Genomic DNA, 57,671 nt, shown 5'->3' with positions numbered 1-57,671 from the left:
CCGAGCAAAAACACGTGCCCTGGCTCAACCTTGACCGGTGCCATGGCCAGCGACTCAGGGCCTTTCACCCGGTCGGCCGGTGCGTGAAACAGCCCCAGGTTTTCGCCGTTGTGGATCAGCTCGCCATTCACGATGGTCAGCGTATCCCCCGCCACCCCCGCCACACGCTTGACCGCCTCGGTGCCATTCCAGCGATACACCACGATATCTCCGACCTTGGGCGCATCTGGCCGCAGGTCCGTCATGATGTAGTCGCCAATGGAAAGCGTCGGCGCCATCGAGCCCGACGGTATGGAGTAGTTTTTGAAGCCCAGCAGCGGCACCCGAAAGACATCGAGCATCAGCACCAGGATCAACAACACGCCGACGTACAGGGCATGGAAACGTTTACGCGGCACATTGGCCGGGCCGGTGTAGCGGCGCGCCAATACGGCCGAGGTCACCGCCGAGGCGAGTTTGACGACGACTATGAAGCCGAAGAACAGGTACAAACCGACAGGCGTGGTGACCAGGCCGCACAGCCCCATCAGCACAATGCCGGCGAGCAGCAAAACCGCAACACGGATGCCCCAATTGATGCGGCCGACATAGACCAGGCCCCAGCCGGGCATCAGGCAAGACATCAGGAAGGCCTGGAGGGAGAGTTTTACGGGTTTCATTAGTCATCCTTGAAAGGGCAAAAAAGCGGCGGCACACCCGTCACTGGGGAAAATTGGTATCCACAAAGTTTTTTTCAAAGTCTTGCGCGTCTATCGGTGGTGTCAACTCGATTAAAAAATCCCGTTACCGGAGATATAGGACTTCACGTACTTCCACCGGGTGACTATCCAATAGGCCGCGAATACAAACGTCAGGGGAAACCCGATCCAGTTGTACACCCAGGGTGAGTCCGTGCGCAGGGCCAGCGAAATCACCGCCGCGATGATCATCGCGAACAGCAGACTCACCGCCAGAATCATGGAAAACAGTGAAATCGATAGGAAGAACCCACCGATCCATTTATTTCTTCTCACACGAAGCCTCTCCCTGAAAGATATGACCTTTAATTAGCGTCGTCATCAATGCTTTCCAGTCACTCAATCTTTCGGCTGCCCGCTTGGCGGCGCCTTATTGCGCCGCACGCCAATCGACATAACCTTTCACCTCAATCAATTGATTAAGCAAAATAGGGGTCAGACCACTGCAAAACCGTGGTCTGACCCCTATTTTTCTGAATACTTTATTAACCTCTCTAAATCATTAATCATTACGCGACCTACTGACCTGAATGTCCGGGATGCCAAATACCCCACCCCGGCTGCTTGCTATGAACCGAGCTGAAAAAATAGTAGAAAAAATAGAGCGCAAAAACGTGGTCTGACCCCGATTTTTCGACCCCGATTTTTCTCTATTTTTCATTTCTTTTTTATGGTCGCCAATTGACCTCAATACTGCAGGTTCCGCCGCGCGGATCATGCTGAGACGTGATACAGCCCCACCAGAATTCGTGGATATTCGCCAGTTCGCTTCTTCTCAGTGGTTCGCCAAAGTGTTCGACCAAAAACCGGTCATGGGCGTTTTTTTGGTCATCGGCAGTGTCTTCAGCGTCACCCATCAGGGCGAATCCGAACATTTTCAACCTGTCGTTGTAGAAGTTGAAGGTGGCGGTGACTGCCTGCCCGAAAATAAGGTGTGAGGCGCTGGCACACATGACCCATCCATTTTGCATGTCGATTTCACGGTCGAAACGCAGGCCCTGTTGAATAATTTCTTGCGCCATCAGATTCGCAGCTATGGATATGCGCCCATCAAGAACAAAAATTCCGGTTTCACTACTGGACGATGGTGACATGTGCTTACCTGCTGAAAGGGATCGAGCACAAAATAGGGGTCAGACCACTATTCTTCTATTCCGCCACCAAGAGAAATTCGCCCCGCTTATCTGGGGGGCTTTATAAAAATGTGGTCTGCCCCCTATTTTTCTTTTTTCTGAACTCAAAAAAGCGCAAAAACGTGGTCTGACCCCTATTTTTCAAAAACGTGGTCTGACCCCTATTTTTCAAAAACGTGGTCTGACCCCTATTTTTCGACCCCTATTTTTCTTTTCTCTATTTTTCTACAAGCTGCTGTAAGCCGGTTCAGGGGGCCGGGGCACCCTCAGCCCCCTAGTTCAAGGAATCAACGAACATTAAAAAACCACAGAACAAGACCCATGACAAAGCCTGCCCCTGCCATTTGCAGATAGAACGGCAGAAATGCTTTTAACAGCGCGACAATGTCATCACCACCACTTAACCAATACCCGGCAATGTGAAAGAACGCACACATAAGCACAAGGGCCAACGCACAGGCACAAGGAAGATAAACAGCGACCCACCAGGGTTCATTTTTTCTCATTGCCGTCTCTTTTCTTCAAGTAGAAATCAGCGCCACCGTTGAACGCCCCTGACGATGCAGAATCGCCCAAATTACCGAACATGGAGGGAACGGGACTTTGCGGGGCGGGCTTGGTAATCGTCCACATCCCCGTCGGTACCCACTCATATTGCTTCGACACCGGGTTAAGCAGTTTATCCAAGGGGCCCTTGACCGCGTTACCAAAGGCGAACCCCACGGACGCGCCCGCTTTACTCAACAAAGCGCCCATAAACGGATCATCGCCCTTCATTTCAGCTTGATAATAACCACCGGTTGCATTCCACGTCACGGTAGGGCTGTAACCTTTCCCCGCGGTGATCGCGCCAATGACTCCGGAGCCAATGACGTCCGCCATTGTCACCTGTCCTGTCGTCCCATATTGGATAGCAGCACCCACACCTGCAGAAACGCCCACCGCTATCAACTGTTCTCTGCCGTTGGTCACCGCATTGGTAAGAATGGATTTGCCACCGATCAACACGGCGGGCCACGTGAACGGATCGATGACAACCGACATGACTCGGTCTGTGCCGGTAATATTTTCCTTCAGAAACTTAAGGTCCGAACCATTGAGATAATTAACCAATGCGATCGCCTCGGGGTTCTGCAGTTTTTCGCTCAGGCGAAACTGTGAAGGGTCGGCATCCCTGGCAACATTGGTGTTTGTCTGGATTTCTTCTTCCCGCTGAACACACGTCCAACCACCGCCCGTACAGCGACTCGCCATTTTTTTACTGTTTTCATTACTGATATCAACATATTTTTTTATCACTGAACCGCAATCACCTTTAACGTTTTTACAGGCCGTCAGTTCTTTATCCAGCGCACGGGCTTCTGTTTCACTCAGCCAGTTATTCTCCACCGCATTACGCGCAGCCTGAGCGCCGGCGAAGGCACTGACCATGTCACCGCCGGCAAGACCTCCGCCCACACCCGCGGCCAGGGTCGACAGGGCGGAAACCGTTTCCTTTTGCGCTGGCGTCAAGTTGGCCGTTGCTATGCCCGGATACAGTGAATGAGCGATCAACTCACCCGCCGTAATGCCAACGCCCCCTGCCAATGCCGAGTTGCCTTGGGCTTGCGCCACCGCCGCGCCCAGCACTGCATGAGCCATCAGGTTGGCGTAAGGGTCGCCTTCGGTCTTCAGCTTGATCTCCTGCGCCAGATACGGCGCCGCGGCCCCCGCCAACGCCCCGCCCAGGTTACCGCCCAGGACCCCTTGCACCGCAGCGGTCACGGCCTGGCTGGCCCTCTGGAAACTGCTGCCGACGCCGTAATCCTTCTGCACTTGCTGGCTGACCTGCTCCGCGGTCGGGTCAGCGTTACCGCTTTCGATCAGCTTCTGCCGTGTGGCTTTGCTGATGTCGCTGTTGGGGTCGTTGGCAGCCTTGACCCTGGCCGCAGCGATGGCATCGCCAATACCTTTGGTCAATTCCATCGAGCTTTTGACCAGGTCCATGCGCTCCTGCATGGCTTTCTCATCAGGCCGGTCGAGACGCTGGTTGGCGTTGGCAGTGTCGCGGTTCAGGCCGACCAGGTCATTGGCACCTTCGGCATTGCGCACCACGATCGTGCCTTCGCTGACGGCACTGCGTGTGTGGCTGTGGTCGGAGTCGTTGAGCGCCATGCCGTATAAAGCACCCGGCTTGATGGTGCTAACGCCGCCGCTGTAGGCACCGGAGACGCTTACGCCCGCCGACTTGCTCTCGATCTCGCTCTTGTTCTTGATGTCGCTGACCAACAGGCGGTCGGTCAACAGCAGGTTCTTGTCGGCCGTGGCCTCACTGGCAATCACCGCGCCTTGCAGGGTGGTGTTCTTGGCCACGTCGATGGTGTAGCCGCCTTTGCCGGCAAAGAAGCCGCTCTGGTCGGTCACGGCCTGGTAGTCGCTGTTCATTTTCGACGCCGCCAGGTTGGCGGACGCTGCAACCGTGGAGCCGTAGCAGAACGGCGGAATGCAGATGCTCGCGCCAAAGCCGGCGCTGTCCTGCTTGCTCTTGGAGGTTTCGCTGTCCTGCAGCGACACGATGTTGAGGTCGCCGCCGATATCCGCATCGATACGGTCAGCGCGCACCTGTGCCCCGATCAGGCTGGTGTCCTGCCCGCTGTGCAGGAGCAGCGCGCCGGTGTCCAGGGTGGTGTTGACTTGCGTCACGGAGCCGCCGGAGCCCAGGTTCTTGGCGGTTTGCGCACCCAGGTCGAGGGTGAAGCCGTTTTGCTCGCCAACATTGAAGCTGGCACCGATGGCAGTCCTGTTGCGCGAACCGTCATTTTTACGCTCTGTGGTGTTCTGCGCGCTTTGCATCAGGATGTTGTTTTTCGCAGACAACAACGTGCTGCCGGCTTTCAACGAACTGCCGGTAATCGTCAGGTCACCCTGGGTGCCCGGTGCATCACCCGCCGCGATGATCGACAGATTGCCGCCGGCGTTAAGAGTGCTCTGGTGAGCGGTCTGCGCCGTGTATTCGCTGCTGCTTTTGGTGCGCGTGTTAGCCAGCTCGGTGCCGATCTTGATCAGCGAACCGTTGCCGGCCGAGCCAGCTTTTTTGTCCTTGAAGTCGGTGCTTTGGTCAGCAAGCTCACCTAGCTGATTATTCAGGTTGTAGGTCGCCAGCGCCGCCTGGGCAATTTTCACCGCCTTGAGGCGCGGGTCATCGGAGCTGCGGGCCGCTTCGGCGGCGTCGCGGATGCTGTTGGCGGTGTCGACCACGGTACCCGCAACCACGCGGCCCACGGCCAGGCTCTTGGAGCTGTCTTTGCTGGTCTGGCTGGCGGTTTCCATGCCGGAGGTGACGGTGACATTGGCACCACTCAACTGCATGTTTTTGGTGCTCACCAGATCACTGGCGATCACCGCCAACTCACGCCCGGCGGTCAACGACACATTGCCCGCGCTGGAGCCAATGGTGCTGCCGGTCAAGGTCATCTCATTGGCGGTGCCGTTGTGCTTCGAGCTGTTGATGTAGAGCTTCTGGTTGCCGGTCATGTCATCCAGACCGAGCTTGTTGCCGGTCAACACCCCGGTGAGATCGCGATTCTTTTCCTTGTGCATGTCGGTGCGGGCGAAGGTGTTCTGCGCCGCGTCGATGGTCAGGTCGCGGCCAGCCTGGACGGCGAGGTCGCCGGTGCTGACCAGGGACGAACCGGTCACCGTCGCGTCGCGCTTGGCCGCCACGGTGACGGTTTCGCCGGAGACCATGCTGCCAACGGCGGTGGTGCGTTGTTCGTCGACCTTGTCCTGGACTTTGCTCGACTTGAGCCCACCCCAACTGCTTTTGCTTTCCTTGCGCTCATGTCGGGCGCTGTCGGAATTGCTCACGGCCAGGATGTTCACGTCCTGAGCGGCCACCAGTTGCGTGGCGCCTTTTTCAGCGGTAACGGCACTGCCGGCCAGCAGCAGGTCGGCACCGGAAACCACGGTGCTGTTCGTACCGGCGCTGACGAGGCTGCCGACGTTGTTCACCGCGTCGGTTTCATCCAGGCGGAATTTCTTGCCCTGGGAGGTCTTCTTGGTCTTGCTGTAGAAGCTGTAGTCCTGGTCTTCAGCAGCCTTGAGGCTGAGGTTTTTGCCGGACACCAGGTACGCCTCGTTGCCGGCACTCACTTGGCTGGCGACCAGTTGCAGATCCTGCCCGGCACTCAGGGTGGCGTCGCCGCCGGCCTTGATCACACTGGAGACTTGCTGGACATGGTCCTCGATGCGTTTGATCTTTTTCGAGTTGTACGTCAGGTGCTGTTCGTTGGCCGCCACGCCTGCAGTGAGGTCGCGGGTGGCGATGAGGTTGATGTCGCGCTTGGCGTCCACCTGGCTCGCGACAATGCTGATATCGCGGGCGCCGACCACGTGCAGGTCACGCCCAGCTTCCACCACTGAACCTTGTTGAGCGATGGTGGTGAAGTTCGAACGGTTGCCGATGGCGCCGCTGTCGAGGGTTTTCGAGGCGGTGATGTTGACGTCGCCGACCGCCTGGACGGTGGTGTCGGCGCCACTCTTGAGCACGCCACCGATGTTGTTGACGTTGCCGCCTGCCTGCATGGCCAAATCGTTAGCCGACTCGATGCGCGCGGCGCTGTCGACAAAGTCGCTACGCTCGGTGCGGTAGGCACTGGCGCTTTCATGGGTGGTGACCGTGCGCTCGTTGAGCAACTCGGCACCCGCAGCCAGGTTGACGTTGCCACCGGCTATCACGCCGCCGGCGCGGTTGGTGAGGTTGTTGGCGCTGAGCAGATCAAGGCGCCCGCCGGCTTCCATCAACCCGCTGTTGGTGAGGTTGCTGCCGACGTTTGCCAACAGGCTGCCAGTGGCACGCAGGGTGCCGGCGTTATTAAGGTTGCTGCCGGTGATCAGGCTGACGTCACTGCCGGAAATCAATGCGCCGTTGGGCGCCAGGCGGTTGCTCGCCTGGGCCAGGTACAGGACCGGCACCAGCACCTGTTGCCCCGCAACAGTGGTGTTTTCCAGCCACACAATGTCGTGGGTCAGGGCCGCGACTTGCTCGGCGGTAAGGCTTACGCCCACCGACAAATTTAGCGCGTCCTTGCTGCCGATGGCGTTGTCCATCAGGTGCTTGAACAGGTCGGCGTCGCTGGTCTGGCCGTCGATAAAACGTTGGCCGGTGCGCGCGAGCACGGCTTGCTGGATCAGCCGTTGCTCATAGAACCCGTCGCCCAGGCGCTTTTGCGCGGTGTCGGGGTCATAGCCGAGCTTGGTCAGCATGTAGTCCGAACCCAGGAACAGGCGCATGTCGGTCAGCGCCGGGTTGGTTTCGATCAGATATTTGTGCGGGCTGGCGGCGAACTGGCTGGTGGGCAGGTTGGCCACGCCATTGCCGTCGTTGAGGTGGAACAGGCCGTTCTGCCCGGTGGGCAGGTCGAAGCCCGGCAGGCCCAGCGGATTGACCTGTTGCTGGGCCACGTCCGGCGGCAATTGCGGGTTGAGGCTGACCTCGGTCGAGTAGCCCGGTGCGTTGGCGTTGGCCCCACTACCGACGTAGGTGTAGCCACGGCGCACGACGCGGTTGTCGATGCCGTCCTGGGCCTTCACGTCCACCGCGCCACCGGCCTGGATCACGGCGGCGTAGCTTTGATCGGACGGCGCCAGCTCGGTGGTGGTGGCCAGTGCGGTGCGTTCGGACTCCATGACCCCGATAAACGTGGCCAGGCCAGCTTCGAGGCCGCCGAGGTTGTTGGCGTCGTACTGGGAGCCACCGATGGAATATTGGTCGTTGAAGGTCGCGGCGTAGCTGTTCCAGCCGCCTGGCTTGCGCTCGCGGGGCGAGGTAAAGATGCGCGTGTATTGGGTGTCATGGGTCACCAGGCCGACGTTGGTCAGCTGGTTGAGGTGCAGGGTCATGGCGCCCCCGGCGGCGATGCTACTGCTGCTGTTGAGCAGCTCACCGCCGGTGAGCAGCATATCGCCGGCCGAGGTGATGGCGGATGCGGCCGTCGCGTCGCTGACGACAAAGTGATCGCGCTGGGTGATCTCGAATGGCCGGTTCTGCTTGCCGCCGCTGCAGTCGCCGCCGGTCACGCCTTCGATACAGGCGGTGGGGGTGATCGAGGCACTGTAGATGCCGGATTGGGTGGTCAGCACGCTACGAATGTTGTCGATCGTGCTGGCGGCCAGCATCAGGTTGCGCTCGCTTTCGATCGTCCCCGAGCTGTTGATGATGCTGGTGGCCAGCCCGCCCTGGCCGTCGCGGTCGACCTGCAGGTTGCCCATGGCGTAGATCGCCGCGCCGAGGTTTTTCAGACGGTCGACCTTCAGGCTCATGTCGCCACCGCTGAAGATCAGGCCGTGGTCATTCAGCAGGTTGCCCACCGACAGGTCGACGTTGCCCTGGCTGGCGACGGTGCCACCGACGGTCCAGTCCTGGCCTTTACCGACCAGGCTACGGGTGCCGAGCAATCGGCCGGTGCTGGTCTGTTGCAGGTTGTCGACGTTGACCGTCAGGCGCCCAGCCTCGATGGCGGTGCTGTTGGTCCACTGGGCTTTGTCCAGGGTCAGGTCGCCGTGGGTCACCAGGCTGCCGCCGACGTCATCGAGGCTGATGCCGCTGAGGTCGAGCACACCGGTGCCCACGTGCAACACCTTGCCGCCGGTGTTCTGAAAGGTAGTGGCGGCGAGGCTCAGTTGATCGTTGGCGGTTTCCAGGCTGCCGCTGTTATTCAGCAGGCCACCGATGGCGTAGCGGGTCTTGCCGCTGGTGCCCAGGGCGCGCATCTGCCCGCTGTTGGTGAGGCCGACGGTGTCGACATCCAGGGTGGTGGCGCTTTCGATCAGGCCACGGTTGGTCAGGTTGCCGCGCAATTTGACGTCGATCTGGTTGCCGGCGATCTCGCCGCCGTTATCCAGGTTAACCCCCGTGAGGCCCACGCGATCACGCGCGAACAGGGCGCCGCTGCCGTTGTTGAAGTCGGTGGCGTCGACCACGGCATTCCCGGCTTTGGCCGCAATGCGCCCGCCGTCGTTGTCGAGGGTGCCGGCGGTGATCGTGATGTCGGCCTTTTCACTGTGGATCAGGCCATTCGCGCCGTTCTGCACCAGGCCGCCGGCGGTGAGGTTCAGGCCATCGTTGGCGGCCAGGGTGCCGTTGTTGCGGTTGTCGAGGCTATTGGCGAAGACGGTCAGCAGGCCTTGGCTGGCGAGTTTGCCGCCCTGGTTGTCGATGTGTGCGGCGCGCTGGATCAGCAACGGGCCGGCGCTCGCCAACTTGCCGTTGCGGTTGATCAGGTCGCCGAGCAGATCCAGGGTGATCGTGCTCGCGCCAGTGAGGTTGCCGGTGCTGTTGTCGAGGGTATTGCCGTGCAGGGTGAACGCGCCGCTACTGTCGATGATGCCGCCCTCGCTGTTATCCAGCAGGCCGGTGACGGTGTGGGTTTGTTCGCCGTCGCTGAGCAGTTGGCCTTTGTTGCGGTTGTCGACGCTTGCGGCGGTGAGGTTCAGCGACTGTTTCGCGCTCAGCGTACCGCCCCTGTTATCCAGGCTTTGCGCGGCGGTGGCGGTGAGGTTGCGATTGGCGATCACCGAGCCGCTGTTGGTGATGTGCTGGCTGTCGAGGGTCACGTCGCCACCGGCGTTGCGGGTGTTGTCGGCGTTGACCCCGGCTTCGATGATGCCGCTGTTGGTCAACTGGCCGTTGCTGGCCAGGGTGATGCTGTCGCGCGCGGCGAGGGTCTTGCTGTTTTTCAATGTGCCCTTGGTTTGCGCCTTGAGGCGGGTACCGGCGTACACCGCGCCCTTGGTTTCGAGGCTGGCGGCCTTGATGTCCACCGCGCCACTGGCGGCTGCCTGGGCCATGCTCAGGTGACCGTTGGCATCGAGTTGAATGTCACCGCCACTGGCTGCAAGCGTGCCGTCGAGCTTCACGCCCACACCGGCTTCGGTGCCCACCAGTTTGATCGCGCCCGCGTACATGCCGCCCAGGGCCGACGAGTCGATGGCCAGCTCCGGCTTGGCGCTGCCGTCGTCGGCGCGCGCGGTGGTTTTCAGGCTTTGTGCATCGACGTCATTGCGCCCGGCAATCACGGTGAGCTGGCGCGCGTTGATCTGTGCGTTGATCTTGGCCGAACGGGTGATGATCTCGAAACGGTCGACGTTGCTCGCGTTCAAGCCCTTGCCGTCGATGGTCACCGCACCGCCATCCACTTCATAGCGGTCCAGGCGGCCGGCCTTGTCGATAATCGGCTTACCGGTGGTCAGGGTCACATTCGGCGTGTTGATAAAACCGCAGCCGTTGCAGCTGATGCCGTAGGGGTTGGCCACGATCACTTTGGCCGACTGGCCCGCCACTTCGGTGTAGCCGCGCAACCGGCTGGGGCTGCCGCCGTTGACTTCGTTGAGGATGACGTTGGCGGCGCCGCCCTTGAGGTTCGGGTTGCCGACGATGATCCCGCCCAGCTGGGTGTTTTGCACCGCGCCGGTGGCGTTGTTGAGGATCACGCCGTTGGGGCCGACGTTGTAGTCCTTGAACTGGTTGTGGGACAGCCCGCTGCCGTTGGGGGTGGCGATGTTCACCACCGGCACGCCGTTGCCTGCCTGGCCGAGCGTGGTGCCCGGGCCGCTGACCACGATGCCGTCAGCCTGGGCCAGCAGCGGCTGCCAGAACAGCGCGTTGGCCAGGATCAGGGCCAGGCCGCGTTGGCTCAGGGTTTTCAGGGCAGAAACAGGGCGAACATCCATATTCAAAATCTCAGGGCAGCGGGCGTTGAATTACAGGAAGAAATCCACGTGGAAATACACCGGCGCTTCGCGCTCGGTGACCACACCAGGTCTCTCCAGGGAATGGGCAAAGGTCACGCTGGTGCTCACGTGCTTGCCGCGGGCAAACAGCTCGACGGAATTACTCGACACACGGCCGTGCTGGTCGTCGTTGTAGCGATCGTTGCGAATCACACCTTGGTCATAGCCGACGCTGGCACCGTATTCGGCGAAGGCCGGGCGCAACCAGTCGACGGTCACCGGCCGCGCCCAACGCACTTCGTTGCGCCAGTAACCGCCACTGTCGCCGGACAATTGCTGGTCCTTGAAGCCACGCACCGAGTACGAGCCGCCAAGGCTCATGCGTTGCGGCGCGTAAAGCACGTCTTCGCTGCGCTGCCCGGTGGCCAGGCTGGAGAAGCTCAACGACTCGCCCCACAGCGTGAAGGGCTGCAGGTAGCTTAGGGTGGCGGTGTATTTGCGGTAGCGTGGGGTGGCGGTGAGGTTGCCCTGGGCGTCCCGCTCCTGCCGGTTGCTTTGCGCGTCAAAGGCGCCAATGCCGTTTTGCATGCCCACATCCAGGTTGACGAAGGCACTGCCGATGCGCCGCCCGTGGTTGATGCCCACCTGCAGTTCGCTGAGGCGGTTGCTGCTGGTGTCCAGTTTGGCGTCGAGCAGGTAGTTGTTGGTGCGCAGGTGCGTCAGGCCGACGTTGACCGAGGTCTTGCTCACGTCGTCACGGTGGATCACACGCTCGGCGCGCAGCTGGTGGTTCTGGCTGTCACCGTTCTGCTTGAACTTGAAACCGTCTAGCGTGCCGAAGGTGCGGTAGTCGCTCTCGCTGTAGGTGTAACTGAAGTTCCACCAACCCCACGGCAGGTTGTAGTAGAGCATGCTGTTTTTCGAGGTTTTCTGGTGGTCGCTGACGGCGTCATGGCCACCGCGCAGGATCAGTTGATCCGCCAGGCCCAGGGGGCTGTCCCATTCCAGGCCCGCGCCCCATTGCTGTTCGCCGGTGCTTTTCTGGCCGTCGTTGTTGCGCGACAGGCTGGCGCGCCAGGGCTTTTGCGGCGCGTTCTTCACCAGCACTTCGCTGCCGCCCACTTCGCTGCCTGGGGTCAGTTCCATCTGCGCCTGTTTGGACGGCAAGCGGCTGAGCTGGTCCACCAGTTGCTCGACCTCCCGCAGGTTGAGCGCCTCGCCAACCTTGCCGGGAAACGCCATGGCCAGCTCGCGGTCAGTGACCGTACTGCCCTGGGCGCCCTTCAAGCCTTCGAGTTTGCCCTCCACCACCAGCACCTGGAGGTGGCCGCTGGAGAGGTCCTGTTGCGGCAGGTAGGCGCGACTGGTGACGCGGCCCTTGGCGATGTAATAGTCGGTGATGACCTTGAGCAACTGGTTGAGCTGCGCAACGCCCAGGCATTCGCCCACGTAGGGTTTTAGCAGGCGTGTGCGGTCGGCGGCAGACAGGCTGTCGGCGCCCTTGAGTTCGATGTCTTTGATCGGGAAGCAACGGGTGTCCGCCGGCACTGCCGGGGTCTGGGGCGTGGCGCCTTTGCCAGGCAGGTCCTGGAGTTCTTCAAGGCGCCGGCGCTGCTCTTCGAGCAGGCGGTTCTGCCGGTCGCGGATCAGGTCCTGATCCCCAGGCGTAGGGGCGGCCATGGCACTGTTGAGGCTCAAATAAGCGAGCAGCAAAGTGCACAGGAAATACCGAGTCCGTGGCAATAACAACGACATGTTCGATCCATCGAAAATCAAGGTCGGCAAACTAACATCGAACTTCGACCAACCCAAGAAAGTGGATTAGTTGCACGCCCGCACTTGTTATTTGCCCAACATATTGATTAATAACAATAAAAAATTATCAAAAAGATGCCAGAGCTGTTACCGGAGTTATTATTCCGACAAGCGGCAGCTGTTTTGATAGCGGTTCGTCGGATGACTTAGAAGTTGCCACTAGTTGGCCATCAAGTTCTAACCGAGATAAGTTAGTACCCGAAAAGTCCGATAAGTTCGCGGGGGTTTTGTGAATTAGATCGCATTTATGGGCATTCACCTTATGGCGCAGCATGCAAAACCAATGTGGGAGGGGGCTTGCCCCCGATGGCGGTGGGTCAGCTAATGAATACCCGGCTGACACACCGCAATCGGGGGCAAACCCCCTCCCACATTGGATTGGGTTTACACCCTTAGCTCGCGTCTTTGTCGCGATCCTGGCCAGGCACCAGGCTCAGCCCTGGCTTCTCCACATCACGCGAGACATGGGACTTCACTTCCGACACGCCGCCCTCCTCGTCATTGTGAATAACCAGCACGCCTGGCCTGCGCAATTGCTCCAGGTCGCCCTCGGCCAGGCTGAAGCTCTCGCTGAGGTTTTTGTCGCTGAGTGCCTTGGCCTCCGCGCGCCGCTGGGCAAACTTGCGGCCGCGCCGCTGCTGGTAGCGCGCCCAGGTGATCAGGATCACGGCGTTGAACAAGGCAATCCATAGGTAGATCTGCAGCGTGTTGAGCGCCGCAAAGATCGGCGCTTCGATACGCGGGCCACCGTGGGTTTCCAGCATCGAGGTAATCCCGCGAGCCAACAGCCAGACCAACCCAGCCCAGGCCATCAAGGTCAGCAGCACATCGATGATCCACATCACGGAACGTTGGCGGGTTCTGACCAGTTTCATGGTCACGCCTCCTCTTCAACAGGTTTGATACCGCGATCCGGGCTGACCCAGCGCGCGCGCTTCTGGTGCTGGTTGAACAGCACCTTGGGAAAACTGACCAGCGTGGTGAACAGGCTCACCAGCCAGAACACCATCGGGTACCACACGGTCCAGAACAGGGTTTTCCACAGGTCTTTCTCGTAGCGGCGATCGATCAGGATGCTCACCGCAAACTGCACCAGACACACCATCGCCAGCACCAGCCCGGTAAACGCCGGCGGCACCAGGGAGTCCACGGCAATCGCCTGCGGCAGCACCATGAATTTGCCCAGGCCCCAGAAGATCACCGACAGCAGGAAGGTAAAGGCCCAACCGGTGGACAGGCAGTATTCGAACAGCAGCGGCCACAGGTAGCGATGGCGCCATTGCCAAATGCCACGGATGTTCTTGAATAGCACTTCGGCGCCACCCTGGGCCCAGCGCAGGCGCTGCTTCCACAGGCCGCCGACGGTTTCCGGCATCAGGATCCAGCACAACGCGCGGGGCTCGTAGAAGATGCTCCAGTGATCGAGTTGCAGCTTCCAACTGACATCGATGTCCTCGGTGATCATGTCGGTGCTCCAGTAGTCGATGCGGTCCAGCGCCTTCTTGCGAAACGCTACCACCACACCCGACACCGTGAAGATCCGCCCGAACACCCGTTGCGTACGCTTGATCAAGCCGATGATCGACGAGAACTCACCCACCTGCACGCGCCCGATCAAGGTCGAGCGTGTGCGAATGCGCGGGTTGCCGGTGACGGCACCCAGGCGCGGGTTGTCGAGCATCGGCGCGACCATATAGGCCGCCGCATTCTTGTCGAGCAACGCGTCGCCGTCGATGCACACCAGGTATTCACTGCGTGCGGCCACGGCACCCATGCGCAGGGCCACGGCCTTGCCCTGGTTCTGTGCCAGGTGCAGCACGCGCAGGCGCGGGTATTCCAGGGCCAGGGCATCGAGGACTGCGGCGGTATTGTCTTTGGAGCCGTCATTGACCGCGATCACTTCGATGTTCGGGTACAGCTGGTCCAGCGCCGCATGGATGGTATCGGCGGCGTTATCGCCCTCGTTGTAGCAAGGGATGATGATCGAGATCAGCGGGTTGCCGGCCAGGGTCGGCGCCGGCGTGTCCTCTTTCCACGGCCAGTGGCGCTCCCAGTGCAGCCAGAAGTACAGGCCGCCGGAGATCCACAGCGCCGACATGAACAACGGGTAGAAGAACACGAAGTCCATCAGGAACTGCCCGGTGACCAGGAAGATCAGGCCCAGGGGCACGCCCAAGACCAGAGCCAACACAAATAAAGCCAGGATTCTGTCGAACATGGTCAAGGATTCCATTGGTTGGAAAGGGCCGGACGCACAGTCTTCAGGTCCGGGGAATTTTCCAGGAAGTTGTCCGGGTAGTAACCAAAACTCGTGACCCCCTGGCGCTTGAGCACACCCATCCATTCAGCCATTTGCTTGGCGTCGATATCCGGCGCGGCCTTGGTGCGCCAATCTTTGGCTTGCAGTTCGAAAACGGTGCGCCCCATTGCGCCGGGGCGCGCCTTGACCGCGGCCACCAGTTTCTCCAGCCAGGCATTCGAGGTGCTGTACTCCTGGCCTTCCATCAATGGCATGGCCATGGGCGCGGTCCAGTCATAGGCCTGGAGGAAGTCATCGAGGTTCTGCGCGAACCAGGCTTCGCTGGCCGGGTTAAGCATCGGCTCGGCGAAGATATTGCGCGCGGTCTGCACCTGCGGCCCACCGATGGCGCGGACCTTGGTGGTCAGCTCGTTGGTGAAGTCGATCAGGTAGCGGCTCTTGAAGCGCGTCCAGCGCTGCATCACCGCCGGGTCGGCACGCAGGGCCTCGATGCTGTTCGGCAGGCCGTTGGCGGCGTAAGCCTTGAGCGCGGCGGGGCTGGCGTCTTCGAAGTCCGAGAGCACCGCGTCGTCGTGGTACAGCACGCCGTCGATGGCATTGTTGCGCGCCAGGTCCTCATAGATCTCACCGATGATCTTGCGCACCTGCGGGTCGAACGGCGACAGGCGTTTGTACTGGTCAGGGTCGGTGCCGACCTTGCCGGTTTCCGGGTCCCAACGGGTCACGCGCGGCAGCTTGGAATCGAGGGCGAAACTCAGCACCGGCATCCAGGCATACACCGCAGCATGGGCACGGGTGTGCAACTGCCAGGAGACGCGGTTGAACAAGTCGGCACGCACCGGCAGGTGGCGGTTGGGGAAGTACAGTTCATGCACCAGGCCGTCACCCTTGGGGTCGGCGAAGGCTTGCAGGAACACGGTACCCGCGCCCATGTCGACCACTCGTTGCACCAGCTGGTCGAGGTTGCGCGCCTGCTGGGCCGGGTCCGGGTCGTAGACGTTGTCCAGGTCCACATGCAGCACTCGCAGCGGCGCCGGGGTTTGCACCGCGACCATGCTGTTGGCGAAGTGCTCGCCATCCGGGTCGGACGCCACCAGGAAGCGCGGGCTGTTCATCAGGTTTTCGGAGCTGTCGAGGCCGTCTTCCAGGGTCAGCGCCATCTGGTAGCCCTGCTCACCGACGATCGCCAGCGAGGTGCCTTTGGCAGCGCCGTAAGGCCACACCCATACCCGTGGTTTCTTGCCGGTCACGCTCTGGATTTTTTGCGTGATTGCCGTGACATCCGCACGCATCCGCGCCTGGAACTGCGCTTCGGTTTCATAGCGCCCCGTGGCCGGGTCATAGCGCAAGGAGGTCGCCGCCGGCTCCAGGTTGCCCTGGGGGTTGGCGAGGATCCCGGTGTGGCTGGCATCGGTGTGCGCGGCGATTTCCACCAGGCCCGACTGCGACACTTCACGAATCTGCTGCCAGGTGAGGAATTCACCGCGCGGCCGTGGCGAGCCGGCAAAATCCACCGGCTTGTTCAGTGGCGTATCGATCCAGTAGCCCACCGGCGCCAGCACGGCCGGCCAGTGGTAGGCACGCAAAATCGGCATTACTCGGGTGTAGAAGCTCGAATAGCCGTCATCGAAGCTGAGCATGATGGCTTTGGGCGGCAACGGCGGGCCGCCACGGCGCGCGGCCAGGATCTGGTCGACGCTGACCGCCTGGTAGCCGTTTTCGCGCAGCCAGGCCAGTTGCTCGATCAGACGCTCGGTGCGCACAGCCACCACGGCCTGGTCGGGGTCGCGATCCTCGACGTCGTGATAGGCGATGCCCAGGAAGTGGTTTTTCGGCCACGGCGCTTCGTTGGCCGGGGTCGGCCGCTCGGCGGGTGGAGTGAATGGCGCGGGTTGCTGGGCGCAGGCACTGGCCAGCAATACACCCAGGACCAACAAGCAACGGCTGAGGACGGTCATGGTCAGGCTCTTCTAGAAACGGTAAGTGAGGTCGACGAGCAGGCGCAGATCGCGTTCGCGATCACCGTCGTAAGGTCGGCTGATCAGGCTCAGGTTGGCCCCGGCATCCAGCACGTCGTTCCAGCGATAGCGTTGGCCATAACCGATCAAGCCGATGCCGCCGGTGGAGTAATCCTGCTGCGTATAGGTACCGGCGCCGATTTGGAACTGCTGACTCCACTGGGTTTCGTAGCGGTGATAAAGCACGTGGTTGATGTTGATGACGGGCAACACGGTGAAGTCCGACTTGGGGTTGAAGTACACCGTGTCTTCCTTGCTGTTTTTGCTCGCGCCGACTTCCAGGCCCAGGTCGACCTGCACGCCCGGCGAGCTGTAGAGGCCCTCGCGGCCGCTGAGCAAGGCTTCGAAGCGGTCGTTGCCGTCGCTGAAATGGGAGGGGCTGAGGGTCAGTTTCCACTCGCGGCTTTCATTCGCGCGCCAGCGGATAAAGCCGCTGCCGCCGTTAGCCGTGACACCATCATTGAGCGCCCGCAGCGGCGTGGTGCTGAGCAGGTAGCCGAGGCTGCCGCCGTATTGCCAGTTATCGTTGATGTCGCGGGCAATCGACACGGCGGCACCTTGCTTGGTGCCATCGCCGTAGGAATGGTTGGACACCTCCGCTTCGATGGTCATGTCGCGGGTACGCCGCTCCACGCCGACAACCTGCCAACGGTGCTGGCCGGTACCCTCTTCGAAATCGGCACGGGCATAACCGGCACCGGCGAACAGGCGCCAGTCTTCGTCGATGGGCGGCGTGTACAAACGGCTTTCGATGCCCCAGTCACGACTGCCCGAAACCGCCCCCGCATCGCTGTTGTTACCGCCGCCGAAGCTTTTGCCGGTGTAGGCCTCGACGCGCAGCTCGGCCATGTCATGCACATCGCGCAGGCGGCTGAGGCGCTGCACTTGGCGGTTATCGGGGTTGCGCGCCACCACGTCATCGGTGAGCACGTCGAGTTGGCGCCACTCCTGCAGGTCCAGGGCGGTATAGGCCTGGCTCACTTCCAGGCCGATATCGCGCGGGGCCTGAGCTTCGGTTTCCTTGAGCAGGCCTTCGGCGCGCCGTGGCAGATCGCGGGCGCGGTACATATCGGCCTGCGCCAGGCGCAGGCCGACGTTGCCCGGGGCTTTTGCCACCAGTGCTTCCAAGCCGGCCTCGCTGCCCGCCAGGTCGCCGCCGTACGTGCCGGCCTGGGCCGACAGTTGTTGCGCGTCCATCCAGCTGTCGTTGGGGTTGCCGATCGGCAGCCCCTTGAGTTCCACCCGCGGGTTCTGGCTGTTGGCCAGGTTGCTGGCGACCTCCCGGGCCTGCGCGACTTTGTCGCTTTCGAGCAAGGCATAGAACAGCGCGGTGCTGTCTTCTACATGGTCGGCCGGGTCGGCGTCCGGGGCGGTGATGGCTTGGCGATACAGCGGCTCGGCCTTCTCCGGCTGGCGTTGGTCGAGGTAAGCGGCGGCCACCCAGCGCACGGCGTAGGTGGGCAGTTGCACGCCTTCGCCCTTGAGGGTTTCGTACTCGCGGATCACCTCGGCGGTACGCGCCCGCGCCTTGAGCGCGCCCAGGCGGTCGATGCGCCAGCCCACCACGTCGTCGTGGGCGGTGGCGTCGGGGGTCCAGCGGGCGAGCAATCTGTCGTAGTCCTGCAGGGCGCGGTCGGCGATCACGTAGCGCTCTTGCTCGGTGCGCGTGGCGAACTCGGCCATGCGCACGCGCTCGGCAGCGAGGTCGCCTTCCAGGCGGCGCTGGGTCACCGCGTCCACCAGGCCCGGGCGCTTGGCCGACAGGCGCAAGGCGGCCTCCGGCAGCCGGGCTTTTTGCAGGGCGACAATGTATTCGCGGGCGACTTCGGGTTTGTCGCCGGCACGGATAAACGCCTGGTCGAATTCAAACAGCGCGTCGTAGTTCAAGCCGGCGCGGGTCAGCGCGTAGCCCAGGGCCATGCGCCGGTTGGGGTCATCGGGCTTGGCCGCCACCAGCGCGCGGGTGCGTTGCACGGCTTCGTTGGCTTTGCCGCCGTCGGCCTGGGTGAGGGCCAGGCCCAGTTGCAGGTCGACATTGTTCGGCTCACGCAGCAGCGCGCGGCGATAGACCGCCTCGGCCTGCGCCCACTGTTTCTGGTTGCGATACGTACGCGCGACGGTGGCCAACGCCTGGGAGGTCAAGTCGCGGTGCGTGCCCTGGGCCTCATACACCTTCAGCACTTCGGCGTCCTGGCCGGCCCAACCGGCGATCACCAGGTGGTCGCTGATTTGACCGGGCGTCTGGCGCTCGGCGGGCAATTGGCGCAATTGGGTGAGCGCGGGGCTGAAGTTGCCGTTGCGCGCCTGAATGATCAGGGCGTCATAGGCCGGGTCGGCCATGGCGAAGGTGGGCATCAGCAATTGGCTGCACAAGGCGACCCCGACGAGCAGTCGCAACCGGCCTGACGCACTGAGTGGGAGGTTTCGCAACATATCGTGAGCTTCCTTACACACGGAAAGCTGTAACGATAGGTGGTCCTGAGCGATTTGCTTCAGGGTGCCGACGTCTAATGACCCGGCCTAGCTTTCCTGTAGGAACTATCCCCGACGCGCATGTGAAAAAGTACAACCCGGAACAATTGTTCAGAATTGCACGAGAATCTGAAATGCGAATGGGGGAGCGCACTTGCCTGCGATAATGGCCTGCCGGCCCGCGCGTGCGCCGGCCGTTTGACCCTTATCGCGGGCAACCCCGCTCCCCCATGATTTTTTTCGGCGCTGCTGAAATCTTACTGCGCGCCGCTGACCGCACCCACTTTAGCCATGACAAAGCCGATGAATTGTTCAACGGTCATCTTCTGGCCGTTGAAGGTCACTTCATTGTTGGCGTAGTGGAGCTTGGACACCACATCGCTGCCCACTAGGGTCGCCAACTGCGTACCCACGGCCATGCCGCTGACCATCTCGCTGGCCATCTGGGATTGCTGCTCGATGGCCTTAGGATCGGTCACACCACCTGCCTGCGCCTGCAGGGCGGCAACGTCGGCGATCATTGGCTTGGACAGCACCAGGTTGGCATCCAGCAGCGCCACCATCTGCTTGCCCAGCTCAACCGGCGGCAGTTCCATCGACGCAGGCTTGGCCAGGTCCAGCACCAGGTTGAATTTGCTTTCGCCGTGGGCGGTTTTCAGCGACAGGTTTTCCAGCGCCAGGTGCGGCTTGGCGGCCAGCAACTGGTTGACGTTGGCGTCGGCCAAGGTTTGTTCGGCTTCGCTCAGTTGCAGCTCCGGTACCGGTTGGCCAGCGGCGGCAGCGGCTTGCACCGGCTGCATCTTGTCCTGGTACAGCTTGGTCAGGACCAGCCCCGAGGGCACATCAATGTTCTTCACGCTCACGGCCATGGCGGCGGAGCCCACTGGTTTGCCCTGGTAACCGATCTCGTCGATCTTGTAATCGACGCGGCCATCCATGTTGTTTTCTTTGACTTCGCTGGTGTCTTTCTGCTCGAAGCCCTTGAGCGTCACCACCGCTTTCTGCGGGCCGTAGATGAACTTGGCGTCGCTCAACTCAACGGTGTTCTGCCCGGTGTAGAAGCCGAACGTCGACTTCTCGAGGTTGCTGGCCACGGTAAAGCCGGCAAACTCAGCGGCGAATGGCTGGCCATTGGCGTCGACCACGTTGATTTTGAGGCTGTTCATGTAGCCGTCGGCCTTGACCTTCTTGCCCTCGGCGCTGCTGTCGAAGTCCAGGTTGGCGCCGGAGAAGCTCGCCGTGGACGTGTCGTCCTTGTACTCCAGGGGCAGCAACTCGACATTGCCGCTGACCGAGCGGTTGTAGCCGATATTGGCCACGCCTTTGAGCGGCGACACGTCTTTGGCGGCGGCAAACCATTTTTCGGTGGTGGGGTTCTTTTCCAGCGCATAGTGACTGGTGGCCATGACCGGCAGCCATTTCAGCGATACCAAACGCGAGAACGGCAGCGGGCCGTGTTCGATATGGTCGACAAACAGCAACTCGGGGTTAGGGTTCTGTTCGCCAAAGAACGAACCTTGTGCCTTGAGGCGGTAGTGCGCGGTGCTGCTGAACAAGCCACGGTCCAGGGATACCAGCTCGAGGGCGACGGTGCCGTCGACGCCGGCCATGGAGCGTTGCAGTTCCTTGTTGGCGTCCTGGACTGCCGTTTGCAGCACAGGCTCCAGTTGCTTACCGGTGTACCAGGCGCCGCCTGCACTGACGACGCCAACGGCGACAACAAAACCCAAAAGAACAACTGCTGGCTTATTCATGAAGTGACCTGATCAAATCCTGTGAGAAGTGGGCTGTCTTCCTTGAACCCCGAAGGGTTGGCTCGAGCCCGCCGAAAGCGGGGGAAGATTAGCACTGGCGGCCACGAACGGCCCAGTTTTCTCAGAGGGGTCAGGTCTGCAGTTGGTTCACGAGTATTCCGTTTCGATCTCATCGAGTTGATGGTCAAAACTCTTCAAGCGCGCCGTCCAGGTGTACACCAACACCTCGAATTCGCGGTGTATCACCGCATTGCCCGGGGTATCGGACTTGGGGTCGCAGAAGTCCAACTGGTAGCGCTCACGGGCCATCTGCGTGGCAACATCAGACAATTCCCGCGCATTATTCAGCCAATGCCTACCCTCGGCGACCTGTTGGTCGAGCAACACGCACTGTTTTTTCAGGACTTCGAGGCTTTTTTCCAGCGGCGTACCGGTGAGGTCGCCCATCACTTCCTGAAAGGTGCGCCCGGGCTGCCAGTAACTGCCCCAGAAATAGCGGTCGAACACGGTTTCGACGCGGCGCAGCGCAACCTTGGTGTCCCAGATCGCCACGCGGGTCTTGCCCTGTTGCAGCAGCTTTTTCTTCACCCGTTGATTTTGATAAGACGCCCAGGCAACAACGCCGATGGACAACGTGCCGATCACCAGGCAAGCGCTGTCGAGAAACACCATGGCCTTGTCGAGTTGGTGGGCCAGCATGACGCCGTAGAAATACGCGGCCGATAACAGCACCAGTGCGAACAGCACGCACCAGAAAGCGGGAGCATAAGGGTTTTTCATTATTGGAATCCCCATGAGCAAACGCGAGCAGTGTCAGGCGAGCCATCACGGCGGCCCGCCTGTCAAAGCATAGCTATTCGCTCAGGGTTTGCTGGCCTGTGACCCTTGCGTTCGTCCGCTTTCCCAGCCGCCGCCCAAGGCCAGGAACAAGTCGATCTGGCTCATGGCGACCTGGGTGTTGGCCGCTGCCAGTTGCGCACGCACATCGGTGTAGGTGCGCGTGGCTTGCAGGTCGGCCAGAAACGACGCGCGGCCAGCCTGGAAGAAGCGGTGGGTCTGGTCTGCGGCTTGCTTGGCCGACTCGCCGGCGTCGGCCAGGGCGTCGCGGCGCTGCAATTGCGCAGTGTATTGCGCAAGGCCCGTCTGGGTTTCACGGATGGCGTTGAGCACCACCCCGTCAAAGTGCGCCAGGGCGCCCTGGGTCGCGGCTTCGGCTTCGTGGATCCGGGCGCGGGCGCCGTTGGTCGGCACTGTCCAGCTGATCAACGGGCCAAAGCCCCAGCGGTTGGTGGCCGGTGTGCCGAGGTTCTCGAGCAGGCCGACGGTGCCGACAGTCGCGCCGATGCTGATGTCCGGGTACAGCGCACCGGTGGCCACGCCGATGCGCGCGGTGGCGGCGGCCAGTTGGCGTTCGGCCTGGCGTACATCCGGGCGACGCTTGAGCAGCGTGGCGCCGTCGCCTACCGGCAGCAACTGGGCGATGTGCGGCAGCTCGGCGCAGTTGGCGGTACCGGCCGGCAGTTGCTCCAGCGGCTTGGCCAGCAGCATCGACAGGCGGAACAAACCGGCCTGGCGCGCCGCTTCATAGCGCGGCATGTCGGCGCGCAGGGATTTGTATTGGGTTTGCGAGCGCGTCACCTGGGTTTCATCACCCCGCCCGGCGTCACGCAGGCGCTGAGTCAATTGGGTGCTCTGGGCTTGCAGGTCGAGGGACTCATTGGCAATCGCCAATTCTTCGTTGGCCGCGCAGACCTGGGTGTAGGAGCGCACCACATCGGCCACCAGGGTGATGCGGGCGATATCGGCGGCGGCCTGGGCCGCGTCGGCGCTGGCCTGGGCGCTTTCGATGCCGCGCTGCAGGGTGCCGAACAGATCGAACTGATAAGACGTGGTGATACTGGCGGCGCCGATGTTGCCCACCGGGACTTTTTCCGTCAGCAAAAAGGCTTCGCCCGACTCCTGCAGGCGCTGGGCCTCAGCCTTGGCGCCGATGCTCCAGCCGCCGGCGGACTCAGCCTGTTCGGTCTGAAAACGCGCGCGCTGCAAGTTGGCCGCAGCCACCCGCAGGTCGGTGTTGGAGGCCATGGCCTGGCGCACCAACTCATCGAGGCGCGGGTCCTTGTACAGCTTCCACCAGTCGGGCGGCACCGGCGCCGACACCACGTTGTTGCCCTCGCCCGCCAACTGCCCTTGCAGGTCGCCTCGGTTGACGGCGGACTTTTCCGGCAGCTTGTAATCCGGCCCCACCACCTGGCAGGCCGACAGCAACAACCCCAGCGCAGCGGTTGCCAGAAGCTGCTTCATGGTTTGTCTCCATCTTTGACCTTATCGCCGATGATCGACACCGTGGCCGTGCGCCCGGCGATCATGCGAAAGTCCGCCGGCACCTCATCAAAGGCAATCCGCACCGGGATCCGCTGGGCCAGGCGCACCCAACTGAACGCCGGGTTAACGTTGGGCAGCAGGTTGGAGCCGCTGCTGCGGTCGCGGTCTTCGATGCCGGCGACGATGCTCTCCACGTGGCCGCGCAGGCGCGCGTTGTCGCCGATCACGCGGATGTCCACGGCCATACCGACGTGAATACCGTCGAGCTTGGTTTCCTCGAAGTAGCCGTCGATGTGGAAGGAATTACTGTCCACCACCGACAACACCGGGCGCCCGGCGGTGACGAACTCTTGATTACGCGGCGCGCGGTCGTTGACGTAGCCGTCCACCGGGCTGCGGATTACCGAGCGGTCCAGGTTCAATTGCGCCGCGTCCACGGTCACCTGCGCCTCGGCCAGGGCCGATTGGGCGCGGGCTACGCGGGACTGGCTTTCTTCCAGCTGCTCGCTGGGCACCAGGTTGCCGAGGCCACGGTTGCGCTTGTACTCGCGGCTGGCCTGGGCCAGGGTTTCCTGGCGGTCGGCCACGGCGGCCTGGGCTTGGCGCAGGGCCAGCTTGAAGCGGTCCTGGTCGACGGCAAACAGCACCTGGCCCTTGGTCACCAACTGGTTGTCGCGCACGTCCACTTGCTGGATCAGCCCGGACACGTCCGGGGCGATCTGCACGATGTCGGCACGGATGTGCCCGTCGCGGGTCCAGGGTGCAAACATGTAGTACATGACCATGCGCCACACAACGACGACCGCAAACGTCACGATCAACAACGTGAGGACTACACGGCCGATGGTCAAAAAAGGTTTTTTCATGTCATCAGGTATCGACTGAGTGAGTCCACCGCGCCCAGCAACAGCGCGTAGAGCCCCACATTGAACAATGCCCGGTGCCAGACCAGGCGATAGAAGTGGAGGCGGGTCAAAAGCCCGTGCACCACCAGGAACAACACGTACGTAATGCCCATCAGCACCAGCAGCGTGGGCAGGAACACCCCGCTGATATCCAGATCACCGATCATAAAGGCGCTCCATCAGGCAGCGGCGCTTCCATCCCGGTGCCGCCAATAAATTCCACGCCGGGCAACAGCGCCAGGCGCAAACCGGCCAAGGCGTGCAGCAAGTGCACGCGGGTGTCGTCTGCATCCTGCAGGCCCTGGCCGTTGAGGGCGCGGCGCGTGCGGTCGAGGGTCATCAGCAGACCGCTCGGCGCGGGCAAGCGTTCACCCGCCTTGAGGCAGGCCTTGAAGTAACCGCCCACGCCTTCCACCACCTGGTTCAGCAGCACCCGTGGCACGCCGACGATGCGTGGCGAGTAGGCCAGTAGGTCGAGCAGGTTCAGCGCCACGCGCAAATCGCGCAGGGCGATGCCGGTGTCCTGGCCGGTGAGGGCCAGGCGCGGCAGGTGCTGCATCAGGCGGTCGAGCATTTGTGCGGCCATGTGCCGGTGCTCGGCCAGGGTCGCAGGTTCGGTGAGGCCGACGATGTCGCGCCAGCTGAAACGAGTCAGGCGCTTGGCCGCCAACTCGGCACCGAAGGGCCGCGCGATCAACGTCCACACAAAGGCGAACAGCAACCCTACGGGCCCGGCCAGGTTGACGTTGGCGAAGTTTAAAAAGTCGGCGTCATAGGCGCCCTGGATGCTGATGAACGACGAGGTGTTCACCAGCGTCAACAGCATGCCCAGGTAGAAACGCGGCTGCACCGTGAGCGTACCGATGCAGATAAACGGCACGGCAAACGCCAGCACCAGCATCGGAAAATCGTGCAGGTTGGGCAGCACCAGGAACAGGTAGAGGCTGGCGAACAGCACCGACATGGCGGTCCAGAAAAAGAACCGGTAGATCTGCGGCGCCGGGTCGTCCATGGTCGCGAAAAAACTGCAGGCCACGGCTGCGAGGATCACCGCGCTGCCGCCGTCGGTCCAGCCCAGCAGGATCCACAGCACCGAGGCGACAATGATCGCGGAGACGGTGGAAAACGCCGAGTAGAACATCAAGCCACGGTCGAGGAACGGCGTGAGCCGGCCCAGGCGCCAGTGGCGGTAGACGGCGCGCCAGGTGTCCTGGCTTTCGCACTGGATAGCCGCTTGCAGGCTGCGGCAGTCTTGCCACAGGTCGACCCATTCACCCAGGCGGTACAGGGCGTTGGAGAACAACAGGGTGTGGCGGTCATCCAGCGCGTCGCCGGTAGGTTGGGCGGCGTCGATCTTGTCACGCAGCACGCGCCAGCGTTCGACGGGCGCCTCTTCGGTGGTGCTTTCCAGCCACGCGCAGGCTTCTTCCAGCAACGGCGTGAACCGCTCGAGAAACTCCGGGGCACGGTGTTCGATGGCATAGGCCGCGTCGTCCAGCGCATCGATCACCGGCAGCAGGTGGATCATGCGCCCGCGCAATTCCTTGGTGTTGCGCACCGTCTGTGGCCGCGCGCCTTCGTGGGGCAATTGGCCGATCATCAGTTCCAGGGTGTTGAAGGTGGCAACCATGCCGCCGCGTAATGTGCTGACCTCTTCAGGCTCGACATTGCGGGTCAAAAAGCGCTCGCTATAGACCTGCGCATCGGCAAACCACTTGGCCACCGAGCCGTCGAACACCGGCATCAGCCGACGTGGCCAGAACATCGCCCCCACCACCGCCGCCACGGCGATGCCGAGGAAGATTTCTTCGGTACGCGCCTCGGCCACATCCCACACCGCCAGGGGGTTATCCACCACCGGCAAGGCGATCAGCGGCAAGGTGTAGCCGGCCAGCATCAGCGCGTAGTTGTTGGCAGTGCGCAGGTGCATTGAGAGGAACAGCAAGGTACCCGTCCACAGCGCGATCACCACCACCAGGATGTACGGCGACTGCACGAACATCGGCACAAAAAACACCGCCGCCGCCGCGCCCATCAAGGTGCCGACGGCGCGGTACAGGGCCTTGGAACTGGTGGGGCCCACGAACGGGCTGGAGACGATATACACCGTGGCCATCGCCCAGTAAGGACGCGGCATTTGCATCAGCATGGCGATGTACAAGGCGATCATCGAGGCGGCGAAGGTACGCACGCCGTAAAACCAGTCACGGGCCGGCGGCATGCCGGTAAAAAATCCGTTCAAAGCGTCGCCGCCTCAAAAGCGCGCAGCACACGCAGCGCCGCTTCCATATCGGTGGGCGCAATGTCTGCCAGCACTTCCTTACGCAGGCGCACCAGTTGCCCCTCCACCGCCTGCACCAAGTCGCGACCACGCTCGGTGAGGCTCAAGGCCTTGGCGCGGCGGTCGTGGACGTCTTCGGTGCGGCATACATAGCCGTCATTGCACAGCCGGTCGAGCAAGCGCACCAACGACGGGCTTTCCATCCCCGACGCCTGAGCCACTTTGACCTGATGCACACCATCGCCCAAACGGCCGATCATCAACAACGGCACGGCGCAGGCTTCGGAAATACCATAGCTCACCAGCGTGGTCTGGCAGATTTTGCGCCAGTTACGGGCGCCCACCACCATGCTGCTGCTGAGGTTCATCTGGAGTTGTTCGAGAGTCTGGGACACTGGATAGTTCGCATACAGTTAGTTTGCTAACTATCAATATGGTGGATGGATCCAAATGCGTCAAGTTTTGAAACAATTTTGCGGATAGGTGGTGGGGGGTTAGGGGAAGTAAAGCAGAGCTCTCCACGCTGGCCACTGTCGTCCACCTCCGTTTAGTCGATAGGAAGTTTTCCAACCTCGCGCACAACCCTCCCCACCTCCTCCTCAATAAACTCAAGCACCTGCTCCGGCACACTGTACTGAAACTGCTTGCGCCGGTGCTTCGACACCTTGCCTTCGTTATCCAGGCACATCATCACGAGCTTCGACAGATCACTACCAATAGCTTTCAATCCTAGGGATCGATGAAGATAGGCATAGCCAACCAAAGACATCGCGCAGCCTCAGAAAAAATTCACTTACGCGATTAAAGCCCAGTTTTTTTTCAACCCTCACCCGTTTTTTTCAAGTTTTAATGTTTTGGCTAAGTTTTTTACACCCCGCGCCCACCCCGCAACATCAGGTTCAACTCATCCACCACCTCAGCCCAATCCGCATCTTCCAGAATCTCCTCGCGCAAAAATGCGCGCTGGCTGGCCGTCCAGAAAAACGCATCGGCCAATTTCAACTCCGGCTTGAGCGGCGAATGAGCGGCCACGAACTGTTCAATGCTGACCGGGTCGTCCGGCAGACCAAGCTGTTTGAACAGTGATGGCAGGCTGTGTACGGGCGATTCCATGGTGAGCTCCTGATGGCAAAGGTTTAAGCGAGTCTAGCGGCAGCCTTGGGGTTGCGGGACGTTGCACAACACAAACAACCGCGCCCGTGCACCGCCGCCGTCCTGGCGACTGAGTTCACGCCAGCCCTCGGGCAGCGGGGCGAAGTCGTCCGGCGCTTCGTTGCTGCTGATCAGCCATACACGGCGGGTGTCGGCGGGCAACGCCGACAGATGGTCGAGGTAGATACGCCCGCCATCCTGGTCCACCAGCGTGCCGAAGCCGTAGGCATTCGGCCGGGTTGGCGTGCCATCGGGCTTGGGCGGCGTGTAGAGCTGCAACTGGGCGTCGGTTTGGTCGTAATACACGTAGCTGAGGTACCACATCATGTCGCTGAGGACGATGCGGTCGTCTTCCTGGTAATTGCGATTGACGAACTCCACCGGCACGTTGAATTGGTCGTGCTCATCCACCCCGAAATTATTCTTCAGCCCTACCAGCTCAACGCCCACAAAGAGCACGAACAACGCCGCGCCCAACCATGACAAGCGGTCGATGGCCAGTGCCAGGAGGATCGGCAAGGCCAAGGCGTAAACCGTGAGGTAACGCTCGATAAACACCGGGGAAATAAACGACACACCATAGACCAGCAACAGCGGCAGCAAAAAAAACAGCGCCAGCAGGCTGGCCGGTCGATAGCGCTCGCGATCGCGCCAGGCGGTCACCACGACCACCGCAACCAGTAACAGGGGAAACAACCAGAACAGCGGCGGCCAGAAACCAACGCCTTCATCCTGCAATACGAACTGCCAGATCATCGACGGCAACGACAGCAGGTTGACCGGCTCCTCCCAGCCGATATCGCCGCCTACCTTAAGCTGATCGACATGTTGCACCAGGTCCAGCAGGTTCGGCAGCCACGGCACGTACAACAGCACGATCACGGCATTCGCCACCCACCATGCCGGGCGCGTGATCAACCGTGGGCCGGGGGCGCGGGACGTACTCAACAGCCCCAGATACGCCCAATGCACCAGCACGCACAGCGCGGTGAAGTAATGGGTGTAGAACCCGGCACTCATCAGTAGCACATAAACCGCCAGGTAACGCGTGCGCTCGGGCTGACGCACCCAGTACACCAGCGCCAGCGTGGCGGCCATCAGCCACACGGCCAGCAGCGAGTACATGCGTACTTCCTGGCTGTAGCGCACCGCCGTGGGCAGCAACGCCAGCAACACCCCAGCCAGTATGGCTGCGCGCCGGGTGGACAGCTGCCGCGTAAGCCAGATGCCCAGGCCCACAGCGACAACACCTGGCAAGGCACTCATGCCGCGTATCGACAAGATGCCGTCGCCGAACAGTTCGATCCAGCCGCGCAGCATGAAGAAATACAGCGGCGGGTGTACATCATGGGCGGCGTGAAACCACAGGTCAGTCGCGGCGTATTCGCTGAGCAGCAGGCTGGAACCTTCGTCACCCCAGATCGCCGCCGAGGTCAGGTGGTAAAAACGCAGGGCCATGGCCAAGGCTAGGATCGGCACCCACCACAGGCGGCTGATCCAGCCGGTGCCCTCCCACGTGAGGCGATTGAAGGCGGGTAACGCCTCGACCTTTTCGTTTTGCTCTACCACAGACCGTCGCACTTCGATTCCCCTGCCACTGCCCTGACTGCCTCAGTGCAAACACCGCCACTCTAGGACAAAAGCCTGTGACTCGCTTCTGGAATCGGACAAATCAGCATTTTGTGTAGGGCTTCACCTAAGCGCCAGCAGGAACAAGCTATTATTGCGCCCCTCCAAGGACTCAGGATCAAGGACACGTCATGCGCATCGGTTTTCTGTCACCTCTGGCACTGGCACTGCTCACCGGATTTTCCCTACAGGCCCAGGCCAGCTCCGACGATACGTGCTACCCCGACTGGCGGGTCTCGCGTGACAGCCTCGACGCCTGCAGCAACCAGCCCTTCCTCAGCCCAGGTAACGACAGTCGCGTAAACCTGCGCCTGTTGCTGGCCGACAAAAAGGTTGCGGCCCTGACGCCCAATGCCTTGAGCGAAGACGACCTGGCCCAAGGGTTTGGCCCTGTGCCATTTCCGGTGTATCGCCTGACGCCTGTGCCCGCGACAAACGCAGAGCCCGACAACCAGCCGGACAACTCGCGTACCGCCGAACTCGACACCCTGCTCAAACCCCTGGGTATCCAGCGTGACTCCGCCGAGCCCGCCGGTGACGCGTTCCTCAGCGGAGAAGGCAGCCGCTGCCGCAGCAACAACGACGACAGCGCCACCGCGTTTATCAGCCAGGTCATCAAGGCCGACGTGCCCGCCGCCGAGCGCGATGAACTGGTCAAGGCGCGGCTGCAGTTGCTCACCACCTGCAGCTCGGATGGCCAGGTCGTCGCCGAGCCGATCGACTCCTCCAACGGCCGCCTGCTGCGCACCTACCTGCAAGCGGCCGCCGACTTCTACAGCGGTCGCTTCAGTGAAGCCGAGCGCGGTTTTGCCGCCGCCAGCAGCAGCGAGTTGCCTTGGCTGAAGGAAACCGCTCTGTACATGGCCGCGCGCACGTCACTCAACCAGGCGCAGGCCGAAGCGTTCGACCAATACGACATGCCGCAACTCGAGCATGTGGACAAGGCCGCCCTGGGCGCCGCCGAACAGGGTTTTCTCAACTACCTGAAAACTTATCCACAGGGCGAGTACGCCGCCTCCGCGCGCGGGCTGCTGCGCCGGGTGTATTGGTTGGCCGACGACGCCGACAAACTCGCCGAGGCTTACGCCTGGCAACTGGCGCAAGCCACCGACGCCGAACGCAACGTGAGCCTGGATGAGCTGGTGGAAGAGGCTGACCTCAAGCTGTTGATGATCTATCGCGGCACCATCACAACCCCGATGATCCAGCTCGTCACCGACTTGATGTCGATGCGCGCCCACACCCCACCCAGCCTGACCCGCGCCGACCTCGATGCACAGAAAAGCGTGTTTGCCAACGACCCGGCCCTGTTCGACTACCTGCAAGCGGCGTTCGCCCTGTACGTCGAGCACCAACCCGACGCCGCCTTGAAGCACCTGCCCGAGGCTGTGCCGTCGAGCCTGGATTACTTCGCCTTCAGCCAGCAGACCCTGCGCGCCCTGGCCCTGGAAGCCAAGCAAGACTGGAAGGGCGCCGAAGCGCTGTGGCTGCAACTGCTGCCACTCGCCAAACAACCGCTGCAACGCGACCAGCTTGAGCTGGCGCTGGCGATGAACTACGAACGCAGCGGCCAGTTGGCCAAGGTATTCGCCGCCGACTCGCCGATCAACGCCAAGCAGGTGCGCTACATCCTGCTGCGCAACGTCGCCGGGCCTGAGTTGCTGCGCCAGCAGATCGCCCAGGCCAGCGACCCACTGGAGCGCCAGACCGCGCAATTCGTGCTGCTCTATAAAGACTTGCTGCGCAGCCAGTTCGCTACCTTCGCCGACGACTTCAAGCAACTGCCCGCCACAGCCCCTGAGGACAAACTGGGCACCAGCCTGGGCTACGTCTACAGCGGCGGCCAGGCCTTGAAACTGTTCCAGTGGAACGGCGACAAAGCCGAATCCGGCTACGCCTGCCCGAGCATCGGGCAAACCGCCGCGACCTTGCAGAACGACGCAAAAAACCCGCAAGGCCTGAACTGCTTCGGCGAGTTCATCCTGCGCAACAACCTGGACGGCATGCCCTTGGAGCAAGCCCGCGCCGCCGGCAGCCTGGGCAGCACCGCATCCGGCTTCAAGGGTGAAACCTTCTCGCGCCTCGACGGCTACAAACAGGTGATCGCCAACGCCAAGGCGCCGAAGAACGACAAGGCCTATGCCCTGTTCCGCGCGATCAACTGCTACGCGCCCGCCGGCTACAACAGCTGCGGTGGCCAGGACGTCGAACCCGCCGTGCGCAAAGCCTGGTTCCGCCAGCTCAAAAGTGGTTTTGCCGACACCCAGTGGGGCAAATCCCTGCAGTACTACTGGTGAAACACCTGTGGCTGGGCTTGCTCTTGCTGGCGAGCCCGGCCTTCGCCGCCGTCGACGCCCGCGACTATGACGCGTTCTGGCTGTGGAGCGGCGTAACACCACAACCGGTGCTCAAGCAGGCCAAAACCCTGTACATCCTCCAGGGCCAGATCAACTCCACCCGCCGCGCGCCACAGCGCGGGGTACAGATGATCGCCCAGGGCATCAGCGTGCCGCGTATCACCCGCGGTGAAGTGTGGGTGGTGTACCGCGCCCACACCCTGCACTGGCCTGAGCGGGTCTACACGCAGATGCTCGGCCAGGTACAACGCTGGCGTGACGCCGGCAACCCGGTGGTCGGCATCCAGATCGACTTCGACGCCCGCACCCAATACCTGCACGAATACGCCGACTTCCTGCGCGACCTGCGCCAACGCCTGCCCGCCGACTTGCGCTTGAGCATCACCGGCCTGATGGACTGGAGCAGCAACGCCGACCCCGCCGCCATCGCCCAACTCAAGGGCGTGGTGGACGAAGTGGTGGTGCAGACGTACCAGGGCCGCCATAGCATTCCGGATTACGCGGCGTACTTGCCACGCATGAACCGGCTGGGGCTGCCGTTCAAGATTGGTTTGATTCAGGGTGGGGAGTGGGAGGAGCCGGGGTATTTGAAAGGGGGGGAATGGTTTCGGGGGTATGTGGTGTTTTTGCAGAATCCGTGATTACGCAATAACCCGTGTGGGAGCGGGCTTGCTCGCGAAGGCGGTCAATCAGCCAAGCATCTGTTGCCTGACACACCGCCTTCGCGAGCAAGCCCGCTCCCACAGGGTGTAGTGTCAGCCTGCGGGAGTGGCGGCTGTTTCAGGGTAGACCGATTGCCACCCGCCTCCGAGAGCTTTATACAACCCCACCATTGCCAGCGACACACCGGTAGAACTCTCTACCCACTGCTCCTGCGTGGCCAGCAGCGCGCCTTGCACGGTGAGCACGTTGACGAAATCCACCACGCCTTCCACGTATTGATGTTGCGCAGTGGCCAGCGCGATCTGGTTCTGGCGCACGGCTTCGGCGAGGCTGTCGCGGCGCAGTTGGCTGGCGTTGTAGCGGGTCAACTGGTCGTCGATTTCATGCCAGGCGCGCAGTACGGTTTGCTGGTAGGCAAGGGCCGCTTCCTGCTGCTGGGCTTCGCGCAGATTCAACATGCCTTGCAGGCGCCCACCGTTGAACAGCGGCAGGCTGAATTGCGGGCCGAAGGCAAACGCACGCGAGCCCCAGGAGCCAAAATCCGACAGTTGCATGGCCTGGGAACCGAGGCTGCCCGACAAGGTGATGCGCGGGTAAAAATCGCCCTTGGCCACGCCGATGCTGGCAGTGGCCGCGTGCAAACGCGCTTCGGCCTGGCGGATATCCGGGCGGCGCTCGGCCAGTTCCGACGGCAAGCCGATGGCGACCTGGCGCTGGGTTTGCGGCACGGCGGCGTCCTTGGACAGTTGCGCGTGCAGGGCTTGCGGCGGCTCGCCCATCAGCAGGCTCAGGGCGTTGATCAACTGGTCCTGGCGCTGTTGCAGATCCGGCAGGCGCGCTTCGATGGCGGCGACCTGGGCAGCCGCTTCGGCCACGTCCAGGTCGGTGGCTACGCCGTCGGCCAGGCGCAGTTGCGAGAGCTTGAGGCTGTGGCGCGCGACGTCGAGGTTTTGCTCGGTAACAGCGCGGGTGTTTTGCACGCCGCGCAGCTGGATGTAGTCCTGGGCGGTTTCGGCGAGCACCGACAGCAGCACGGCGCGGCGGTCGTTTTCGGCCACTTGCAGGGTGGCGTCGGCGGCTTCGGTTTCGCGTTTGACACGGCCCCAGAAGTCCAGCTCCCAGGAGGCGGAAAAACCCGCGTCCCACTGGTTGAACGCCGAGCGGCCGTTGTTGCCGGACGGGTCGCTCAAGCCTTTACCGCTGTTGCGTTGGCGTGCGTAATCGCCGCTTGCGTTGACGCTCGGGTAGCGCTCGGCGGTGGTCACCTGGCGCACCGCCCGGCTTTGCTCCAAACGGCTGCTGGCCAGTTTGAGGTCGAGGTTATCGCTGAGCGCACGGCGCGTGAGGGCCGAGAGTTGCTCGTCGTGGAATACATCCCACCAGCGCTCTTGCAGCGGGTCGGTGACAATGCGGCTGGCGGCCTGCCGCCCTTGGGGTGCGGCCCATTGCGTGACCTGCGGGCCTTGCGGCCGCTGGAAATCCGGGCCGACCGTGCAGGCGCTCAGGCTGATCAGGCTCAAGGTGAGCCAGGCGAACTGTCTCATTGCTGCGCCACCTCACGTGGATGCGCGACCGGCTGGGTGTCGACGCTGGCTTCCACCGACATACCGACCCGCAGGCGCTCGGTCAGTGGCTGGTTGGGCTCCAGCACAATCTTCACCGGGATGCGCTGCACCACCTTCGTGAAGTTGCCGGTGGCGTTATCGGGCTTCACTGCGGCGAACGTCACCCCGGTGGCCGGCGCCAGGCTTTGCAGATGGCCGTTGAGCAGCTCGCCGTCGAGGCTGTCGACACGCACCTGCACCGCTTGGCCGGCGTGCATGTGGGACAGTTGGGTTTCCTGGAAATTGGCCACCACATAGGCCTCGGCCAGCGGCACCACGGCGAGGATCTTGCTGCCCGGCGTCACATAGGCACCGACCCGCACCGCACGCTCGCCGACCATGCCATCCACCGGCGCCACAATGCGCGTGTAGGACAACTGATAGCTGGCCAGTTCCAACGCCGCCTGGGCGCGTTTGAGCCCACCTTCGGCGGCATCACGCTGGGCGGTGAGGATCTCGACCTGTTTACGTTCGGCCGCCAACACTGCCGTGGCATTGGCCAGGCGCGCGGTGGCCTGGTCGATGCGAGTCTTGGCTTGCTGGGCGTTCTGCACCGTGCCCGCACCGACGCCGGCGAGGTGGTTGTAGCGGTTCAGTTCGTGTTCGGCGAAAGCCACTTCGGCACGGTCTGCCGCCACGGTGGCCTGGGCCTGGGCGATCACCGAGCTTTGGCGCTCGAGGGTCGCGGTGGCGTTTTTCAGCTGGGCCTGAGCCACCAAAGTATCGGCATCGGCGGCCTGGGCGGCGGCGCGGAAGTCACGGTCGTCAATCAGCGCCAGCAGTTGCCCGGCCTTGACGCGCTGGTTGTCTTCTACCAGTACGTCCTTGATAAACCCCGCCACGCGTGGCGCAACCAGGGTGAAGTCAGCCGCGACGAAGGCGTCGTTAGTGCTCTGGCGCTTGCTGCCCAGAATGCCCGGCGCGACCAGGTACACCAGCACGCCGATGGCAAACACGGTGATGACGGAGACGGCAATTTTGTCTTTGCGTTTCATGAGAAGTCCTTGGGGCTAGGTCGGCGCGCGAGGCGGAAAGATCCGCGTGGGCATCCAGAAAATCAGCAGGATCAACGCCACCGCGACACCGGCCATGACGTAATAGAGGTCCGAAGAGGTGAGCACCACGGCCTGCTCGTGCAGGCGGTGGGCCAGGCCGGGCGCGTCGCCGTCGGCCAGGGGCGAGTTGCCCAGGCCGTCCACCAGCATGGTCGAATGGAAATGCAGGCGCTGGGTGGTCAGCGTGTCCAGCACGCCAGTGGCAACCACCGCAGCCAGGCCCTTGACGGTGTTGAACCAGGCCGAGGCGAACGGCCCGTCAGCCGGCTGGATGCTGCCGGTGGAAAGCATCAGCAGGGGCAACACAGCCATGGGTTGCCCGAAGATTTGCAGCAGATACAGGCCGTAGAAATCGTCGCGAATCCACTCCGACGTCAGGTGCGCACTGCCGACACAGCACAGCACCAGCATGCCCAGGCCGATCCCCAGCACCCAGCGGCAATCGACCCAACGCAGGTTGCACAGCGCCGCCACCAGCGGCAATGCGATCAACTGCGGCAACGCCATCAGCAACATCACGGGTGCGGTTTGCAGCGGGCGATAACCCTGGACCTGGGCGAGGAAACTCGACGGGATGATGATCACCGAGGTCAGCACCATCAACACGCCCGCCAGCACGATCAGGGCAAACGACAGGTTGCGCAGGCCGAGCATCTGCAACTTGAAAAACGGCATCGGGTGCGACCATTCATTGACCATGAACAGCACCAGCAACACGCCGCCGCCACACAGCAGGAAGGTGATCAGCCCCGATTCGAACCAATCCAGCCGGTTGCCTTGCAGAAGGCCGATCACCAGCATGCAGATCGCCGGGAACCCCAGCAGCAGACCACGCCAGTTGAACTGCTTGAAACGCTCCAGGCGCAGCGGGTCCTGGGGCAAGCCGTAGGCCACGGCGGCCATGGCCAGCAGGCACGGGCCGACGATCTGCCAGAACGCCCACTGCCAGCCGACGTACTCGGTCCACAGCGCCGCCAGCGGCGTGCCGAGGCTCGGGCCGAAGGTCGCGGTGAGGGCGTAGCCGGCCAGGCCATACAGTTTTACGTTGGCCGGCAGGAACCGTAGCGCCACGGTCATCAGCATCGGCGGCAACGCCCCACCGGCCAGGCCTTGCACGGTGCGCAGCAGTAGCAGGCTTTGGTAGTTCGGCGCGAGCGGGCACAGGATGCCCAGCACGGTGAACAGGCCAATGGCGCACAGGGTGAAGCGGCGCAAGGAAAAAGTCACCGAGCACCAGGGCGCAAAGGCCATGGCCGCCACGGAGGTGGCGGTATAGGCGGCGACCAGCCAGGTGCCTTCGTCAAAGCCGATGTACAGCGCACCACGGATATCGGCGAGGGCCACCTTGGTGACCATCTCGTTGAGACCGGACACCAGCACCGCCAGCAACACACCGACCAGGCCGATGATGATGCGCGGGCCGAACACCGGAGGGGTCATCGCGACGGGTTTGGCTGCGGCCGCAAGGGTGGGGGCAGCGAGGGAAGTCATGAACGGGTAACTCGGGATGAGAAATACCCGAGCAGTTTAATCAGGCACACACATTACAAAAAGTTACTTGTCGGTAGTTTATAAGTGCGCCAGACGCAATCCTAAATCCACTGGAAGTCAAATGTGGGAGGGGGCTTGCCCCCGATGGCGTTGGGTCAGTGACACATTTATCAACTGACACACCCTCATCGGGGGCAAGCCCCCTCCCACATTTTGATCTTGTATGACTTGGGAATCAGGTCGGTTGGGCTTCCAACCAGGTAGCGTGGCAGCTCTCGCGCATGGTTTCGCGTAGCCATTTGTGCGCCGGGTCTTTATCGAAACGCGGGTGCCAGGACTGGGCCAACACCAATGTCGGCAGCGAGATCGGCAAAGCGAAGGCACGCAGGGGCAGTTTCAGTCGGTTGGCACTCAAGAGTGCTTCCTTGGGTATCGGCAGGATCAGGTCGGAATCGGGCAACATGAACATCGCGCCGTGAAAGCCCGGCGCGATCATCGCCACGCGGCGCTCCAGGCCCTGGGCGTTCAACGCGGTATCAATCGGCCCGCGGGCGATGCCGCGGCGCGAGATACTGATGTGGGAATAACTGGCAAACCGCGCAGCGGTGATTTCTTCATCGAACAACGGGTGGTCGTCCCGGGCAAGGCCGACGAAGTTGGTAGAGAACAGGTTCTGCACCTTCACCTCAGGGCTGGACGGCAGGGTGTTACTCACGCGCAGATCCAGCCGCCCTTCGCGCAGCGCGTCGTCATCGGTGTCGGGTTCGGGTACGAAGCACAGCTCGCACAACGGCGCCACGCGTTCCATCGTGTCGAACAACCGCCCGCCATACACGCCGATAAAAAAGTCATTGGCGCGCACGCTGAAGCGGCGGCGCAGGGTGCTCAGGTCCACCTGGTCGGCCGAGCGAAACAGCAGCGCGGCCTGCTCCACCACGTTGCGCACCTGGGCCTGCAACTGCAAGGCCTTGGGCGTGGGTACCAGGCCGCGACCGGCGCGCACCAGAATCGGGTCGCCCACGGCCTCGCGAATACGCGTAAGAGTGCGGCTCATGGCGGCCGGGCTGAGGTTCATCCGCCGCGCCGCGCCCACCACACTGCCCTCGTCGAGCAGGGCGTCGAGGGCGACCAGCAGGTTCATGTCCGGTAGTTGCATGCCAAGCACTCGTGATCAATGAAGAGTGAACTGGGCGCAATCCTAGCAGGCTTTACAGGTAATGCTTGAGGTTGCCTGGCAGATAGTCGGCATAGGTTTTCTTGGGGTTGGCCTGGCACTTGCGCACGATGTCCGGCAGGGCGTTTTCCAGCGCGTCGGCCCGGGACAGACCTTCGTTGTAGTCACTTTTGCCGCTCAACGCCGGGAACATCACCGCCACACGGGTAATAGCAAAGCTCTTCATGGCGATCAGCGGGCGCGTGGGATGGTCGCGACGGAATTGGCTGACTTCTTCGCTCAATGCACTGCAGGATTGGTAGGTGGTATTCCTGAAGGTCAGTTCGACGGGCACAGTGGTTAGCGGTTCCGGCGAGAAAATCATATCGTTGTTCGCATCCAGCACCGCTGGCCGATCGGCACTCACCGTCCAGGGTTTAAAGCGCCAATGTGAGGCCGCTGCCATGGCCGCTTGGCCAAATTCCGGCTGGGTGGCGGAGAGCACTTTTACATCGCTGACCGAACCGTCCTTGTGAATATTCAGGCTGATGCGGGCGTGCCCTTCGACGTTGGTCAGGTTGCCAGGGTACTTGGGCTTGAGCATGGATACCGCTTCAGGCGCAAATTCAGCAAACGCCGAAGTCGACAAAAACATGGCCGCCGCCAAAACAAAACACCGCATCGTCGTAAATCCTTTTACCGGGCACCTCTGACGCCAGGGCGGCGTCAGGTTCGGCCGGCATTATCGGGCTCACGTCGATCAAAGAGCAATCATTCCTGTTTAGCGCTGCATGCCCCAACGCTTTACGGTGAGCCGCTCGAAGGTATCAAACACCAGGTTCTCCACCAGCAAGCCAATCAGGATCACCACGGCCAAGCCGGCGAACACCTTGTCGGTGTACAGCTCGTTGCGGTTCTGGAAAATGTACCAACCCAACCCGCCCTTGCCGCTGGTGGCGCCGAATACCAATTCGGCGGCAATCAATGTGCGCCAGGCAAATGCCCAGCCGATTTTCAGGCCGGCCAGGATCGACGGCAACGCCGCCGGAATCAGGATGAACAGCACAAACCGCATGCCCTTGAGGCCATAGTTGCGACCGGCCATGCGCAGGGTTTCAGACACGCCGAGGAACCCCGAATAGGTGTTCAGCGCCAGCGCCCACAGCACCGAATGCACCAGCACAAAAATCAGGCTGTTCTGCCCCAGCCCAAACCACAGCAACGCCAGCGGCAACAAGGCAATCGCCGGCAGCGGGTTGAACATCGAGGTCAGCGTACTCAGCAGGTCGCGGCCCAACTGGGTCGACACGGCCAAGGTGGTGAGCGCAAACGCCAGCACGATGCCGATCAGGTAACCCTTGATCAGCACCGCCAGCGAGATGCTGACTTTGCTCAGCAACTCGCCACTGAGCAGGCCGTCGTACAGCGCGACAGACGTCTGCAGAAAGCTCGGCAGCAGCAGGTCATTGTTCTGATACCGCGCGACCGCTTCCCAGAGGATCGCCAGCACGATCAGGATCAGGCCCTTGCGCAGCCAGCCTTGTTGCCACAGGCGTTGGCGCAACGGCAGCTCGCGTTCCACGGGGACGCTGAGCAGTGGTTCGAGGGTGATTTCGTATTCCTGGCGCATGGGTTGTCCCTTCAGTAAGCGATGCGGATATCGGCAAAACCCAACTCACGTTCGGCTTCTTGCGCTTCGTCGAACAGCAGGCGATGAATCCGCCGTGCCGACGCCTGGAATTCCACACCGCCCAGGCTGTGCAGGTCGTATTGATGGCTGTGGATCTCCGCGCGCACACGCCCCGGGTGCGGCGACAGCAACAGAATGCGATTGCCCACCACCAGCGCCTCTTCGATGGAATGGGTGACGAACAGCAGGGTGAAGCGCACCTCTTCCCAGAGCAGCAGCAGTTCTTCCTGCATCTTGCGCCGGGTCAAGGCGTCGAGGGCGGCGAAGGGCTCGTCCATCAACAGGATTTTCGGCTGCATGGCCAGGGCGCGGGCGATGGCCACGCGGGCTTTCATGCCGCCGGAAAGGGTGTGCGGGTAAGCGTCGGCAAAGGCACTCAGGCCGACCTTATCGAGGTAATGCAGCGCGCGCTCTTCAGCCTCGCGGCGCTTCAAGGATTTTGACGCCAGCAGTGGAAACATCACGTTCTGTTTGACGGTTTTCCACGGCGGCAGCTGGTCGAACTCCTGGAACACCACGATGCGGTCCGGGCCGGGCTGTTCGACCTTTTGGCCCAGCAGGCGGATCTCGCCTTCGCAGGGTTTGATAAACCCGGCGATGGACTTGAGCAAGGTGGATTTGCCGCAGCCCGAAGGCCCCAGCAGCACGTAGCGATCAGCCGGGTCGATCTCGAAACTGACCTGGTGGGTGGCCCGCACCACGCGTTCGGGGGTGCGGTATTCCAGGCTTACGTTGTCCACCGCCAGCAACGGCGCGGTGGTGTGCAGGTTGCTGGCCGTGTGGCCTTGCAAGGGCGCATTCATCTCAACTTCCTTGCAGGGGCTTGGCGTCCTGGAAGAAGTAGTCCTTCCACGATTCAGGCTTGTTCTTGATGGCGCCGACGCGGTAGAAGAATTCCGCCAGCGGGTAGGTATTTTTCGGCGTAACGCTGAATTCGAATTGCGGGTTGTCGATGATTTTCAGCAGCTCGGCGCGGTCGATCTTGGCCTTGGTCACACGGATGTAGGTGTCGGCGGCGGCGCCTTTGTCGTTCTGGGCGAATTGCGCGGCTTCGGTCAACGCCTCGACGAAGGCCTTGTAGGTTTTAGGGTTGTCATTGCGGAATTTTTCGGTGGCGAACAGCACGGTCGGCGAGTTCGGGCCGAGCAGGTCGTAGGTGTTCAGCACCACGTGCACGTTAGGGTTGGCCAGGGCCTGGTCCTGGAACGGCGGGTTGGAAAAGTGCCCGGTCAGCTCGGTGCCGCCGGCGATCAGCGCAGCGGTGGCGTCGGGGTGCGGGACGGCGACAGTGTATTTGTCGAGGCGATTGAATTCCTTGTCGCCCCACTGCTTGGCGGCGGCGTATTGCAGGAAGCGCGACTGCACCGACACACCCACCGCCGGCACGGCGATGCGGTCCTTGTCGGTGAAATCGGCGATGGTCTTGACCTTGGGGTTGTTGCTCACCAGGTAATACGGGAAGTTGCCCAGGGAGGCCACGGCCTTGACGTTCTGCTTGCCGTGGGTGCGGTCCCAGATGGTCAGCAGCGGGCCGACGCCGGCACCGGCAATGTCGATGGAGCCGGAAAGCAGTGCGTCGTTGACCGCTGCACCGCCGGACAGTTGGGTCCAGTCGACCTTGATGTCGATGCCTTCCTGCTTGCCGTATTTCTCGATCAGGTTCTGGTCGCGCACCACGTTGAGCAACAGGTAGACGATGCCGAATTGTTCGGCGATGCGGATCTCGCCTTCGGCCTGCGCGGCCGCCGGAGCCACCAGGCTACCGGCCAACAGGCTGACACCGAGGCCGACGGTCGCCGCCAGCCGTGCAAATGGAATTTTCCTGGACATGGTCATGCTCCGAATCAGAAAGGCGCGTCGCCCTGGATGGTGGTGCGAAACAGTTTGCGGCGCAGGTAGCTCGGGCAACCGGCGGCCAGGTGGATCAGCGAGCGGTTGTCCCAGAACACCAGGTCGTGGGGCTGCCATTGGTGGCGGTAGATGTTCTGCGGCAGCACACTGTGGGCGTAGAGCTGGGCCAGCAGGTCGCGGCTTTCGTCTTCGGGCAGGCCGACAATACGGGTGGTGAAGCCCTCGCTGACGAACAGTGCCTTGCGCCCGTTTTCCGGATGGGTGCGCACGATGGGGTGCACCACCTCGGCCACTTGGGCGAGCTGCTCCGGCGTCAGGGTTGGGCGCCAGTTGCCTTCGAATTTGGTTTCGCTGTAACGCGCGGTGTAGGAGTGCGCGGCGCTGCGGCCTTCGACCGCTTTGCGCAGGTGCTCGGGCAGCTGGTCCCAGGCTTTGTGCATGTCGGCGAACAACGTGTCGCCACCTTCGGAAGGCAGCTCCTGGGCATGCAGCATCGAGCCCAGGCTCGGCAGTTCTTTATAGGACAGGTCCGAATGCCAGAACTTGCCCGCGTCCCCCAAGCCGATGGATTGGCCATTCTCGATGATGTTGGAGACGATCAGGATTTCCGGGTGGTTGGCCAGCAGGAACTGCTTGAGCACATGGATCTGCAGCACACCGAAACGGCGGCTGAAGGCGATCTGTTGTTCGGGAGTGATGCGTTGGTCACGGAACACCACGACGTGGTGGTCCAGGTGCGCGCGGTGGATGCGCGCGAAATCCTGGTCGTTGACCGGCAGGGACAAGTCCAGGCCAATGATCTCGGCGCCAACGCTGCCGGGCAGTGGGCGAATCTCGAATGCTTGGGCGGTAGGGGTCGCTGTTGGAACAGTAGAGGTGGCGGACATGAGGTCACTCCCGGTCGGACAGGAGAGTGACTTTATAGATATAAGAACGGCAATTTAAATACCGTTAGTGAATATCGATATACGGGAATGTGCCGGGCAAATGCCGCGTGGCTCGGCACCAAGGTAATAAAAGGCCGCTGTGAAACGTTCAGTTCACAGCCGCCGGTATCGTCAATGCCTGCTCGGAACGAGGCTTGTTGAACCTGGCTGCGTAAGACGCGACAAACGCCGGTTGTGAGCGCTCGGAGCGACGTGTTGAAACGCTTACAAGCCGAAACCGTGCCCGTTTGACAAGCCTATAAGAGGTCTCTAGTGTGCATTGGATCCAATAAACAACCCTATCCCAATAAGGAGGATAGCGTAACCGTGACGCAGAAGCCGAACCCTTTGAACAGCATCAAGATCAGCGGTCCTATCCCGGCTCATCTCGCTCGCTCAGTGATTGAAGAAACCTTGCGAAATGCCATCCTGGATGGGCGATTGCCATGCGGTACCGCCATGCGCCAACAGGAGCTGGCCAGCCTGTTCGGAGTCAGCCGCATGCCGGTGCGTGAGGCCTTGCGCCAACTGGAAGCGCAGTCGCTGCTGCACGTGGTAACGCACAAGGGCGCCGTGGTGGCGCCGTTGATCGAGGATAACTCGGCCGAAACCTATGCGCTGCGGATGCTGCTGGAGTCTGAAGCGTTACGCTTGTCGATCCCCTTGCTCACCGAGGCCGATATCGCCGAGGCCGACGCCCTCATCTGTGCACTGGAGAAGGAAAAAGACTACACCGAAATAGGTCGTCTCAACCGCCTGTTTCACATGGCCCTCTATAGCAAGGCCCCCAACCAGCGGTTGCTCAAGTTGGTGGAGCACGGGTTGAATGAGGAGGAGCGCTTTCTTCGGTTCAACCTTGAGGCGATGGGATTGGGCGAGATGTCCCAGGAAGATCACCGTGAACTGCTCAGGCTGGTGGCGCAGAAGAAGACCGACGAAAGCATCCTGACGCTGCGTAACCACTTGATGCGCGGGATGGAAGTGATAACGACCTACCTCAAGGGCCTGGAAGCCACTGGTCAGTAAATTACACAAAAGTATACGCCCTGCCCCTCCGTGCAGGGCAGTGTCCCGCACCGAGGAAACTTCCGACATTTAATAGAGCAACTTACTGACAGCCAATATTATTTAGAAAAACTTCTAACATATTAATATTCCCGCCAAGCTGCTTAACCCGCTTATTATCTTTTATTACTGAACCAGACACTTGAATCGGCCGCGCGCTCACATAGCTGAGCAGCCCTGCGCTGCCTGCCTGGTTTATACCAACTTGCCTCTTTTGCCGTTCACAAAGGCCCCTCGCCGTTTTACAGCAGACGCAACAACTTATAGGCATCAACCATGCATCAACCGTTACTTGAACAAACAAAATTGCAGTTATGCAACCATCCGTTATTTGCGGAAATAATTTCACTTCGAAAGTTGCAACTTTTTATGGAAAGTCATGTATTCGCGGTGTGGGATTTCATGACGCTCACCAAACGCCTGCAGCAGGACCTGACCTGCACTCAGCTGCCCTGGCTACCACCCGCCGACCCGCAAGCCGCACGCCTGATCAATGAGATCGTGCTGGGCGAAGAGTCAGATATGCACCCTCGGCAAGGCCATTGCAGTCACTTCGAACTGTACCTGGAGGCCATGGCCGAAATCGGCGCCAGTACCGCGGTGATCGACCGCTTCGTTGCGCGGCTACGTCAGGGCCAGGCAACACACACGGCCTTGCATGAGGCCTCCCCTCCGCCTGGCGTGGCCCGCTTCGTCAGCGACACGTTGCACATTGCGTTGAGCGCGCCCACCCACTGCGTAGCGGCGGCGTTTCTACATGGCCGCGAGCATGTCATCCCCGCCATGTTCGAGCGCCTCCTGCAAACCGATGAGGCCCTCCAGCACCAAGCGCCGATCTTGTGCGGTTATCTGAAGCGCCACATCGAATTGGACGCCCAGGATCATGGGCCTGCAGCGCAACAGCTGCTTGAACGCCTGGTCGGCGCAGACCCGGCTTTCCCACAACAGGCCGACGACGCGGCCCTTGCCGCCGTTGAAAGCCGTATCACGCTCTGGGATGAGGTGCGGGCCTCGCTGCAAGAGGTGCACCCATGAACATCGCCGAATACCTGCCCATTGCCGACGACTGGGAGCGCCGCGCAACCATCCGCACCCGCCCGCGCCGCGTGCTGGAAAACGATGACAAGCTGATCTACCCGCAGTGCCGCCAACCCATGGTGCTCAGTGCAACCTTTACTGAACATTGCCCCCAGTGGCGTGATTTCGTGCTGCTGCAAAGCTTCTACAAATTCATCAACGATGTGGTGATATTTGAAACCGACATCGTCGACAGGACTGCGCGCAGGATTGCCAAGAACCGCTTCTCGGTGCACTTCCCGCTGACCTGCCGCGTGGATGCGATGACCGTCGTGGTGGACGAGGATTACCACGCGCTGGTCGCGCTCGACTTCCTGCAACAAACCGTGGCAATGACCGGCGTGCAACCGCTGAGCCTGCCTGAACAGATCGAATTGAGCCGCGCGGTGCCGGCGGCCCAAGCCCAGGTCCCCGACCGTCTGCATGATGCCGTCGAACTGATTGCCGTAGCCATCGCCGAAAATACCGTGACCCACGATGTGGCGGCGTTCTCCAAGGACAGCAGTGTCAAAGCCTCCGTCCGGGGCTTGATGGCCGACCACCTGTCTGACGAAGGCCGCCACGCGCAATTCTGGACGCGGCTGGTGCGCCTCTATTGGCAAGCCGCCAGCCCGGATGACCGCGACAGCATCGCGCACGTGCTGCCGACGTTCCTGGCGCACTACCTGACCAACGACCTGCAGAAAAACTTCGACCTGCAGTTGGTCGAGCACCTCGACGTCCCCCCCGACGTACGCCGCGCATTGCGCGATGAAATCGTGGCGCTGGCGTTCCCCATCACCCGTCAACATCCGTTGCTGGGCAACATCATGGGCTTCCTGCAACACAGCGGCCTGCTGCAGACGCCAAGCGTGGCGCAGGCATTGACCGACTACTTGCCGGCGCCGGGGAGGCCGGCATGAGGCGCCTGAAGATCGGATGGAGCGGCGTCAGCAGCGCGCTCGGCGCCATCAGGCACGAATTGGAACAGTACGGGCACCTCGCGGGCGATGAGGCCAGCGACCTGCTGATTGACGATGGCAGCCAGCCGCTGGCGACCCATACGAACCCACTCCCCAGGCTCAGCCTGCGCGTAGGCATCGGCGCGCTGACCCACTGCGGGCTGCCCGCGTTACAACTGCGCGCCTATGAGCAAGGCGGGCAGTTGGTGGCTGTACTGGACATCGCCGATGAGCCAAGTGGCAACGGCCAGCGACTGCGCCAGCAGGTCACGCATGCGCTGGTCGAATGGGTGGCGCTGCACGTCAGTAGCTTTTCGCGCGACCCTGGGTATTTCTCTGCCCGTGCACATGCCAATGATTGGCCCGAGCAAGGCTTGCAAGCCCTTGAAGCGCTGGCATTCCAACACCGATTCAATCGCACCGCACAGCCCGGCTTGATGCAGGAAGCCAGGGTACCTGTGATTGAACGCCTGCAAGCCAGCCTTCACACGTTCGCCGCACGGCCGGCCTTGAACATCGCCGGCCGCCAGATAAGCTACCGTCAATTGTGGGTCCATGCCCTGGCAATCCAGCAACGCCTGCATCCTCTGCTGGAGGCCTCTGAACCGCCGCCGACGGTGGGTGTGCACCTGGAGAAGTCCGCCGAGTTATACGCCAGCATTCTTGCGGTCCTGGGTTGTGGGGCGGTGTACCTGCCACTCGGATCGGAACACCCTCCTCAACGCCATCAGCTCATGCTCGAAAATGCAGGCGCCCGGGTATTGCTGGACGCCGGTCAGCACCCCTTGCGAAGTCGTTTCATTTCGCTGGATGTGAGCACGGTCGATCCTCTCGATGCCGACATCACGCGCCCACTGATGCAGCAGCGCCCCCGCAGCGATGCTCCGTGCATGACGCTCTATACGTCGGGCACTTCCGGGCTGCCCAAGGGCGTGCTGCTGAGCCAGGGTAACCTGGCGCACTTCACGGTTTGGTACAGGTCGTGTGTAAGCCTGGATGAGCAGAGCCGCGTGCTGCAGTTTTCGCCATTGAGCTTCGACTCGTCGCTGATTGATATTTTCCCTGCCTTGATAGCCGGCGCCGAACTGATCATCCCCAGCGAAGAACAGCGGCGCGACCCTCGGCAATTGCTCGACCTGCTCCGCCAGCACCACGTCACCCACGCGTTTTTGCCCCCCGCTGTGCTCAGCATACTGCCGCTTGATCAACCACTGGGCCTGACACACCTGCTCACGGGCGGCGATGTCTGCGAGCCCCATGTCATCGAACAACTGGCGGGCCAGTGCCAGTTTCACAACCTCTATGGCCCCACTGAAGCCACAGTGCTGGTGACTCACCGGACGCTGCACCCCGGCGACAGCAATCGCAACCTCGGCCAACCGATTGCCAACAGCCAGGTGCTGATCCTCGATGACACCCTTCAACCCGTGGATGAACAGGTGATGGGCGAGGTCTACATCGTCGGGCCGGGGGTCAGCCTGGGGTATGTGAACGCGCCGTCCCGGGCCAACGGCCCGTTCGTCGAGCTGGCGGTGCCTGGCGGCCAGAACCTTCTGGCCTACCGCAGCGGCGACCTGGCCAAGTGGACGGCGCAGGGCATCATGCTGGGCGGGCGGCGCGATGATCAGGTGAAAATTCGCGGCTTTCGCGTCGAGCCTCAGGAAATCGAGCAATGCTTGCGCAGCAGTCGGCTGTATCGCCAGGTCGTGGTGGCTATTGAGCGCAATGTCAGCATCCGCTGCTTTGTTGCCCAGCCAGAATCCGCCGCAACACTGGCAGCCCTGCAGGAGTATGCGCGGACGCGGTTGCCGGACTACATGCAGCCCGGCACCTGGAACGAACTGGCGTGCATCCCCCACTCCAGCAATGGCAAGGTCGACCGCGAGGCACTCCTGGCATTGCCGTCGCCACCTGCCGTGCGCTCAACCCGCAACACCGCACACACGTCGCTACAAGTACGCCTGGCCCACCTGTGGGGTGAGCTGTTGGCGTTGCCCGTGGATGAGTTGTGCATCGATGGAGGTTTCTTCGAACTAGGCGGCCATTCGATTTTGCTGTCGAGCCTGTTACTGCGTGTACGCGAGCAATTCGGCCGTAGTTTTGCGTTGAGCCACTTTATTGAAGTGCCGACGATTCGCACGCTCGCAACGTTGCTGGAGGATGGAGAACGGCCTGACGCACCCTACGCCCGGGCCATTCGGGATACTCAACCGGAGTGGGTAATTGACACACTGCCCAAAGAGCACGCGGGCGACCCACGCAGGGTGATCGTGACAGGCGCCAACAGTTTCGTCGGCGTGCATATCGTTGAAGCGTTACTGGCCGGTGGTGCAACCGAGGTGGCGTGCCTGGTGCGCGAGGAGCCCGGGCACACGGCAATGTCGCGGTTTACCCAGGCGATCAGTGAATACCGTCTGCAACACCTGGACCTTAGCCGGGTACGAGTATTCGCGGCCGATATCAGCCTACCGCGATTGGGCCTGGCCAGCGACGTGTACGACACGCTGGCCGAGGACTTCGGCGTGCTGGTGCACAACGCGGCGCGGGTCAACCACGTGGTGGAATACGCCACTCTGGCCAGCGATAACATCGCGCCCATACTCGAGTGCCTGCGCTTGTGTGAGAGCCGCCGCAAGAAAGTCTTCAATTTTGTCTCGACGCTGTCGGCCGCAAGCAGCATCGACTCGTCGGGCCATGTGCTTGAAGCGCCTGCCGCAGCCACCTTGCCGCTGTACATCAAGAATGGCTACAACCTGTCCAAGTGGGTGGCTGAACGGCAGTTAGGGCATGCTGTGGAGCAAGGTGCCTGGGTGAATATCCATCGCCCCGGAAACATCAGTTTCAACCGCCGCAACGGCGTCTGCCAGCCGCAGAAAAATCGCCTGATGCTGATGCTCAAGGGTTCGTTGCAGTTGGGCCTGCTGCCTCGTCTGGAGTTGAACTTCGACCTGATGCCGGTGGACTTCCTCGCGCGTTTCATTGCCTTCCACTGCGCCCGCTTTCAAGCCGATAGCCACGTGTTCAACCTGCACAACCCACAGCCCCTGAGTTGGGAGCACTACCTGGATGCGTTCAGCCAAGCTGGCCACACGTTCGAGCGGGTGAGTGTCACACAGTGGCAAAAGGCGTTGCGCACGGTAAATCAGGACAACGCCTTGTTTGGCGTACTCGGTTTTTACCTCGATCAACTCGACGAAGACATCGGCGATACCTCAATGATTCGCCATGACAACGCCCGACGAGGTGTTCAGCAGATGGGCGAGCAATACCCCGAAAAAGATGCGGCGCTGTTGAGCAAAGGCTGCAGCTACCTCAAGACCATTGGCTTTCTGTGAAACGCCTCAGGATAACCCCATGAAACCGCTGCAACCCGATACCTTAATCCGCAACCCGCACGGCCAGCCGATCGTTGCGTCGGTGGTGGTCGACTGCCCCGCCAGCCGTTTGTGGAGCACGGTGGGACAGTTCGCAGGCTTCGATGCGTTCATTCCAGCCCTCCTACGTATCGAAATGATCGGCACTGGCGTGGGCGCCTTGCGCACGAAACTGTTCCATGATGGAAACTGTGTGGTGGAGCAACTCAATAGCCGCGATGAACACGCCATGCACATGACCTGGACCACGATCTACAACACGCTTGGCGTGGCCAGCTTGTGGGCAGCCATCCGCGTGCAAGCATTGGGAACGCAGTGCTCCAGGGTAACCTGGACCATCATTGCCGAGCCCGTAGATGCAGCACAGGTGGGGTTTGAACAGTTCGTGCAGGATTTCGCCGACAGCGCCCTGGAGAATGTGCGCCGGCTGCTTGGCTAAGCGGCAGGAACGAAGCGACTCGCTCCTGCCCGATCAACCAGAGGGTCAGATCTTGAAGCTGTCGACCAGTTGCTTCAACCGATTGGCCTGCTGCGACAGTGCATCACAGTCTTTCAGGGTTTCGTTGAGGTTGGTCACGCCCTGCTGGTTCAGCAGGTTGATCTGGTTGATATCCACGTTGAGGGTTTCTACCACGGCGGTCTGCTCCTCGGTGGCCGCGGCGACCGACTGGTTCATGCCGTCGATCTCGACGATCCGCTGTGTCACGCTGACCAGGCGCGCACCTGCCTGGTTGGCGACCTCGACGCTTTCCTCGCTGGAGGCCTGGCTGGCATTCATGGTGGTCACCGCTTCACGCGAGCCCACTTGCAGCGAAGTGATCATTTTGTGGATTTCTTCGGCTGACTCCTGGGTGCGATGAGCCAGGTTACGCACCTCATCGGCAACCACCGCAAAACCACGCCCGGCCTCCCCGGCACGCGCCGCCTCGATCGCGGCATTCAGCGCGAGCAAGTTGGTTTGTTGGGAGATACCTTTGATCACATCCAGGATGTGGCCGATGTTATCGGTGCTGGCATTCAGGGTTTCGATCTGGGTGCAGGACAAACTGATTTTTTGCGACAGTTCCGACATCGCCAGGATGGTTTGCTCCACCACCTTGCGCCCATCATCGGCCTGCTCACTCGCACCGCTGGCATGTTGCGACGCATCGGCGGCGTTACGCGCGATTTCCTGGGTAGCGGCGCCCAGCTCGTTGATCGCTGCTGCCACGCTATTGGTGCGCGCGCTTTGCTCGTCGGAGCCGATAATCGAGGCGTTGGAAGAGGCCATCACGCGCTGGGAAAGGTCATGTACCTGACGCGTCGCCGAAGACACCTCGGAAATTGACGCGTGAATACGCTCAACGAACTGATTGAATGCACTGCCGACTTCGCCGAACTCGTCCTTGCTGGTGACGGCCAGGCGACGGGTCAAGTCGCCCTCGCCCTGGGCGATATCCTGCATGGCGACGCCCATGGTGGTCAGGGGACGGAGCAGCACCTGGATCAACAAGCTCAAAAGCACCGCAATTGCGACCACGGCGATCAGCATGGCAATCAACGCCGAAGTACGGAACTTGCCAAGCGGTGCGTAGGCTTTGTCTTTGTCGATCGACAGACCGATATACCAATCCGCACCTGGCAAGCCGCTGATCGGGGTGAATGAAAGGATGCGGTCCTGGCCATTGAGGACGACGTCCTGGTTAACCTTCTCGATGCGGACGCTGGTGCCTGGGTAGATGTCCTTGAGGTTCTTCATCACCTGGTCCTGATCCGGGCTGACGATGACCTGGCCATCGCCACTGACCAGGAACGCATGGCCGATACCGCCGAAATCCACCGAATTGATGATCTTCACCAAGGTCTGCAGGCTCAGGTCGCCACCGACCACACCCAGCAATTCGCCATTCTTCTTCACCGGCATGGCGATGGTTACAATTTGCCCACCCACTGCTGCCATATAAGGCGGTGTGAGCATGGGCTTGTCAGCGGCTACAGCCTGCTTGTACCAAGGGCGTTGGCGCGGGTCGTAGCCGTCGGGCATTTTCGCGTCTGGACGCTGGGTAAACACACCGTTGGTTTGCCCAACATAGGTGAACTGGAAGTTTGAGGTGAACGCGGGTTGGTCGACCAGCCCGGGGAGGTCGGCACCACTGCCCTGGTGGGCCACGTTCTGGGTGAGGTTTTCGAGCACCAGTATTCGACCACTGAGCCAGTTCTGAACACTGCTGGCAGTGAGTTCACCGGATTGCTGAATAGACGACTCCAGGTTCTGCTTGATGGTGCTGCGCTGCAGATAGTCGTTGTAGAGGGTGAATAACGCGAAGGCCAGAACCACAACGCCTGACGCGGCCAACAGAATTTTATGACTGAACTTGAGATTCATTTCATCGACTTCTTTTGCCAAAAGGGGGGTGAGCGTGCCGAGCGGAACATTCCTTGTAACTGTATAGGCGGCTTCTCTGGCCGCTCTATTTCGGTGCACGCATGGCTCATCAGGCTTTCGGCCAAATCGAGGCAAAACTGAGGAAATTGTGGGACGTATCCTCATTTTGCGTAGGAAACCGACAAGTGGTTGTCGTACAAGAGACAGAGTTGCAAAATTTTTCAGCCTCACAAACAATGCGACTAATTATCATTTATGACGCTTGGCTGGGCCGTTTTGAATGCCATCTTCTGAGTACATCCCGTGTGAAAGTGTCGTCCGCACGCTTTACAGCACCCATCACACCTGGCTGAGCACGTGGTTGCGCGGCCGCCTGGGCAATGCCGCCGATGCGGCAGACCTGGCCCAGGACACGTTTGTGCGTCTGCTGCAGAAGACCGAACGCTTTGAACTCCGCGCGCCTCGCGCCTTCCTGCGTACCATCGCGCGAGGGTTGGTGATTGATCACTGGCGTCGCGAAGAAATCGAACGAGCCTACCTCGAGTCCATCGCCCACCTGCCCGAAGCACTGGCGCCGAGCGCTGAAGCTCGTGCACTGGTGCTGGAATTACTCGAGGACATTTCCCGACTGCTGGAGGGCCTCAAGCCCAAGGTGCGTAAGGCATTTCTATTGGCCCAGTGCGATGGGCTGACGTACAAGCAGATCGCGCAACAAATGGGCGTGTCGCTGCGCTCGGTTGAGCGTTACGTGGCCGAGGCGCTCTACCACTGTTACGTGCTGCGGTACGAAACATGACGCCGGTGAATAATGCCGCGCGCTCCGGCCCGGATCACCAGATAGTCAAACAGGCCATCGGCTGGGCACTGCGCGTGCGTAACAACCGCGCCAATGTGCGTCTCCAGGCGCAATGTACGCAGTGGCGCGAAGCCCACCACGACCACGAACTGGCCTGGCAACGGGTGCAGGCACTACAGCAGGAACTGAGCAGCCAACTGTCGGCGATTCCCGGAGCCCATGTGGCATTGGAGAACAGTACGCAGGGGCTGGGACGGCGGCAGGCGCTTAAGTTGTTGTCCGGCGTGTTGCTGGTTGGCTCGGCGGCCTGGGTCAGCCGTGACTTGACCGGCTGGCAGCGCTGGACTTCCGATCTCGCGACCACCACCGGCGAACGCCGCAGTATCCAATTGCCGGATGGCACGCGCCTGCAGCTCAATACCGACAGTGCGGTGGACCTCGACTTCACCCCTCAGCAGCGCCTGATCAGCCTGTTACGCGGGGAGATCCTGGTGACCTGTGGCGCATCCTCGTCGGCGCCATTGCTGGTCAAAACACGCCATGGCTTGCTTGAGGGCATCGACGGGCGTTTCGCTGTGCGCCAGGACAGTGCCTGCACGCAGTTGAGCGTGGTGAGCGGCAATGTGGCGATTCATTCACCACGCCAGGCGAGTGGCTTGTCGACCCAGGTTCACGCCGGCGAAACCTACCTCGTGCGCCAAACCCGGGCGGTCCTTGCACCGCCTGTGGAGATGGACATCGGCGCCTGGGCGGATGGGCTGATCGTGACGCGCGATATGCGCCTGGGCGATTTCCTCGCGGAAGTCGGGCGTTATCGCCATGGCTATCTGGGCTGCTCCGCCGATATCGCTGATCTGCGACTATCAGGGGTGTTCCGCCTGGAGGACACCGATAAGTTGCTGGCGATCCTGGCGCAAACGCTGCCGGTTCAAGTGCGCTACCGCACGCGTTGGTGGGTAAGCCTGGAGCGGGCGGCCTGAGTATCGATTTTTTTTGGCGGTTTTTTCCCGTGAGTCCGGCTTAGACGGTAAGCCTTTCAATCTGCCCTCACCGGCCTCTACGGATCTTGATCATGACTGTGCGTTTTCTCTGCAACGCTTCCAACTCTTCCTACCCGTTATTGAGCAAAGCCGTACGTGCAGCGTTGCTGTCCACGGCCATGGGCATCAGTGCGGTGCCGATCATCAGTATGGCCGCAGAAGCAGGTACCGCGCAGGCCCACTCCCACTACGAGATCCCCGCAGGCCCGCTGAACGAGGTGCTCAACCAGTTTGCCCGGCAAGCGGGGATCACCCTGTCCAGTACACCTGCGCAAACCCAGGGCCGACAATCCGCCGGGCTGCACGGTGAATATTCTGCTGAGCAGGGTTTGAATCACCTACTCAACGGCTCCGGGTTGAAGGCAGTTTCCGAAGACGGCGTGAGCTTTGTATTGCAAGTGCCGCCAGAAAGTGGCGCCCTCACGTTGCCCACCACCGATATCAAGGGTTTTGCCTTGGGCAATGCTTTGGGAAGCATGGAGGGCTATAACGCGACTCATAGCCAGATTGCTACCAAGACCAGTACCGCCTTGCTGGAGACCTCGCAAACCGTCTCGGTCGTCACGCGTGAGCAGATGGACGACCAGGGCTCCCAGACCGTCGCTCAATCCATGCGCTACACGCCCGGTGTGTTGACCAACCCCTACGGCGCAACCCATCGATATGACTATGTGGCGATGCGCGGCTTCAATGATGGTTCGGTGGATAACATTTACCTCGATGGGCTCAAGTCCATGGGGGACAGCGGCACCTACAGCACGATGCAGGTTGACCCGTACTTCCTGGAGCGTGTGGATATTCTCAAGGGCCCTTCCTCGGTTCTGTATGGCCGCAGTTCGCCCGGCGGGCTGGTCGCGTTGACCAGCAAGAAGCCATTGTTCGAGCCCTATCACCAGGTTCAGGCAACAGTGGGAAACAACGGGCAGCGGGGCATGGGTTTTGACTTCAGTGGGCCAGTGGATGACGACAAACGCATTGCCTATCGACTCACGGGCTTAACGGATAAGTCCGACACGCAATTCGAGCATGCCAAAGAAAAGCGTTACGCGCTGGCACCCACACTGAGCATCGACTTTACCGAGGACACTTCGCTGACGCTGCAGGCTTATCTGCAGCACGACCCGGAGGGCGGTTACCACGGCGGAATGCCGGCCGATGGCGCGCTGCATCAACGCAATGGCCAACGTATCTCCAATCATTTCTTTGAGGGTGAGCCGGGAGTTGATGGCTACAAACGCGATCAGCAGTCGTTTGGCTATCAATTTGAGCATCGCTTTAATGATGTCTTCACCGCACGGCAGAACTTTCGCTACCTCGACTCCAAGGTGAAGCTGGATCAGGTTTATGCCTACGGCTGGACCACACCGACCAGCAATGAATTGAATCGCTATTACTCGGGTGGTGATGAAAAGCTGCATGCGCTGATCATCGATAACATGCTGCAAGCCGAATTTTTTACCGGAGCAACCAAACATACGGTACTGATGGGCGCCGATTACCAACGACGTAAAACGGTGGTGGACTGGACGAGCGGGTCGCTGCAACCCATCAATGCGTTCAACCCGGTTTATGGCAATTCGGCTATCAGCTATTCCAGCCCGACCAGTTATTTACGACGCCTGGAGCAAACCGGTATTTATCTCCAGGACCTGGTCGAAATGGATAAATGGCGTTTCTCCCTGGGGCTGCGTCAGGATTGGGTAGAAACCTCCGATGAAAATCGCATCGCCGAGGCCAGCCGGCCGCTAGGCACTGAAATCAGTGACAAACGGACTAAGCTCACAGGCCGCGCGGGTGCCCTGTATCTGTTTGATAACGGCCTGGCGCCCTACGTCAGCTACTCTGAATCCTTCAACCCGAACTCCTATTCCGACAGCGCCGGCAACCCGCTTGCCCCTACGGATGGGACGCAGTGGGAGATGGGGTTGAAGTATCAGCCGCCGGGTACTGACAACCTGTTTACCGCTTCGTGGTTCCGCATCGACCAGGAGAACCTCGCGACCAAGTTGCCGCAGGAGAATTTCTATCGTGCTGTAGGCGCTGTGCGCTCTCAAGGGCTGGAGTTGGAAGCGCATATGCAACTGACCGATAACCTCAAAGTCTTGGGTAGCTATACCTTTACCGATATCGAATATTCCAAGTCGATGGTGAGCACCCTGAGCACTGCTGACAACCTGATTGAAAACAAGGGCAACTCACCGACCCAGGCACCTCGTCATATGGCGTCGGTATGGGCGGACTACAAGTTTGCTAGTGGTGCTCTGGACGGGCTGAGGCTTGGTGGCGGGGTGCGGTATGTCGGTTATAGCTGGGCGGACGCAGAAAACACCATGAAGGTGCCAGCCTATACCTTGTTCGACGCGTCGGTGGGGTATGACTTGGGCAAGGTCGGTTTGAAGGGCGTAGATGTACGCTTGAATGCCAATAACCTGACCAATGAATCGTATGTAGCGTCCTGTGCCAGCCTGAACTTCTGCTACCTGGGAGAAGAACGTAACGTCAGCGCGACGCTGAGCTATCAATTCTGATACCCGAATGGTCAAACCCAGCCAGTGCCTGATTCAGGCACTGGTTTTTTTTGTGTGTGCTGTTTGGCAGCAGTGCAACACAGGCTTGGAAAATAGCCCTTTAAAACGACAAAACCCCTGTCTGCGTTAGCAGACAGGGGTTTCGGAATTCAATCTTGACGATGACCTACTCTCACATGGGGAAACCCCACACTACCATCGGCGATGCATCGTTTCACTACTGAGTTCGGGATGGGATCAGGTGGTTCCAATGCTCTATGGTCGTCAAGAAATTCTGTGTACCGGACCGTTGGGTTAGCAACGTGCCGATGAAATTCATGGACTTCTACATAAACAAAACCCCTGTTTGCGTTAGCAAACAGGGGTTTCGGAATTTAATCTTGACGATGACCTACTCTCACATGGGGAAACCCCACACTACCATCGGCGATGCATCGTTTCACTACTGAGTTCGGGATGGGATCAGGTGGTTCCAATGCTCTATGGTCGTCAAGAAATTCGGGTACTGAGTCGTAGCCAGTTGGCTTCGCTTCAGCAAATTGGGTATGTGACAGCTTTCGGTGTTTTGCGAGGTCGAACTTTCGGTTCATTTCGTCTTCACACACCGCAATCTGATGCTCCTCTTTGTTTCCAAATCAGGAGAAGCAAATTGCTTGGGTGTTATATGGTCAAGCCTCACGGGCAATTAGTATTGGTTAGCTCAACGCCTCACAGCGCTTACACACCCAACCTATCAACGTCGTAGTCTTCGACGGCCCTTCAGGGAACTCAAGGTTCCAGTGAGATCTCATCTTGAGGCTAGTTTCCCGCTTAGATGCTTTCAGCGGTTATCTATTCCGAACATAGCTACCCGGCAATGCCACTGGCGTGACAACCGGAACACCAGAGGTTCGTCCACTCCGGTCCTCTCGTACTAGGAGCAGCCCCTCTCAAATCTCAAACGTCCACGGCAGATAGGGACCGAACTGTCTCACGACGTTCTAAACCCAGCTCGCGTACCACTTTAAATGGCGAACAGCCATACCCTTGGGACCGGCTTCAGCCCCAGGATGTGATGAGCCGACATCGAGGTGCCAAACACCGCCGTCGATATGAACTCTTGGGCGGTATCAGCCTGTTATCCCCGGAGTACCTTTTATCCGTTGAGCGATGGCCCTTCCATACAGAACCACCGGATCACTAAGACCTACTTTCGTACCTGCTCGACGTGTCTGTCTCGCAGTCAAGCGCGCTTTTGCCTTTATACTCTACGACCGATTTCCGACCGGTCTGAGCGCACCTTCGTACTCCTCCGTTACTCTTTAGGAGGAGACCGCCCCAGTCAAACTACCCACCATACACTGTCCTCGATCCGGATAACGGACCTGAGTTAGAACCTCAAAGTTGCCAGGGTGGTATTTCAAGGTTGGCTCCACGCAGACTGGCGTCCACGCTTCAAAGCCTCCCACCTATCCTACACAAGCAAATTCAAAGTCCAGTGCAAAGCTATAGTAAAGGTTCACGGGGTCTTTCCGTCTAGCCGCGGATACACTGCATCTTCACAGCGATTTCAATTTCACTGAGTCTCGGGTGGAGACAGCGCCGCCATCGTTACGCCATTCGTGCAGGTCGGAACTTACCCGACAAGGAATTTCGCTACCTTAGGACCGTTATAGTTACGGCCGCCGTTTACCGGGGCTTCGATCAAGAGCTTCGCGTTAGCTAACCCCATCAATTAACCTTCCGGCACCGGGCAGGCGTCACACCCTATACGTCCACTTTCGTGTTTGCAGAGTGCTGTGTTTTTAATAAACAGTCGCAGCGGCCTGGTATCTTCGACCGGCATGAGCTTACGGAGCAAGTCCTTCACCCTCACCGGCGCACCTTCTCCCGAAGTTACGGTGCCATTTTGCCTAGTTCCTTCACCCGAGTTCTCTCAAGCGCCTTGGTATTCTCTACCCAACCACCTGTGTCGGTTTGGGGTACGGTTCCTGGTTACCTGAAGCTTAGAAGCTTTTCTTGGAAGCATGGCATCAACCACTTCGTTAACTAAAAGTTAACTCGTCATCAGCTCTCGGCCTTAGAATCCCGGATTTACCTAAGATTCCAGCCTACCACCTTAAACTTGGACAACCAACGCCAAGCTGGCCTAGCCTTCTCCGTCCCTCCATCGCAATAACCAGAAGTACAGGAATATTAACCTGTTTTCCATCGACTACGCTTTTCAGCCTCGCCTTAGGGACCGACTAACCCTGCGTCGATTAACGTTGCGCAGGAAACCTTGGTCTTTCGGCGTGGGTGTTTTTCACACCCATTGTCGTTACTCATGTCAGCATTCGCACTTCTGATACCTCCAGCAAGCTTCTCAACTCACCTTCACAGGCTTACAGAACGCTCCTCTACCGCATCACTTACGTGATACCCGTAGCTTCGGTGTATGGTTTGAGCCCCGTTACATCTTCCGCGCAGGCCGACTCGACTAGTGAGCTATTACGCTTTCTTTAAAGGGTGGCTGCTTCTAAGCCA

Annotated in this window: 39 protein-coding genes, 3 rRNA genes and 1 pseudogene (2 of these 43 only partly in view); 10 read left to right on the top strand and 33 right to left on the bottom strand. The window is 60.9% G+C overall.

Annotation, left to right across the window (positions count from 1 at the left end; translation table 11 throughout):
* The 20 genes and pseudogenes from lepB to CXQ82_RS00815 all read right to left on the bottom strand — a co-directional run.
* On the bottom strand, positions 1 to 659 hold the 5' portion of the coding sequence (gene lepB, locus CXQ82_RS00905; RefSeq protein WP_101265306.1) for a signal peptidase I. The gene continues 127 nt to the left of window position 1, outside the view; the window shows 659 of its 786 coding nt (coding positions 1–659); its start codon is at positions 657 to 659; its stop codon lies beyond the left edge, outside the window.
* A gap of 111 nt (positions 660 to 770) precedes the next feature.
* Positions 771 to 1,013, bottom strand: a complete 243-nt coding sequence (locus CXQ82_RS00900) for a hypothetical protein (RefSeq protein ID WP_157832135.1) — start codon at positions 1,011 to 1,013, stop codon at positions 771 to 773.
* A gap of 392 nt (positions 1,014 to 1,405) precedes the next feature.
* A complete protein-coding gene (locus CXQ82_RS00895; RefSeq protein ID WP_157832134.1) occupies positions 1,406 to 1,831 on the bottom strand; it encodes a hypothetical protein in 426 nt (141 codons plus the stop codon).
* Positions 1,832 to 2,157: 326 nt separating this feature from the next.
* A complete protein-coding gene (locus CXQ82_RS31195; protein WP_122757694.1) occupies positions 2,158 to 2,376 on the bottom strand; it encodes a hypothetical protein in 219 nt (72 codons plus the stop codon).
* Positions 2,363 to 10,579, bottom strand: coding sequence for a hemagglutinin repeat-containing protein (locus CXQ82_RS00890; RefSeq protein WP_101265300.1), 8,217 nt, complete (start codon positions 10,577 to 10,579; stop codon positions 2,363 to 2,365). Before CXQ82_RS00890 ends, CXQ82_RS31195 begins: the two co-directional genes overlap by 14 nt.
* Before the next feature lie 30 nt (positions 10,580 to 10,609).
* Complete coding sequence (locus tag CXQ82_RS00885) at positions 10,610 to 12,334, bottom strand: ShlB/FhaC/HecB family hemolysin secretion/activation protein (RefSeq protein ID WP_101265298.1); 1,725 nt, start codon at positions 12,332 to 12,334, stop codon at positions 10,610 to 10,612.
* A 452-nt stretch (positions 12,335 to 12,786) separates the two neighbouring features.
* Positions 12,787 to 13,269 carry a poly-beta-1,6-N-acetyl-D-glucosamine biosynthesis protein PgaD gene (pgaD, locus tag CXQ82_RS00880; protein WP_101265296.1) on the bottom strand — a complete coding sequence of 161 codons (483 nt, stop codon included), beginning with the start codon at positions 13,267 to 13,269 and terminating at the stop codon, positions 12,787 to 12,789.
* Between the two features lie 2 nt (positions 13,270 to 13,271).
* Entirely contained in the window at positions 13,272 to 14,612 is a 1,341-nt protein-coding gene (pgaC, locus tag CXQ82_RS00875; RefSeq protein WP_101265294.1) for a poly-beta-1,6-N-acetyl-D-glucosamine synthase, read from the bottom strand.
* Between the two features lie 2 nt (positions 14,613 to 14,614).
* Positions 14,615 to 16,612, bottom strand: coding sequence for a poly-beta-1,6-N-acetyl-D-glucosamine N-deacetylase PgaB (gene pgaB, locus CXQ82_RS00870; RefSeq protein WP_101265291.1), 1,998 nt, complete (start codon positions 16,610 to 16,612; stop codon positions 14,615 to 14,617).
* 12 nt (positions 16,613 to 16,624) lie between these two features.
* Entirely contained in the window at positions 16,625 to 19,105 is a 2,481-nt protein-coding gene (gene pgaA / locus CXQ82_RS00865; RefSeq protein WP_101265289.1) for a poly-beta-1,6 N-acetyl-D-glucosamine export porin PgaA, read from the bottom strand.
* 296 nt (positions 19,106 to 19,401) lie between these two features.
* Entirely contained in the window at positions 19,402 to 20,898 is a 1,497-nt protein-coding gene (locus tag CXQ82_RS00860; RefSeq protein WP_101265287.1) for a YdgA family protein, read from the bottom strand.
* Between the two features lie 147 nt (positions 20,899 to 21,045).
* Positions 21,046 to 21,678, bottom strand: coding sequence for an NADH:ubiquinone oxidoreductase subunit N (locus CXQ82_RS00855; protein ID WP_101265285.1), 633 nt, complete (start codon positions 21,676 to 21,678; stop codon positions 21,046 to 21,048).
* 81 nt (positions 21,679 to 21,759) lie between these two features.
* Positions 21,760 to 23,202, bottom strand: a complete 1,443-nt coding sequence (locus CXQ82_RS00850; RefSeq protein ID WP_101265283.1) for an efflux transporter outer membrane subunit — start codon at positions 23,200 to 23,202, stop codon at positions 21,760 to 21,762.
* Positions 23,199 to 24,089 carry an efflux RND transporter periplasmic adaptor subunit gene (locus tag CXQ82_RS00845; protein WP_101265281.1) on the bottom strand — a complete coding sequence of 297 codons (891 nt, stop codon included), beginning with the start codon at positions 24,087 to 24,089 and terminating at the stop codon, positions 23,199 to 23,201. Before CXQ82_RS00845 ends, CXQ82_RS00850 begins: the two co-directional genes overlap by 4 nt.
* A complete protein-coding gene (locus CXQ82_RS00840) occupies positions 24,086 to 24,295 on the bottom strand; it encodes a DUF1656 domain-containing protein (RefSeq protein WP_010214247.1) in 210 nt (69 codons plus the stop codon). Before CXQ82_RS00840 ends, CXQ82_RS00845 begins: the two co-directional genes overlap by 4 nt.
* Positions 24,292 to 26,370: an FUSC family protein gene (locus CXQ82_RS00835; RefSeq protein WP_101265279.1), complete on the bottom strand. Its 2,079-nt coding sequence runs from the start codon at positions 26,368 to 26,370 to the stop codon at positions 24,292 to 24,294. The genes CXQ82_RS00840 and CXQ82_RS00835 overlap by 4 nt, the downstream gene beginning before the upstream one ends.
* Positions 26,367 to 26,777, bottom strand: a complete 411-nt coding sequence (locus CXQ82_RS00830) for a MarR family winged helix-turn-helix transcriptional regulator (protein WP_101265277.1) — start codon at positions 26,775 to 26,777, stop codon at positions 26,367 to 26,369. The genes CXQ82_RS00835 and CXQ82_RS00830 overlap by 4 nt, the downstream gene beginning before the upstream one ends.
* Before the next feature lie 179 nt (positions 26,778 to 26,956).
* Positions 26,957 to 27,124: pseudogene (locus CXQ82_RS00825) on the bottom strand (cell filamentation protein Fic); the annotation flags it as partial.
* A gap of 152 nt (positions 27,125 to 27,276) precedes the next feature.
* A complete protein-coding gene (locus tag CXQ82_RS00820) occupies positions 27,277 to 27,522 on the bottom strand; it encodes a DUF2789 domain-containing protein (protein ID WP_101265275.1) in 246 nt (81 codons plus the stop codon).
* A 33-nt stretch (positions 27,523 to 27,555) separates the two neighbouring features.
* On the bottom strand, positions 27,556 to 29,142 hold the full coding sequence (locus CXQ82_RS00815) for a glycosyltransferase family 39 protein (protein WP_101265273.1): 1,587 nt from the start codon (positions 29,140 to 29,142) through the stop codon (positions 27,556 to 27,558).
* A 179-nt stretch (positions 29,143 to 29,321) separates the two neighbouring features.
* On the opposite strand from CXQ82_RS00815, the gene CXQ82_RS00810 reads away from it, so the two are divergent.
* A complete protein-coding gene (locus tag CXQ82_RS00810) occupies positions 29,322 to 31,487 on the top strand; it encodes an outer membrane assembly lipoprotein YfiO (protein ID WP_101265271.1) in 2,166 nt (721 codons plus the stop codon).
* Positions 31,484 to 32,188 (top strand): DUF3142 domain-containing protein, encoded by a 705-nt coding sequence (locus CXQ82_RS00805; protein ID WP_101265269.1) that lies wholly within the window; start codon positions 31,484 to 31,486, stop codon positions 32,186 to 32,188. Before CXQ82_RS00810 ends, CXQ82_RS00805 begins: the two co-directional genes overlap by 4 nt.
* A gap of 114 nt (positions 32,189 to 32,302) precedes the next feature.
* Here CXQ82_RS00805 and CXQ82_RS00800 read toward each other — a convergent pair whose 3' ends face one another.
* The 9 genes from CXQ82_RS00800 to CXQ82_RS00760 all read right to left on the bottom strand — a co-directional run bounded on the left by CXQ82_RS00800 (position 32,303) and on the right by CXQ82_RS00760 (position 41,941).
* Positions 32,303 to 33,754: an efflux transporter outer membrane subunit gene (locus CXQ82_RS00800; RefSeq protein WP_101265267.1), complete on the bottom strand. Its 1,452-nt coding sequence runs from the start codon at positions 33,752 to 33,754 to the stop codon at positions 32,303 to 32,305.
* Complete coding sequence (locus CXQ82_RS00795; protein ID WP_101265265.1) at positions 33,751 to 34,809, bottom strand: HlyD family secretion protein; 1,059 nt, start codon at positions 34,807 to 34,809, stop codon at positions 33,751 to 33,753. Before CXQ82_RS00795 ends, CXQ82_RS00800 begins: the two co-directional genes overlap by 4 nt.
* 15 nt (positions 34,810 to 34,824) lie before the next feature.
* A complete protein-coding gene (locus CXQ82_RS00790; RefSeq protein WP_101265263.1) occupies positions 34,825 to 36,360 on the bottom strand; it encodes an MFS transporter in 1,536 nt (511 codons plus the stop codon).
* Between the two features lie 235 nt (positions 36,361 to 36,595).
* Positions 36,596 to 37,516 (bottom strand): LysR family transcriptional regulator, encoded by a 921-nt coding sequence (locus CXQ82_RS00785; protein WP_101265261.1) that lies wholly within the window; start codon positions 37,514 to 37,516, stop codon positions 36,596 to 36,598.
* A gap of 52 nt (positions 37,517 to 37,568) precedes the next feature.
* Positions 37,569 to 38,168 carry an energy transducer TonB gene (locus CXQ82_RS00780; RefSeq protein WP_177409879.1) on the bottom strand — a complete coding sequence of 200 codons (600 nt, stop codon included), beginning with the start codon at positions 38,166 to 38,168 and terminating at the stop codon, positions 37,569 to 37,571.
* Between the two features lie 126 nt (positions 38,169 to 38,294).
* Positions 38,295 to 39,143 (bottom strand): ABC transporter permease, encoded by an 849-nt coding sequence (locus CXQ82_RS00775; protein WP_101265258.1) that lies wholly within the window; start codon positions 39,141 to 39,143, stop codon positions 38,295 to 38,297.
* A gap of 11 nt (positions 39,144 to 39,154) precedes the next feature.
* The gene (locus CXQ82_RS00770) at positions 39,155 to 40,006 is read right to left on the bottom strand and encodes an ABC transporter ATP-binding protein (protein ID WP_101265255.1); all 852 of its coding nucleotides are present in this window, start codon (positions 40,004 to 40,006) and stop codon (positions 39,155 to 39,157) included.
* A gap of 1 nt (position 40,007) precedes the next feature.
* Positions 40,008 to 41,033, bottom strand: coding sequence for an ABC transporter substrate-binding protein (locus CXQ82_RS00765; RefSeq protein WP_101265253.1), 1,026 nt, complete (start codon positions 41,031 to 41,033; stop codon positions 40,008 to 40,010).
* Positions 41,034 to 41,047: 14 nt separating this feature from the next.
* A complete protein-coding gene (locus CXQ82_RS00760; protein ID WP_101265251.1) occupies positions 41,048 to 41,941 on the bottom strand; it encodes a TauD/TfdA family dioxygenase in 894 nt (297 codons plus the stop codon).
* Positions 41,942 to 42,307: 366 nt separating this feature from the next.
* On the opposite strand from CXQ82_RS00760, the gene CXQ82_RS00755 reads away from it, so the two are divergent.
* The 5 genes from CXQ82_RS00755 (at position 42,308) to CXQ82_RS00735 (ending at position 48,876) form a co-directional block, all read left to right on the top strand.
* A complete protein-coding gene (locus CXQ82_RS00755; RefSeq protein WP_101265249.1) occupies positions 42,308 to 43,006 on the top strand; it encodes a GntR family transcriptional regulator in 699 nt (232 codons plus the stop codon).
* 315 nt (positions 43,007 to 43,321) lie between these two features.
* Positions 43,322 to 44,080 carry a DUF3050 domain-containing protein gene (locus CXQ82_RS00750; protein ID WP_101265247.1) on the top strand — a complete coding sequence of 253 codons (759 nt, stop codon included), beginning with the start codon at positions 43,322 to 43,324 and terminating at the stop codon, positions 44,078 to 44,080.
* Complete coding sequence (locus tag CXQ82_RS00745; protein WP_101265245.1) at positions 44,077 to 45,024, top strand: diiron oxygenase; 948 nt, start codon at positions 44,077 to 44,079, stop codon at positions 45,022 to 45,024. The genes CXQ82_RS00750 and CXQ82_RS00745 overlap by 4 nt, the downstream gene beginning before the upstream one ends.
* The gene (locus CXQ82_RS00740) at positions 45,021 to 48,398 is read left to right on the top strand and encodes an amino acid adenylation domain-containing protein (protein ID WP_101265243.1); all 3,378 of its coding nucleotides are present in this window, start codon (positions 45,021 to 45,023) and stop codon (positions 48,396 to 48,398) included. The genes CXQ82_RS00745 and CXQ82_RS00740 overlap by 4 nt, the downstream gene beginning before the upstream one ends.
* 19 nt (positions 48,399 to 48,417) lie before the next feature.
* Positions 48,418 to 48,876 (top strand): SRPBCC family protein, encoded by a 459-nt coding sequence (locus CXQ82_RS00735; protein WP_101265241.1) that lies wholly within the window; start codon positions 48,418 to 48,420, stop codon positions 48,874 to 48,876.
* 45 nt (positions 48,877 to 48,921) lie between these two features.
* Here CXQ82_RS00735 and CXQ82_RS00730 read toward each other — a convergent pair whose 3' ends face one another.
* The gene (locus CXQ82_RS00730; RefSeq protein WP_101265239.1) at positions 48,922 to 50,802 is read right to left on the bottom strand and encodes a methyl-accepting chemotaxis protein; all 1,881 of its coding nucleotides are present in this window, start codon (positions 50,800 to 50,802) and stop codon (positions 48,922 to 48,924) included.
* 280 nt (positions 50,803 to 51,082) lie between these two features.
* Here CXQ82_RS00730 and CXQ82_RS00725 point away from each other — a divergent pair, with 280 nt between their 5' ends.
* From CXQ82_RS00725 to CXQ82_RS00715, 3 genes are all read left to right on the top strand, one after another.
* The gene (locus tag CXQ82_RS00725) at positions 51,083 to 51,598 is read left to right on the top strand and encodes a sigma-70 family RNA polymerase sigma factor (RefSeq protein ID WP_101265237.1); all 516 of its coding nucleotides are present in this window, start codon (positions 51,083 to 51,085) and stop codon (positions 51,596 to 51,598) included.
* Positions 51,595 to 52,578, top strand: a complete 984-nt coding sequence (locus CXQ82_RS00720) for a FecR domain-containing protein (RefSeq protein ID WP_101265235.1) — start codon at positions 51,595 to 51,597, stop codon at positions 52,576 to 52,578. Before CXQ82_RS00725 ends, CXQ82_RS00720 begins: the two co-directional genes overlap by 4 nt.
* A gap of 92 nt (positions 52,579 to 52,670) precedes the next feature.
* A complete protein-coding gene (locus tag CXQ82_RS00715) occupies positions 52,671 to 55,166 on the top strand; it encodes a TonB-dependent siderophore receptor (RefSeq protein WP_101265233.1) in 2,496 nt (831 codons plus the stop codon).
* A gap of 153 nt (positions 55,167 to 55,319) precedes the next feature.
* Here CXQ82_RS00715 and rrf (CXQ82_RS00710) read toward each other — a convergent pair.
* From rrf (CXQ82_RS00710) to CXQ82_RS00700, 3 genes are all read right to left on the bottom strand, one after another.
* Positions 55,320 to 55,435, bottom strand: a 5S ribosomal RNA gene (gene rrf, locus CXQ82_RS00710).
* Between the two features lie 109 nt (positions 55,436 to 55,544).
* Positions 55,545 to 55,660: ribosomal RNA gene (gene rrf, locus CXQ82_RS00705) — 5S ribosomal RNA — on the bottom strand.
* Positions 55,661 to 55,830: 170 nt separating this feature from the next.
* Positions 55,831 to 57,671: ribosomal RNA gene (locus CXQ82_RS00700) — 23S ribosomal RNA — on the bottom strand (it continues 1,051 nt past the right edge of the window).

It is taken from the genome of Pseudomonas sp. S09G 359 (genome assembly GCF_002843605.1).
Lineage (GTDB): Bacteria > Pseudomonadota > Gammaproteobacteria > Pseudomonadales > Pseudomonadaceae > Aquipseudomonas.
The sequence above is the reverse complement of the archived record's forward strand: the minus strand, read 5'-3'. Positions and strand labels throughout refer to the sequence as shown.

Excerpts from the sequence above, each read along its gene's own strand:
- CXQ82_RS00895 (WP_157832134.1), bottom strand. The coding sequence starts at position 1,831 with ATGTCACCATCGTCCAGTAGTGAAACCGGAATTTTTGTTCTTGATGGG.
- CXQ82_RS31195 (WP_122757694.1), bottom strand. The coding sequence starts at position 2,376 with ATGAGAAAAAATGAACCCTGGTGGGTCGCTGTTTATCTTCCTTGTGCC.
- CXQ82_RS00890 (WP_101265300.1), bottom strand. The coding sequence starts at position 10,579 with ATGGATGTTCGCCCTGTTTCTGCCCTGAAAACCCTGAGCCAACGCGGC.
- CXQ82_RS00885 (WP_101265298.1), bottom strand. The coding sequence starts at position 12,334 with ATGTCGTTGTTATTGCCACGGACTCGGTATTTCCTGTGCACTTTGCTG.
- pgaD (WP_101265296.1), bottom strand. The coding sequence starts at position 13,269 with ATGAAACTGGTCAGAACCCGCCAACGTTCCGTGATGTGGATCATCGAT.
- pgaC (WP_101265294.1), bottom strand. The coding sequence starts at position 14,612 with ATGTTCGACAGAATCCTGGCTTTATTTGTGTTGGCTCTGGTCTTGGGC.
- pgaB (WP_101265291.1), bottom strand. The coding sequence starts at position 16,612 with ATGACCGTCCTCAGCCGTTGCTTGTTGGTCCTGGGTGTATTGCTGGCC.
- pgaA (WP_101265289.1), bottom strand. The coding sequence starts at position 19,105 with ATGTTGCGAAACCTCCCACTCAGTGCGTCAGGCCGGTTGCGACTGCTC.
- CXQ82_RS00860 (WP_101265287.1), bottom strand. The coding sequence starts at position 20,898 with ATGAATAAGCCAGCAGTTGTTCTTTTGGGTTTTGTTGTCGCCGTTGGC.
- CXQ82_RS00855 (WP_101265285.1), bottom strand. The coding sequence starts at position 21,678 with ATGAAAAACCCTTATGCTCCCGCTTTCTGGTGCGTGCTGTTCGCACTG.
- CXQ82_RS00850 (WP_101265283.1), bottom strand. The coding sequence starts at position 23,202 with ATGAAGCAGCTTCTGGCAACCGCTGCGCTGGGGTTGTTGCTGTCGGCC.
- CXQ82_RS00845 (WP_101265281.1), bottom strand. The coding sequence starts at position 24,089 with ATGAAAAAACCTTTTTTGACCATCGGCCGTGTAGTCCTCACGTTGTTG.
- CXQ82_RS00840 (WP_010214247.1), bottom strand. The coding sequence starts at position 24,295 with ATGATCGGTGATCTGGATATCAGCGGGGTGTTCCTGCCCACGCTGCTG.
- CXQ82_RS00830 (WP_101265277.1), bottom strand. The coding sequence starts at position 26,777 with ATGAACCTCAGCAGCAGCATGGTGGTGGGCGCCCGTAACTGGCGCAAA.
- CXQ82_RS00820 (WP_101265275.1), bottom strand. The coding sequence starts at position 27,522 with ATGGAATCGCCCGTACACAGCCTGCCATCACTGTTCAAACAGCTTGGT.
- CXQ82_RS00810 (WP_101265271.1), top strand. The coding sequence starts at position 29,322 with ATGCGCATCGGTTTTCTGTCACCTCTGGCACTGGCACTGCTCACCGGA.
- CXQ82_RS00800 (WP_101265267.1), bottom strand. The coding sequence starts at position 33,754 with ATGAGACAGTTCGCCTGGCTCACCTTGAGCCTGATCAGCCTGAGCGCC.
- CXQ82_RS00795 (WP_101265265.1), bottom strand. The coding sequence starts at position 34,809 with ATGAAACGCAAAGACAAAATTGCCGTCTCCGTCATCACCGTGTTTGCC.
- CXQ82_RS00790 (WP_101265263.1), bottom strand. The coding sequence starts at position 36,360 with ATGACTTCCCTCGCTGCCCCCACCCTTGCGGCCGCAGCCAAACCCGTC.
- CXQ82_RS00785 (WP_101265261.1), bottom strand. The coding sequence starts at position 37,516 with ATGCAACTACCGGACATGAACCTGCTGGTCGCCCTCGACGCCCTGCTC.
- CXQ82_RS00780 (WP_177409879.1), bottom strand. The coding sequence starts at position 38,168 with ATGTTTTTGTCGACTTCGGCGTTTGCTGAATTTGCGCCTGAAGCGGTA.
- CXQ82_RS00775 (WP_101265258.1), bottom strand. The coding sequence starts at position 39,143 with ATGCGCCAGGAATACGAAATCACCCTCGAACCACTGCTCAGCGTCCCC.
- CXQ82_RS00770 (WP_101265255.1), bottom strand. The coding sequence starts at position 40,006 with ATGAATGCGCCCTTGCAAGGCCACACGGCCAGCAACCTGCACACCACC.
- CXQ82_RS00765 (WP_101265253.1), bottom strand. The coding sequence starts at position 41,033 with ATGTCCAGGAAAATTCCATTTGCACGGCTGGCGGCGACCGTCGGCCTC.
- CXQ82_RS00760 (WP_101265251.1), bottom strand. The coding sequence starts at position 41,941 with ATGTCCGCCACCTCTACTGTTCCAACAGCGACCCCTACCGCCCAAGCA.
- CXQ82_RS00750 (WP_101265247.1), top strand. The coding sequence starts at position 43,322 with ATGCATCAACCGTTACTTGAACAAACAAAATTGCAGTTATGCAACCAT.
- CXQ82_RS00745 (WP_101265245.1), top strand. The coding sequence starts at position 44,077 with ATGAACATCGCCGAATACCTGCCCATTGCCGACGACTGGGAGCGCCGC.
- CXQ82_RS00740 (WP_101265243.1), top strand. The coding sequence starts at position 45,021 with ATGAGGCGCCTGAAGATCGGATGGAGCGGCGTCAGCAGCGCGCTCGGC.
- CXQ82_RS00735 (WP_101265241.1), top strand. The coding sequence starts at position 48,418 with ATGAAACCGCTGCAACCCGATACCTTAATCCGCAACCCGCACGGCCAG.
- CXQ82_RS00730 (WP_101265239.1), bottom strand. The coding sequence starts at position 50,802 with ATGAATCTCAAGTTCAGTCATAAAATTCTGTTGGCCGCGTCAGGCGTT.
- CXQ82_RS00725 (WP_101265237.1), top strand. The coding sequence starts at position 51,083 with ATGCCATCTTCTGAGTACATCCCGTGTGAAAGTGTCGTCCGCACGCTT.
- CXQ82_RS00720 (WP_101265235.1), top strand. The coding sequence starts at position 51,595 with ATGACGCCGGTGAATAATGCCGCGCGCTCCGGCCCGGATCACCAGATA.
- CXQ82_RS00715 (WP_101265233.1), top strand. The coding sequence starts at position 52,671 with ATGACTGTGCGTTTTCTCTGCAACGCTTCCAACTCTTCCTACCCGTTA.